Below are 41,851 nucleotides of genomic sequence, written 5' to 3'. Positions count from 1 at the left end.
GGTTGGGGGCGGGGGTCTCATCCCCGGTGCGGGCTGGTCCGGCGGCCCCGGACCGGGGGCAGCAGGACGCAAGCATGGTCATCCGGCGTCGAGTTCGCCGGCGCGGAGGGCGGTGATGAAGGCTTGCCAGGCGTGGGAGGGGAAGTGGAGGGTCGGGCCGTCGGGGTCTTTGGAGTCGCGGACGGGGACGATGCCGGTGAGGCCGTCGGCGACCTCCACGCACTCGCCACCCTGTCCGCTGTGGGTGCTCTTGCGCCAGGTGATGGGGGAGTTGCTGGTCATGCGCGGATTCCCTCCTGATCGAGCGGTGGAGTGGGAAGTCGGCGGGGCCGACTCCCCGTGCAGGGTGCTCGGGGATGCTGCGCGGAGGTCCCTCACGGGCACGAGCGCGAGAGGCCGAGGGCCGGAAACGCCCCGCTGCGCCGGGGCGGGGCAGCGGGGCGGGGCGCAGGCGGTTTCAGCGGGCGTCGAGTTCGCCGGCGCGGAGGGCGGTGATGAAGGCTTGCCAGGCGGGGGAGGGGAAGTGGAGGGTCGGGCCGTCGGGGTCTTTGGAGTCGCGGACCGGGACGATGCCGGTGAGGCCGTCGGCGACCTCGACGCACTGGCCGCCGCCGCCGCTGTAGGTGCTCTTGCGCCAAGCGGTGATGGGGGTCAGGTCCATGGCGGTTCCCTCCTGGTCGGGCTGTGCGAACGGAGTGGGAAGTCGATGGTGACGACTTCCCACTCCGGTGCGAAGTAGGCCTGTCAGACGTCGAATTCGCCCGTGTTGACAGCGGTGATGAAGGACTGCCAGGCGTAGGAGGGGAAGACGAGTGCCGGGCCGCTCGGGTCCTTGGAGTCGCGGACCGGGACGATACCGGTGAACCCGTCTGCCACCTCGACGCACTCGCCGCCGCCGCCGCTGTAGGTGCTCTTGTGCCAGCGAGCGCCGGATAGGTCAAGATGCACGTTCAAATTCCTTCCGTACTGCGCGGATCAGCTCAAGCGACGCGGCCAGTGGCAGCGCCTCAACCTGCAGCCGATCGTACTCCCTGGCCCAGCCCGCAAGCGTTTCCGCGTCGCGCTCCAGAAAGCCGCGCTGGTGGGTCTCCGAATAGCCGAGAAGCGAACGATTCGGCAGGGTCAGGATCGTCACCGGGTGGGCGAACGGCCGGTTCTCCCCAAGACCGATCGGAGTCACCTGGATGGTCATGTTCGGTCGTGCAGCCAGCTCTTCCAGCCGTGCCAACTGGCCGAGCATGACGGCCGGTCCACCGATGGGGCGCCGCAGGCACCACTCGTCGAGAACGGCGTGGACGTGGGGTGGCGACGGCCGGTTGACCTTCTCCTGGCGGGCGATGAGGAAGCGGAGGCGCTCGTCGGCTTGCTGCTGGGTGACCGTGCCACGTCGAACGAATGCCTGCTCGTATGCGGTGGCGTAGTCGACAGTCTGCAGAAGTCCTGAGACGACCCCGATCTGGAACAGCCGCAGTGCTGTTGCTTCGGCCTCCCGTTCGGCGTACTCGGGGAATCCCTCTATCAGGATGCTGTGTTCGAGCTGGTCGAGCATCAGAGCGAGGGTGCCGCCGGTGGCGAGCGCCTTGTCGGCGATCTCCACGAAGCGGCGGCTCGGCCGCCGGACTCCGCGTTCGACGCTGGAGATGTAGGAGCCGGAGTAGGAGATGACCTCCCCGAACTCGTCCTGGGTCATCCCGGTCGCGTCGCGGAAGCGGCGGAGCTGCATCCCGAGGGGGGCGTAGGGCGATGACGTGGGATCAAGATCCTTGCGGTTCATGATGCTTCCCAACTGAACCGTGCTGAACTGGCGATTTCAGATGCTTCCCTACGGGGGGATCTCTCCGCAACCCTTTCCCTACAGAAGGTGAGTGCTCGACTGCAGAAGGTCAAATCCGATGGATAATCACAAAATCCCCCGCTCGCACGGGTACGGGGTGCGCCTCGACCCGGAGTCGCGCCGCTACCGGGTCCGTAACGAGATCACGGGGGAGTGGCTGTGCGAGGCCTCCGGGGAGCCGGTCTCGTTCACCTTCTTCGAAGACGCCTACGACGCCTGGCGCGTGTTCGAGGTCCACAAGCGGCCGGGGGAGCGGTGATGGGATCGGTGCTCTCCCGGGTCACGGCCGAGCAGCGCCGGCGGGTGGCCTCCGTGGTGGAGGACCTGGTGTCGGTGCTCGCGCTCGGTGGGGTGAAGTTGCCGTCGGTGGCGGTGGATTGGGAGTACGGGAGCCGGACGGGCAACTATCTGGTCGACCTGGGCTCGGCCCGGCCGCTCGAACTGCTGCGCATCGTGGACCTGTTGCGCAAGGGGCTGCGGTACGAGCGTCTGACGTACGACGACTGAACTCCTGGCCCGTCTGCTGTGGTGGGCGGGCTTCTCCTCCGTGCTCATCGCCACCTTGAGAAAGTGAACTGCCCGATGCGCGACCCCCGCCTCCTCGCCAAGTCGCCGGTGTGCCGGCTGGGCTGTCTCGTCCTCGTGCGCAACCGGCGCGGGGACGTGCTGCTGGTCGACCCGGACTACATGGACGGCATGATCCTGCCCGGCGGCGCCGCGAAGCCGAACGAGCCGCCGCACCTGGCGGCCGCCCGGCACCTGCACGCCGAGACCGGCCTGCACCTGCGCCTGAGCGGCATCATCGCGGTCGACTTCACCCCCGCCGACCGCTACCTGGAACGCCTCAACCTGGTCTTCGACGGCGGCACCGTGCGCGACGACGCCCGCCTGAGCGTTCCGCCGCAGCACCGCAGCGGCCTGCTCGGCGCCCGCTTCGTCCCGGTGAACGACCTGCCGGGCTGCACGGCCCCCGCCCAGTTCGCCCGCATCACCGAGGCGTTGGCCGGCTGCGCCCTGCCCGTCCTCCTGCACGGTCAGCGCGCGGCCTGATCCGGGGTCCGTCGGGGGTCAGGCCGGTGTCGGCAACGAAGCCGTCGAGGGTGTCGGGCGGGTACGGCAGACGTTGAGCTGGTTGCGTACGAGGACCTTGAGTCGGTCGAGGGGGACTGCGGTGAGCTCGGCCGGACCGGGCTGCCACGCGCGCGTGGTGTCAGCGTCTCCGGCGGCGGCCACTGTCCAGGAGGCACAGATGAACGGTGCCCTGCGGATCGGCGGGGAACGAGTGGTCGAGCTTCCAGCCGTGTTCGGCGGCCACCCGCAGGACGGCTCCGGCGCCCGCGCCCCGGAAGTGCCAGGTCCTGACGCTGACCCGGCGCAGGACCCGGCCCGCCTCGTCGAACCGGTAGTTGTCCCTCCTGCGCTCGCGCGCCAGCTCGGCCCGGAATCGTGTCTCCAGGTGCTTGCGCAGGTGGCGCACATACGCGTTCGGGCTGCGGCGGAGCTCCAGGAGGCGCACCCGCGGCACGAGGGCGAGGGTGAGCAGTGGAACGACCGCTCGGCAGCGCATCGGACCCCACGGCGTGCGGGGCGCGGGCGGCGGCCCGTACGGATCGGGTACACCGATCTGCTTCGGGGGCGGGATGAGGCGGAAAAGGTGCAGCTGTCCCTGCACCGACCTGCACTTCGCCCAGTCCACCGACCAGCCGTGCCGCTTGGCCAACTGCTCGACCCGCGTCGGGGCCAGAGCACGGTAGTGGTGGCGCCCGAGGCCCGTGACGGCCTGGCGCACACCGCTGGGCGGCAGCTCGGGCGGGCGCCAGCCGCTGTTTTTCTCGGCTTTGGCGAACCGGTCCTTCAAAAGTCCTTCGGTGAATGGCTCCCACTCCTCGGGCTTGCCGTTCCACTCGATGCGCAGGCGACGCCAGGAGATCCCGGATCCGGACAACCCGACCAGGATCTCGGACAGATCGGCGGCATCAGAGCCACTGCCACCGCCGCCACCGAGGGAAGCCCCCCAGAACAGCACGACTACCCAGCCGATCACGAGCAGAAGTCCCAGCGGAATGTAGATGAACTGCAGGACGAACTGTGTCAGCAGACCGGCCCGTGGCCGTCGTGGAGCCGCAGTCTCAGCGGGAGTCGTCCGCGGTTGGACCGGAACGCGAGTTCGGGACCGGTCCGGTCTGTCCGAACCGTCCGATGGCGTGGCTGTAGGCATCAGATCCGTCCCCCTCGGTCGTGTGGTGCCCCGGAATCGGCTCTGCCCGCCCTGCGCGACGCCAACCGTCCCGGTCCGCAGTCGAGTTCAGGACTGGGAGTGCCGTCCGCCCATCCTCGGAGCCGGCCGACGCAACGGATCGGCCGCGAAGCAGCGGGCTCGGCCTCGGCGCCACCGCGACCGAGGAGTTGCACGCCTTCTGCAATGCCGGCCGGCGCGTGCACATCGAGCAGCGGCGGACTGGTCAGGTGGGACGACCATGCCGGCGCCCCACCTCGCACAGGTATCGACTTGGACGGCGGCACCGCGGTCGTTCAACGGCAGAGGTAGCCCGCGCCGCACCATGCGCGATTCCCTCACCGCGAGATCCACTTCTGAAACACAGGTTCCAGCGCACCGGGCCGGGTGGGCGGGGCGTCGTGCGGCTGCGGTAGGAACGTGCGGCGATGAGCAGGACGAAGCCCCAGAGCAGGAACTGCGGGATGCCGTAGACGACGATCCAGCGGCTGAAGATGCCCGGCTCGTTCCACTGTACGACGGTCAGTGCGGCGGCCCAGGCGGTGTACAGCAGCAGGAACGTCGCGACGGTGAACGCGGTGGCGGCCAGGGTCCGGTGCGGGACCCGGCGTCCGCCGGCGAGCGGCACCCAGCCCGGGAACACCACGCCCACGGCCGCACCAGGCTCAGTGTCAGGACGCCGGCGAGCGCGGCCATCGCGCCCAGGGTGAGCAGGCTTGGCCGCCGCCGGCGTACCAGTCGCGGAACTTGGCCTCGTCGGCCCACAGCGGGACGCCGAGTGCCCACACGGCGTGCAGCGGGATGAAGCCCACGGTCGCGGACAGCGCGGACGCGTGGGCGGCCCGGACGGCTCGGCGCGGCGGTGGCGGGACATCGGCTGCCGCGGGGGCTGGGGGACGGACGTCGACCTGGGGCATGAACGGACCTCTCGGAGCGGGGACGGCGGCCAAGTGCGCGCTCACGTCGCACTGTTCCAGGGGTGCCCCGGCCGCCACATCCGCGCCCGGGCCGATGGCCGCTCGCGCCTGAGGACGATTCCACCGCCGCTTCCTCCCCCGGGGAGGGGAGGCCAGGCCCCGGCCGACGGCCCGCCGTCCGGCTCCAACTCGGCTGCTCCGGGCGTGGTGTGGACATTTCGCGGCCGCAACCTTCGGGACCGGGTCTCGTTGCCCCGTGCGGGTCGACGGCCCAGCCGGCGGGCCTACCGTCGGCCCTGACGAAGGGGATGCCCGTCACCGACACCAAGGCCGACACCAAGGCCGGCACCGGGACCGGGGGCCCCGCGCCGGGGGCCCCCGGGTCGGTCAGGCCAGGGCGGCGGCGAGGCGTGCAGGCAGGGTGGCGTACGGGCGGCAGTCGACCACGGGCAGGGTGTGGGCGGCGGCCTGGGCGGCGAGCCAGGCGGAGTAGCGGGCGCTGACGGCGGCACGCTCGGGCTGCGGGCCGCCGTCGGGCTCGCGGTCGGCGTAGTTGGCGGCGATGCGGGCCGGGTCGCCCTCGTGGAGGAAGACCGCCCGCACCCGGTGTCCCTGGCCGGTGGCCTCGGCGGTGGCGCGGGCGGCGGCGGCCGGGGTGAGGTAGTCGCCTTCGACGATGGCGGGCACGTCGACGGTGAGGCGGTTGCGCACGACGCCGAGCAGGGCCTCGTCCAGGGCGTGGGCGGTGGCGATCTGCAGCTCCAGGACGCGGTCGGCGCTCCTGGGCCCTGTGCCGTCCGGGGCGGAGAAGTGGTGCAGGCCGGGGTGGGTGGCCGGGGTGGTGGCGGCCTGCAGGGCGGCGACGACGTCGTCGAACTCCACGGTGAACGCCCCGTGCCGGGCGGCGAGGTGGGCGGCGGCGCGGCTCTTGCCGATCCCGGAGGCGCCGCCGATCAGCAGGACGTCCCACGGGCTGTCGTCGGTGTGCATGCGGTCACGGTAGGCGGGCGGGGGTGCGGCCGGGTCCGGCGGGGTGGCCCGCGGGTGGTCCGGCCGGGGCGGCGGGCTGTCCGGGCGGCAGGGGCGGGCCCGCGCGGCGCGGCGGCCGGCCGGATCCTGTGTGCGAGCCTGCGGGCGGTCGTGGCACTCGTGGCAGGGTGCGCCATCGGCAGCCCAGGCGGCCCCGACGGCTCCGGCGACCCCGGTAGCTCCGGCGGCCCAGGCGGTGAGGGCCCGGACGGCCGGTTCGGCCGGTCGTTCGTCGGGGCCCGCCACCGGGCCGGGGTGCACCCGGTCCGAGCCGTCGGGGGCGATGAGGCCTGCGCCCGTGTGCCGGCCGGGCGGGCCCCGAACCCGGCCTGCGGGTCGCCGCCTCGGTGGACGCCTTCGCCTCCGCCCCCGGTGCGGGGCGCGAGGGGCACCGGGGGCGGTAAGCGGTTCGGGGGGCCGGTGGGCTCTGCAGGGTGGGGAGGCGGCGTGTGGGTGCGCCTTCCCGGCCCGGCCCCCGGCGTCGGCAGCCGGCCCAAGGCCCGGTCCGTGGTCCGCCGCCCGCGTTCCCCAGCGCGGGCGGCGGAAGCGGGCGGGCCGCTCCCGGACTGCGGGGCTGTGCGGCTGGGTGGCCGTGCGGGTGCGCGGGCGTCAGGCGTGGTCGTGGGTGGTGGCGCGGCGGACGGCCCAGGGCAGGACGAACCACAGAACGGCGAAGATCAGCGCGATGACGCAGGCGATCGGTACCGCCACCGCCGTGCCGAGGACGACGTCGAGGACCAGCAGGACGGCGCCGGTCAGCGCGGAGGCGAGCAGCAGCAGGCCGCCCTGGGCGATGCGGGCGGAGACGTCGACGATCCGGGCCTTGCCGGGGTGGCGGTACAGGCCGCGGTGCAGGGCGACGGGGGTGGCGAGGACGGCCGCGGCGACGACGGTCAGCAACAGGGTGGCGATGTAGATGTCCTGCTGGGGGTCGGTGAGTTCGGCGAAGCGCGGGGTGAAGGCGATGCCGAGGAGGAAGGCGAAGACGATCTGCACGCCGGTCTGCAGCACCCGCAGTTCCTGCAGCATCTCCACCAGGCGCCGGTCGGCCCGGACGGCGGGGTTCTCCCAGCCCGGCGGGGGAGGGGCGGAGGGCGACGGTGGGTCCGGAGGCGGCGGTGTGCTGGTCATGGGTCACATTGTCGCTGGCGTCGGCGCGGCGGACGGGCAGCGGCGGGCGGCAGGCGGCAGGTGACGGGAGGCGGCGCCGGACGGGCGTGCGGGCCCGGTGCGGTCACCGGCCGTCGCCCGGCTCCCCGGTGCCGTCCAGGCGGGTCTGCCAGGCGGTGAGCAGGGTCTGCAGGGCGGCGGCCTCCTTGGGGGCGAGGTGGGCGAGCAGGCGGTGTTCGTTGCGGATGTGGGTGGTGAACGCCTCGTCGATCAGGCGCAGGCCGGCGTCGGTGAGGGCGACGACGCGCCCGCGCCGGTCGTCCTCGGCGGTGCGGCGGGTGACCAGTCCGGCGCGTTCCAGGCGGTCGATCCGCTTGGTCATGGCGCCGGTGGTCACCATGGTGTGCGCGGCGAGCTCGCCGGGGGCCCGCTCGTACGGGGCGCCGGCGCGGCGCAGTGCGGCGAGTGCGTCGAACTCGCCCTCGCTGAGGCCGTAGCGCTGGTAGACGAGGGTGAGTTCGGCGGTCAGGCGGTCGGCGAGGCGGTGCAGGCGGCCGATGACGGCGAGCGGGGAGACGTCGAGGTCGGGGCGTTCGCGCCGCCACTGGGCCTGGATCCGGGCGACGTGGTCGCCGTGACCGGCGGCGGGCTGCTGCTCCGAGTGCTCCGAGTGCTCCATGTGGCCAGTGTAGCGCGAGTAGCTTCCAAGGAAGCTATATTGTCTTCCATGGAAGCCAATGCGCGCTGGGTACTGCCGACCGCCCTCGCCCCGCTCGCCTGGGGCGCCAACTACTACGTCACCCACACCTACCTGCCCGCCGACCGCCCCCTGTGGGGCGCCGTCCTGCGCGCCCTGCCCGCCGGACTGCTGCTGCTCGCCCTGGCCCGCCGCCGCCCCCGCGGCCCCTGGTGGTGGCGCAGCGCCCTGCTCGGCCTGCTCAACACCGCCGTCTTCTTCGTCCTGCTCTACCTCGCCTCCCAGCTGCTGCCCACCAGCGCCGCCGCCACCGTCATGGCCGCCTCCCCGCTCGCCATGCTGCTCACCGCCTGGGCCCTGGCCGGCCCGCGCCCGCACCGCGCCCACCTCGCGGGGGCGGTGGCGGGCCTGGCCGGCGTCGCGCTGACCCTGCTCGGCGGAGGCGGAGGCGGAGGCGGAGGCGGGAGCGGGGGTGCGGGCGGCGGGATCGGCTGGACCGGCCTGGCAGCCTCGGCCGGGGCGATGCTCGTCTCCTCCGTCGGCTACGTGCTGGCCGCCCGCTGGCGCGAGGGCGCCGACCCGCTCGCCGCCACCTCCTGGCAGCTCACCGCCGGCGGCCTGATGCTGCTGCCGCTCGCCGTCACCGCCGAGGGCGCGCCCCCGCCCCTGGACACCCCCACCCTGCTCGCCTTCGCCTACACCACCCTGATCGCCACCGCCCTCGCCTTCACCTGCTGGTTCGCCGGACTGCGCCACCTGCCGGCCGGGACGGTGGGCCTGCTCGGACTGCTCAACCCGCTGGCCGGGGTGCTGCTGGGCACCGCGCTGGACGGCGACCCGTTCGGGGTGCGGCAGGGGGTGGGGCTGGCGCTGGTGGCCGCCGGGATCCTCCTCGGACGCCCGCGCGCCCGGGCCGCCGCGCCCGCCGAAGCCGGGCCCGCGCCCGCCGAAGCCGGGCCCGCGCCTGCCGGAGCCGGGACCGCGCCCTCCGGAGCCGGGACCGCGCCCGCCGGGCCGCCGCGGGCGCGCTTGCCCGGCGATCGGGTCGCGTGATCTGCTGGCGCCAGCATCGCGTGCCGGTGACGGACCGCGTCAGGCATGGAGGTGCGGAACCGAAGGGACCGCCACCCGTGGCCTCCCCCGTCAACGGCCGTACGGCCGCCCTCAGCCTTCAACTCTCCCGCGCGCACCAGGACCTGCGCCGCCGCCTCGCCGACATCCGCGCCAACCTCGGCCGCCCCCGCCCCGACGGCGACACCCTGCTCACCCACTGCCTGGCCTTCTGCACCGCCCTGACCAACCACCACCAGGGCGAGGACGACGGCCTCTTCGCCCGACTCCTGCGCGAACGGCCCGATCTGGCGCCGACCGTCGCCAAACTCGTCGAGGACCACGGCTTCATCTCCGCCATCCTCACCCGGGTGCGCGAGCTCGCCGAACAGGCCGGCGCAACGGCCGGCCCGGCGCCCGGCGGAGCACCCGGCGCAACACCCGGCGCGGACCCGGCCGACCTGGAGGCCATCGGCCGCGAACTCGACGGACTGGCCGCCATCATGGACTCCCACTTCGGCTACGAGGAACGCGCCATCGGTGCTGCCCTCGACGCCGGAGTGCCCGACGACGGCTGGTCCGAACCCGTGCTGCGCTTCACTGCGCCGTAGCGCACGCCGACGCCGGGCCCGTTGCCCGCTGCGCGTTGCCCGTCGCCCGGCGCTCTGGGCCCGGCGCGGGAGAGCGCTTCGCCGGAAAGTGCGTCGCCGGAAAACCCGTCGCGCCCGGTGACCCGGCGTCCCTACACTCGCCACGCAGCCGCGCTCCGACGCGCGGCCCACCGTGCCGACGGACGAGACGAGAGAGGAGGCGAGCGGCCGTGCCGAAGCAGAGCGCCGCCGCCCCCTCTCCCGCCTCCCGGTACGAGGTGATCCTGGTGTCCCCGCCCTCCCGGTGCCCGCTGCGCGGCCGGCACCGGAGCCGTGCTGCCACCGTCTGAACCCTGAACCCGCACCGCCCCGCTGCTCCCGTACGGGCCCCGGCGGGAACGAACCTGACGATCCGTCATCACACGCCGGCGTCAGCACACGTTCAGCACACGTCAGCACCGGCCGAATCGCGCGCCCACCCGTAGGAAACCGCCTCGAAAGGCACCCGGGCCATGCGCACCGACACCACCACCACCGCCGTCACCACCGCCACCGACGTGGCCGCCATCGCCGCCGTCCGCAACCTCGGCATCCTCGCCCACGTCGACGCCGGCAAGACCACCGTCACCGAACGGATCCTCTACCTCACCGGCACCACCCACAAGCGCGGCGAGGTCCACGACGGCACCACCGTCACCGACTTCGACCCCCAGGAACGCGACCGCGGCATCACCATCTTCGCCGCCGCCGTCACCTGCGCCTGGGCCGGACACCGCATCAACCTCATCGACACCCCCGGCCACGTCGACTTCGCCGACGAGGTCGAACGCTCGCTGCGCGTCCTGGACGGCGCCGTGGCGGTGTTCGACGCGGTCGCCGGCGTCGAACCGCAGAGCGAGTCCGTCTGGCGCCAGGCCGAACGCCACGGCGTGCCCCGCATCGCCTTCGTCAACAAGCTCGACCGCGCCGGCGCCGACCTGGACACCGCCGTCGCCTCCATCCGCGAACGCCTGCACCCGCACCCGCTGGCCGTCCAACTCCCCATCGGCACCGAGGAGTCGTTCACCGGCGTCATCGACCTGCTGCACCTGCGCGCCCACACCTGGCACGACGACGGCACCCCCGCCGCCGAGGCCCCGGTGCCCGCGCACCTCGCCGACCTGGCCGCACAGCGCCGCCGCGCCCTCGAAGAGGCCGTCGCCGAACTGAACCCCCAAGCCCTGGAGGAGTTCTGCACCCACGGCACCGTCACCGCCGCCACCCTCGCCACCGCCCTGCGCGAACTCACCCGCACCGGCGAGGCCGTGGTCGTGCTGTGCGGCTCCGCCTACCGCAACCGCGGCATCGAACCCCTCCTGGACGCCGCCGTCGCCTACCTGCCCTCCCCGCTCGACGTCCCGCCCGTCCGCTCGGCCGACGGCGCGCAGCAGCGCACCGCCGACCCCGAACAGCCCCTGACCGCCCTGGCGTTCAAGGTCACCGCCGCCCCCACCGGGCGCCTCAGCTACCTGCGCCTGTACGCGGGCACCCTGCACAAGGGAGCGACCGTGCTCGACACCGCCACCGGCCGCCGCGAACGCGTCGCCCGCATCCTGCGCGTGACCGCCGACCGCCACACCGAGACCGACCACGCCCGCGCCGGCGACATCGTCGCCGTCATCGGCCCCAAGGCCGCCCGCGTCGGCGCCACCCTGTGCGACCCCGACCACCCCATCCTCCTGGAGGCCCCCGTGAGCGCCGACCCCGTCGTCACCGTCGCCGTCGAGGCCCGCCGCGCCACCGACACCGACAAGCTCGCCGCCGCCCTGGCCCGCCTGGCCGAGGAGGACCCCTCGCTGCGCCTGGCCACCGACCCCGAGACCGGGCAGCGCACCCTGTCGGGGCTGGGTGAACTGCACCTGGAGGTCGCGGTGGAGAAGGTGCGGCGCGACAGCGGCGTCGAGGCGGTCACCGGACGGCCGACGGTCGCGCTGCGCGAGGCCCTGGTCGAGGGCGTGGCCGGCTTCGTGTACCGGCACGCCAAACAGGACGGCGGCGCGGGCCAGTTCGCGCACCTCGTGCTGGACGTCCGGCCGCTGCCGGACGACAGCGGGGCGGACTTCGCGTTCGCCTCCGCCGTCACCGGCGGGCGGGTGCCGCGCGAGTACGTGCAGGCCGTCGAGGCGGGCTGCCGGGACGCCCTCGCCGAGGGTCCGCTCGGCGGCCACCCGGTCACCGGCGTCGCCGTCACCCTCACCGACGGGGCCACCCACCCCAAGGACTCCTCCGAGCTCGCCTTCCGCACCGCCGCCCGCCTCGGGCTGCGCGAGGCACTGCGGGCCTCGCGGATGCGGCTGCTGGAGCCGGTCGCGGAGGTGACGGTCACCGTGCCCGAGGACGCGCTCGGCACCGTCCTCGGCGACCTCGCCGCCCGGCGCGGCCACGTCCGGGCCACCACGGCCGCACCCGGCGCCACCGCGCAGGTGAGCGCACTGGTGCCGCTGGCCGAACTGTTCGGCTACGCGAGCCGCCTGCGCGGCCGCACCCAGGGCCGCGGCACCTTCACCACCCGCCCGGCCGGCTACGCGCCCGCACCCGTGAACGCGGGCTGAGCCCGCCGCCCGGCCCTCCCCGTCCCCGCACGGGGAGGGCCGGGCACCGGCCCGCCCGGGCCCGTCCGGTTCAGCCGCCGCCCGGGCCCGTCCGGGCGGGCGCCTGCGCCGTCACGGCGCGAAGGCGTACCAGTGGCCCCGGACGAAGCCGCAGTCGTCGATGCCCCACCTGCCCGCGCTGCGGCACCCGGGTCCTCGCACCGCTGAGGCGAGCCGAAGGGGCCGCCGCTGTGGTCGACCGATCGACAGGGGCCGGCACCGCGGTCGCGGCCGGCACGGCCAGGGACAGCGCCCCGCTCGCGGCGCGTGCGGCGAACACCTTCCTCGTGACGACCTCCCGGGCCCGTGCGTCCGTGCACCGGGAGGAACAGGGGATGACGGTGCGGGCCGGTCCGCCAGGTGCCAGGTGCCCGGTGCCCGGCCTCCGCCGTCCGCGCCGCAGCGGTGCCCCCGGTCCCGCGGCCAGGGATCATCCTCGCGGCCGGGCACACCGGCGGGCCACGACGTCGGCCCGACACCCACCCGACGGTTCCGCCGTGCCGTGCCCGCCGTCCCGCGCCCGCGGCGCCGTGCCGTGCCCGCCGTCCCGCGCCCGGCGCCGTGCCGTGCCGTGCCCGCCGTGCCGTGCCGTGCCCGCCGTGCCATGCCCCGTCTGCGTCCCGGCGCGCCCGCTACAGCGCCCCGGCTTCGGCCGCCGCCCAGGCCGAGGGGAACAGCGGGTGCCAGCCCAGGTCGCGGCGGGCGGCGGCAGTCGACACCTGGCCCTCCCACGGGTCGAACGCCGCCGCCTCGGGCGAACCCCCCGGATGCGTGCGCCCGTTGAGCGCGTGCAGGTCCCAGGCCGTCAGCGGGGCGTCGTCACCGACGTTGTACGCCCGCCCCTCGATGCCGGGCGTCGACACCGCCCGCCACAGTGCCCGTGCCACGTCCGCGTGGTGCACCACCGCCAGGCGCTGGTGCGCGGGCCAGCCGGCCGCCCACCGCAGCGACTGCGCCAGATGCGGATCGCCCTCCCCGTACACGAACGCCAACCGCGCCACCACCAGCGGGAGTTCGTCGCCCAGTGCGCGCAGCCCCTCCTCCGCCCGGGCCTTGGACGCCGCGTACGCCCCCCACGCCGGGTCCGGCGCCAGGCGGTCGTCCTCCACGGCGGGGCGGCCCAGTCCCCGCCCGTACACCAGGTTCGTACTGGTCTGGACGAACCGGGCCACCCCCGCCTTCGCCGCCTCCCGGCCCAGCGCCACCGCCGCGTCCCGGTTGACCTCCCACGCGGCCTCGTCCGACACCCCGCGCGGCGCCGCCGCCACGTTCAGCACCGCGTCGGCCCCCGTCAGCGCCCGCTCCCGGTCCGCCTCCTCGCGCAGGTCGCCGACCACCACCTGCGCGCCGAGCCCCGCCAGGGCCCGGGCCTTCGCCTCGTCGCGCACCAGCACCCGCACCGAGGAGCCCTGAGCCCCGGCCCACCGCAGCAGCCGCGGCACCAGCCGGCTGCCCACCGCACCGGTTGCGCCCGTCACCAGAATCGTCGCCATCGCCCGTCTCCTCCAGGAAAGTTTCCGTCCTCCGACACCCATCACCCTGCCCGGGCCCCGAGCGCCGCGGCAGAGACCTCCCGAACCAGGGACCGCCGGTCCCTGGCTGGGGGCCGGGCCGGCCGGACCGCCCCCGCGGAGCGGTCCTCACGCGGCGGGGTCGCTCCCGGAGCGTGCGGCATCCCCCTCCACCGGGTCCTTGACGGCCGGTCAGCCGGCCGCTGCCGCCTCCTCGACGATCCGCAGCGTCCCTGCGCCGCTCAGCTCGGCGCCGTCGGGACTCCGCCCGAAGGCGGCCGCCAGGACCGCGGGCACGTCCGCCCCGGCGACCGCGGCGCGCACCTGCGCGAGGACGGCGGGGAAGCCGCCGTCGTCGACGGCGCCCGCGTACTCCCGGCGCAGGCCGTGCACGACCTCCACCAGCCCGGGCCGCAGCCGCATCCAGGCGCGGCAGGTGCGGATCTCCTCCTCGACCAGCGCCACGAACCAGCGCATCACCTCGAACGGGACGTCCGGGCACGGCTCCTGGGCGTCCCAACGCACCACCGGCTCCCGGGCCGGGTCCTCGTCGGGGACCAGCGCCGTCGCGATCGTGCGCTGCTCGCGGACGAACTCCAGCTCCAGGTGCCAGGAGTCGTCGGCCACGGAGTACATCGCGGTGACCGCGTAGTCGCGGCCCGGGTGGGTGGCCACCGCCCTCAGCCCCTCCCACCGGCGCAAGGCACGCCGCCCGCCGCGGCGAGGTCCGGGCCCTCGGACAGGTGCGCCTCGACCGCGCCCAGGTGCCGGTCACGGGCGACGACCAGCTCGTCCACGAGGGCGAGCAGACGGACGCTCCCGCCGGGGAACCCGAGCGCCAGACCGGCCGGGAAGCCGACCCGGCCGTCGTCGTAGCCGATCTCCCGCACCGAGCGGACCACCTGCCCGACGAACCCCGTCACCGGGACGCCGGGCGGATCGTCGGCCACCCGGACACTGCCGTACGGCGCCATCGAGTACGGCGCGCACGGCTGCTCGGCCCGCAACGACAGGCCGGTCGACGGCGTGTGGAACAGCACCGGGCCCAAGCCCTCCAGGTGGAGCCACAGGTGCAGCAACGACGGCTCGTCGTCGCCGTCGTGGTGCCACGCCGCGGTCACCCCGACCAGCCGCCTGCCGACCAGGCCGGCGCCGGACAGCTCCTCGATGTCGATCACCCGCCGATGCTCGCACGGCCCTCACCGGCGGGGCACCCGAATTCCCGCCCGGCCCGGGTGCGCCCTTCCGGCCCGGGTGTGTCCTCCCGGCCCGCGCCGGGAGGACACAGCGGCGGGCGGTCGGCGGTCAGCGGGCGGACAGCTCCCGAGGGTCCGGGCGGGCGTCGCCGTAGGCGCCGGCCATGGGGGAGGCACCGGTGGTGAGGAAGTCGTGGATCGCGGCCAGGTACGCGGCGCGTCCCACGACGCCCTCGCCGTCGACGTCCAGGGCGTCGAACGCGGCGTCGGCCCCCTCGGCCGGGTTGCCGCTCGCCGTCCGCAGCCGGGTGAACTCCGGGCGGGTCAGGCGCCCGTCGCCGTCGGAGTCGGCGAGGTCGAACAGCGAACCGAGGGCGGGCCGGCAGGTCTGCTCGAAGGCCTCGTGGCCGGCCCAGTCGCGGTACTCCTCGAACGTGACGCCACCGTCACCGTCCCCGTCCATCTGCCCGAAGACCTCCCGGTGGGCCACGCGGGCCGCGACGACCAGCGGATCCTGCGGGCCGCGCCCGAAGGCCGACGCCGCCCGGTCGACCCGGGCGAGGTACTCGTCGTGGGAGATCACACCGTCGCCGTCGCTGTCCAGCATCGCGAAGATGCGCCGCTTCGCCTCGTTCGACATGTCGTCACCGATCTTTCCGCAACAGGAAGTTCTGCCGGTCACGACGCTAGCGGCGGGACGGGCGCGCCCGGCGCAGGCGCGGCGCCCGCGCAGCCGGGGACCGCCCGTCCCTGGCTGCGCCCACCCCCCGGGGGGCATGCTGGGGGCATGATCGACCGACCGGCACTGGCCGACTTCCTCACCCGGACCCGGGCCCGCCTCACCCCCGCCGACCTCGGCCTGCCGCCCGGGGTGCGCCGCCGCACCCCCGGACTGCGGCGCGAGGAGGTGGCGCACGTGGCGGGACTGTCGGTCGACTACTACGCCCGCCTCGAACAGCGGCGCGGGCCGCAGCCCTCACCGCAGCTGCTCGCCGCGCTGGCACGGGCCCTGCGGCTCAGCGAGGACGAACGCGACCACCTGTTCCGCCTCGCCGGGCACGAACCGCCGCGCCGCCACGGCCCGCTCGGGCACGTCCGGCCCGGACTGCTGCTCATCCTGGACCGGCTGCACGACACACCCGCCCAGGTGGTCACCGACGTCGGCGACGTCCTCGCGCAGAACCCGATGGCCGCCGCCGTCTTCGGGGACACCGCCGCCCTGCCGCCCGAGCGCCGCAACCTGCTGCTGCGCTGGTTCACCGAACCCGGCGCCCGCGCGCTCTTCCCGCCCGAGGACCACGACGACCTCGCCCGCGCCCACGTCGCCGCCCTGCGCGCCGCCCGCACCGCCCGCCCCGGGGACCGGCGCGCCACCGAACTGCTGGAACAACTCCTCGCCACCGGAGCGGAGTTCACCTCCCACTGGGAGCGCCACGAGGTCGCCCGGCGGCGCAGCGGCCACAAGCGCGTGCTGCACCCGACGGTCGGGCCGCTGGAGCTGGAGTGCGAGGTGCTGGCCGCCGGCGGCGAGGACCAGCTGCTGCTCGTGCACACCGCCGCGCCCGGCAGCGACTCCGCCTCCCGCCTGGACCTGCTGCGCGTCGTCGGCGCCCCGGCCCCCGCCTGAGGCCCCGGCCCCCGCGTGAGGCTCCGGCCCCCGCCTGAGGCCCCGGCCCCCGCGTGAGGCTCCGGCCCCCGCCTGAGGCTCCGGCCCCCGTCTGGGGCCCCGGCCCCACTGCTCCGTGCCGGGAGCCGCTGCCCGTAGGCTGGGGCCGGCCGTCGGCGGTACAGACCGTCACCAGCAGGGCGGAACACGACACAGGCGGGCAGGCAGGGCAATGCAGTTCGACGACCAGGGCGACCTCGACACCTCGCAGGTGGACGACCGGCGCGGCATCCCCGGCGGGAAGGTCGCCATCGGCGGCGGGGCCGTGGGCCTGATCGCGGTCCTGTTCGCGATCGTCCTCGGCGTCGACCCCAAGATGCTGGGCCTGTCCTCCGGCAGCGGCTCCACCTCCTCCAACGGCGTGCGCACCGCCGGCGAGGCACAGCAGGCCTGCAAGACCGGCGCCGACGCCAACAAGCGCCAGGACTGCCGGATCGTGGCCGTCACCAACAGCCTCCAGGACTTCTGGCGCACCGAACTGCCGCGCCGCACCAACATCCCGTACAAGAGCGCCGAGACGGTGCTGTTCACCAACCAGGTCTCCACCGCCTGCGGGTCGGCGACCTCGGCGGTCGGCCCGTTCTACTGCCCCGGCGACAAGAAGGCCTACGTCGACCTCGGCTTCTTCAACGAACTCTCCAGCCGCTTCGGCGCCAAGGGCGGCCCGTTCGCCGAGTCCTACGTCGTCGCCCACGAGTACGGCCACCACATCCAGACCCTCACCGGCACCATGCAGAAGGTCGGCAACGACCGCTCGGGCGCCAACAGCGCCTCGGTGCGCCTGGAACTGCAGGCCGACTGCTACGCCGGGGTGTGGGCGCACCACGCCACCACGACCCCGCAGCCCTCCACCGGGCGGCCCCTGATCGCCTCCCTCACCGACCAGGACATCGCCCAGGGCCTGGACGCGGCCGCGGCCGTCGGCGACGACCGCATCCAGCAGCAGGCCACCGGGCGGATCAACCCGGAAGCCTGGACGCACGGCTCCTCCGAGCAGCGCAAGGCCTGGTTCACCACCGGCTACCGCAGCGGCGACCTCGCCCAGTGCGACACCTTCTCGGCCGCGAAACTCTAGGACCCTTCGTCAGGGGCGGCCGCGGGCACGGGCGGGGGCCGGCTCCACGCTCAGGCCCTTGCGGGTGCGCTGGAGCAGCTGGACCAGCAGCCCCTCCGCCGGGCGCCGTTCGGCCAGCAGCCGGTTGCAGTGCAGGTGGACGTAGCTGCCGAGCAGCCGCTCGCGGTCGGTGGACAGGTCCCCGGCGGCCTCCAGCGCGGACAGCCGCTCGACGGCCCCGGCCAGCGCGTCGCGCCGCTGCGCCAGGATCTCCTGCACCGCGCCGCCCAGCAGGTCCGGCCCCTGCGGGCTGCCGAGCAGGGCGCGCAGGCGCCGCTGGCGCACCCGGTAGTCCTCGCCGGCCTGGCGGCGGGCGGAGCCGTAGAACTGCCGGGCCTGGTCGGTGTACCAGTGCAGGCGCTCCCCGGCGTCGAGGCCGAGCCCGGCGAGCAGGTCGTCGGTGCTCACGGCGGCCAGCTCGGTCAGGTCGCCGTCGACGGGGGAGGCGGGCGAGGCGGGGGAGGCGGGGGAGTCCGCTCCGGTCTCGGCGAGCAGCCGCATCACCGCCCGGCTGTCGGCACAGAAGACCTCCTCGCTGACGTCGGTCCCCTGCGAGCCGCCGTAGCGTTCGAGTTCGCGCTCGTAGGTGTCGATGACCAGCCGGGAGAGCAGGCCCTGGTCGGTGAGTTCGGCGGCGAGGCGGGCGACCTCCGGGAGCAGGTGCCGGGTCAGGGCCTCCTGCTCGCCCTTGAAGCGCAGGCGCAGGTGCGGGTCGGGGTCCGTGTACCGGATGAAGAACCACTGGTGCGCGAGCCCGGAGACCTCGGCCATCTCGCACAGCCGCCGCAGGGGCCCGGCCAGCAGGGCGTTCTCCTGGTCGCGGTCGCCGTAGAACTTGGCGAACAGCCAGTCGCTGCCCGGCAGGCGCACCCGGTCCCGGACGGGTACGGGCGCGGCGGGCTCCGCCCGCGCCACCGCGGGCTCCGGCTGCGGTACGGCCTGCGCGGCCGGCTGCGGGCGCAGGACGAGCGGGGCGACGAGCTCGCTCATGAACACGCCGTCCGTGCCGGGCACCCACGCGTCGGCGGTGTCGGGCAGCGCCTCCTGGAGCAGCAGCCCGGCGCGGCTGCTGCGGGCCTCGGCACGCAGCTGCTCGACCTGGCCGGGGTCGTCGAGGTCGAGCAGCAGCCGGTTGTCGGCCATGGTCAGGTACAGACGCGCCGGGACGGACCACTCGGTGCGCCAGGCGGCCACGTGGGCGGCGAAGGACCCGGCGTCGCCCGCCCGCCCCCCGCCGTCGGCGTCGACGCCCTCGGCGGCGGGGCGCAGCAGCCACCGGGCGGGGGCGAGCACGATCCGGCCGCACTGCACCCTGGGCAGGAACGGGAAGCCGGCCGCCGGACCCCAGTCGAAGGGCGCGAACTCGGGCGAGCCGTCACGGGCCACCTCGTCCAGGAACCGGCAGACCGCGGGCGCCTGGTGGGTGTTGAGCATGTGCCGCGCGGTCGGGCGCAGCTCGGCGTCCAAGCGCCGCGACCGCAGCCGGTAGCGGTCGCGGCGGATGCCGACCACGATGTCGTCCAGCGGCACGACCCGCTCGGCGGGCACCCCCGCGGGCACGTCGAGGACGATCTCGTACCCGGCCACGGCGGGGCGCACGACGACGTTCGCCATCCGGTGGTTCGCGGGCAGGTAGACGACCTCGGCGGGCAGCGCGCCGCCGGGGCGGGCCCGGTCCTCGGCCTCGCCCAGGGCGCGCAGCGCCGCCGGGCCCTGCGGCGCGAGGAGGTCGGCGAACCGCCCCAGCGAGCGACCGGCGCTGCTGGCGCCCAGGTTGGGGCCGACGACCAGCAGGAAGTCCCCGTGGTCCACGGCCTGGCGGGAGGCGGCGGCGACGAAGGCGGACAGCTCCAGCGACAGCGGCGCGGCTACGGGGGCGGCCGCGGGATCGAGGGTCTGGAGGTCGGCGAGCAGGGAGTCGGTCAGCTCGACCACGCGCCGCTCGTCCCGCAGGGCCCCCAGGGCCAGGTCGGTGAGCGCGTTCGCACGCCGGGCGGCCACGTCGGGCGCCAGCGCGGAACGGGCGCCGTGCGCGTGCGAGAGCGGGCCGATCCCGGTGTGCTCGTCCAGCAGCTCCAGCAGCGGCACCTCCCGGTCGTAGCCGTAGTGCTGGGCGAACGCGACGCGGTGGGCCGCCAGTTCGACACTGCCCAGCGGCTGCGGCGACAGGCGCAGGAGCAGCTCGGCCGCCCGGGCGCAGTCCTCGCCGACGCGGGCGGCGAGCCGGTCACCGCCCAACGGCCGCGCCATGTCGGTCTGGAACGCCGACCCGCCCGCCGGGTGCACGGACTCGGCACGCCTGGCGATGGCACGGGCCCGCTTCGGCGCCTCCTCCGCCGCAGCGCCGTCGAGGTCGGCCATCTCGGCGAGCAGGCCGCCGAGCAGAGCGGCGGTGGCGGCGCAGGCGGGGCGCTCGGCGAGACGGCCCCGCAGCTCCTCGGCCGGGTCGGCGGTGGTGAGTGCGGCCCGCAGGTCGGTGACCAGCAGACGCTGGCGCCACAGCTCGGCGAGCAGCCGCTCCACCTGCTCGGCGCTGCCGCCCGTGCGCTCCAGCAGGCGCCGGCGCAGCACCCCGTACGGCAGGGGTGGGCGGGCGGCGCGCAGCGCCTCGCGGACGGCGCCGGTCAGGCGCACCGAGCCGCCGCTCCCGGCACCCGTGCCGTCGGCCGGGGCGATCCGTCCGTGGCGCTCCACGGCGAGGGCGCCGGCCGTCCAGCGGCTGTCGGCGCGGGCGGCGGGGTCCTGCTCCAGGGCGAGGCACAGCTCGGTCAGCCAGCCCATGTCGGGACGGGTGCGGATGCGGTCGGCGTCGTTGCGCACGGACAGCGTGGTGCGCTCGCCCCAGCCCGCGAGGGACACGGCGGCGAACGCCCCGTACGGGGTGGGCCGGGTGCTCATCCGGATCAGGTAGCGGGCCAGTTTCAGCTCGGCCCGCGCGGCGTCGCGCGCGCTCGCCCCGGGGCGCTGCAGGGCGTCGAGCAGGTCGGGGCTGGCGACGGCCAGGGCCCGGAGCACACGCGGGTCGGCGAGGGCGGCGCGCGGGTCGCCCGGGGCGGCGGCGCCCGGCCCGCGGGCCGGCAGCACGGGGGTGCGGACGATCAGCCACGGCGCCGGTTCGTAGAGCGGACCGCGGCCGCGGCGCCGCGGCGCGGCCGTGTTGCCGGCGGGGTCCGGGGCGGGCGTCATGACAGCGCCACCGCGCGGTCCCACACCGGCTCCCGGTCCGTCGCCGCCGCCAGCAGGACGAGGGCGACCCCGGCCGCCCCGTCGAGGAACCCGGGCTGGTCGACACGGTTGCCCGCAGGCTCCAGCGTCGCGATCCCCATCGGCCGCGCCGGGTCGACGTGCGCCAGGATCTGCTCCGTGAGACCGGCGGCGGCCTCCGTGAACACGGGCAACCCGGTGTCGTCGGCGAAGCGCAGCGTCACCTGGAGGAGACCTGCCACGCCGTGGCAGAACGTCGGGGAGTCGATGTGGCGCTCGGACACGGGCCGGCGGTAGACCGCCTCCATCGCCCGCACCGCCGCGCCGCACAGCCCGTCGTCGCCGAGCGCGCTGCCCGCCAGCCACAGCGCCCTGGCGATCCCCGGACTGCCGTAGCACCACGCACTGCGGGTGGCGAAGCCCGCCCGGCCCTCACGCAGCCCCGGGCCGCCGTCGACCAGCGGGACGACGGCCGGCCAGTTCGGCCCGGCCGCATCGTCCGCCCGGTGCGCCAGCAGCCACCCGGCCAGCCCGCGCACGGCCGCCTCCAGACCCTCGACCTCGACGCCGCTGCGCGCGGCCAGCGCCAGCAGCGCCAGCGGGCCCGGGATGCCGTGCGCCAGACCGCAGTTGAGGTTGCCGAGCGGATAGGCGCGGGCCTGCTCCTCGTCGTGCAGCAGCGCCGCCGGGGTGTACCAGGCGGGCGGGCTCCCGTCGGGGCGGGCCAGGCCGACCAAGGCACGCAGCACCTGCGCCAGCGCCGGGTGCGCCGGGCGGTCCGGCCCGGCGGGCAGCAGGTGGGTGGCGATGCCGCTCAGGCCCGAGATGAGGTCGAACGTCGACACCGGCACGCCGCTGCGCCCGCGCAGTTCCGCCGCCCCGGACAGGCTCGCCGCCGCGATCGGGGCGTCGAGCACCTGGCGCAGGCGCCGGTAGCCGCGGCCCTCACCCAGCACCGCCGCGCAGAACGCCAGGCCGCTCAGCCCGCCGAACAGGCTCGGCCCGGCGCCGCCGCGCCGCTCCAGCGCGGTCACCGCGCTCGCGAGGTGCGCGTGCCCGGCGCGGTCCCAGCCCTCGGCGGGGAAGCAGCGGTGCAGCTGGGCGCAGAGGAGCGCCTGGCCGGTGTCCCCCTGCGCCAGCGACACCGGGTCCCAGTGCACCGAGCCGGGGAACGAGGTCTGCCGGGCGGCGAGTTCGATCGCGGCCCGTACCCGTGGCGGGCTGGTGGCCCGGTCGGCGATCAGCCGGGCGGCTTCGAGCGCGCGCTCCCCCGCCGCCGGCCCCAGCCGCGGCGCCCAGCCGCCGTTTCCTGTTGCTGCCGTCGCCGTTGCTGCCGGCGTCGTGCGGGGTGTCGTCATCGGTTGCATACGCCGGTCCTGCACACGCTGTGTCCACACACGCTGTGTCCACGGTGGGTGAAGCGGTCGTCGTCGAGCAGGCCGCTGAGCGTCGGCGTCCCGGGCGACCGTCCGGACGGGTCGGACGGGTTCCTCGCCACGACGTCGTCCTGTGGGCGGTCGCCGGTACCGCGGGGCCCACCGGATCCGGAGTTCCTGTCCGCCATGTCAACCTCCGGGGTGCTGCTGGAGCGGTTCCTGCTCCGTCTCCACGGTGCGCCGGATTCTCAGGCTGTGCATTGCGGGTTCGGTCCGCAGGTGAGCACGTCCGGGTTGCAGGTGGAGCGGGTCTGGCACACGGCGCAGGTGGCGCAGGTGGCACAGGTGTGGCAGGTGACGCAGGTGTGGCAGGTGGCGCCCTGGCAGGTGGCGTCGTGGCAGGTGGCGCCTTGGCAGGTGGCGCCGTGGCAGGTGGCGTCGTGGCAGGTGGCGCCGTGGCAGGTGTTGCAGGTGGAGTCGTCACAGGTGCTGCAGGTGTCACCGGGGCAGGTCTGGCACGTGTGGGCGAACTCGGTGAGGCAGGGAGCGCCCGTTTGGATCCGGGGCGCTTCGCCGGGGACCTCGGTGAGCGTGGGGAAGGTGCCGCACGCCGGGCCGGTGCAGCGCAGGGTGTCGACGGTGCCGCACGCCGGGCCCGCGGTGCAACGGAAGGTGTCGACGTTGCCGCACTCCACGCCGACGGTGCAGCGGAAGGTGGCGACGGTGCCGCACACCGGGCCCGCGGTGCAGCGGCACGTGGCGTCGAAGGTCACGCACGCCGGGTTCGCGGTGCAGCGGCACGTGGCGTCGAAGGTCACGCACCCCGCGTCCGTGCACTGGCAGGTGTGCGGCCTGCAGCCGGTGTTGAATTCCGTCGGACAGCCGAATTCGGTGCGACAGCCGTCGAAGGTCGGCCCCGGCAGGGTGGCCGGTCCCTGGGGCGCACCCGGTCGGCGCGGCCCCAGTCGCAGGTCGAGGTCGAACTCGTCGACGGGGGTGGCCTGGGCGACCTGGGTGAAGTGGACGGTGGCGTCGCGACGCAGGGTGACTTTCGTCGCGTCGAGTCCGACGAAGGGCGGCCGGTCGCTGTCGACGGTTTCCGCCGACAGGACGTCGGCGGAGGCGAACTCGGCGTAGTAGTCGAGCTGCTTGTTGAAGTACAGGCGTCGGAACCCGGTGCGGTCGCTGTCGCCGAGCAGGCCGCTGAGCGTGAGCGTCCTGGGCGGTCGTTCGGACGGGTCGGACAGGTTCCTCGCCACGAAGTCGTCCTGTGGGCGGTCGCCGATACCGCTGGGCCCACCGGATCCGGATTTCTTGTCGGCCATGTCAACCTCGGGTGCTACTGGAGCGGTTCCTGCTCCGTCTCCACGCTGTCAGACCCTGCACTGCGGGTTCGGCCCGCAGGTGAACACGTGCGGGTTGCAGGTGTCGCAGGTACGGCAGGTGGTGCCGTGGCAGGTGTCGCAGGTGGCCCGGTCGCAGGTGACGCAGGTCTGCCCGCGGCAGGTGACGCACGTGGCCTCGCGGCAGGTGGCGCAGGTGATGCAGGTGACGCACGTGGCGGCCCGGTCGCAGGTACGGCAGGTGGCCCCGCCGCACGTGACGCAGGTGTTCTCGCCGCAGGTGGCGCAGGTCTGCTGGAAGCAGGTGTTCTCGCAGGTGGCGCCGACACAGGTCTCGCACGTGCCGTTCTCGGTGACGTGGCACGTGCGAGGCTTGCAGACGGTGATCGCCGTCGGACAGTCGACGTCGGTGGCGCAGGCGAATTCGGTGACACAGTCGCCGAACGTCGGCCCGGGGCACTCGGCCTCCCAGGTCTGCGGCTCGGCGGGCTGCTTCGTGGGCACCGTCCCGGCCCGGCGCGGCCCGAGTCGCAGGTCGAGGTCGAACTCGTCGACGGGGGTGGCCTGGGCGACCCGGGTGAAGTGGACGGTGGCGTCGCGACGCAGGGTGACTTTCGTCGCGTCGAGTCCGACGAAGGGCGGCCGGTCGCTGTCGACGGTTTCCGCCGACAGGACGTCGGCGGAGGCGAACTCGGCGTAGTAGTCGAGCTGCTTGTTGAAGTACAGGCGTCGGAACCCGGTGCGGTCGCTGTCGCCGAGCAGGCCGCTGAGCGTGAGCGTCCTGGGCGGTCGTTCGGACGGGTCGGACAGGTTCCTCGCCACGAAGTCGTCCTGTGGGCGGTCGCCGATACCGCCGGTCCCACCGGATCCGGATTTCTTGTCGGCCATGTCAACCTCGGGTGCTACTGGAGCGGTTCCTGCTCTGTCTCCACGCTGTCAGACCCTGCACTGCGGGTTCGGCCCGCAGGTGAACACGTGCGGGTTGCAGGTGTCGCAGGTACGGCAGGTGGTGCCGTGGCAGGTGTCGCAGGTGGCCTGGTCGCAGGTGCGGCAGGTGGCGCCCGCGCAGGTGGCGCAGGTGGCTCCGTCGCAGGTGCGGCAGGTGGCGCCCGCGCAGGTGGCGCAGGTGGCCTCGCCGCAGGTGAGGCAGGTGGTCTGGGTAGCGCACTCCGCGTTCGCGGTGAACTGACGCGTCTCGGGGCCGACGGTGGCGCACGCCGCGGTGGCGCACGCCGCGTCCGCGGTGCACCGGCAGGTGCTGTCGAAGGTGACGCACGCCGTGTCCGCGGTGCACTGGCAGGTGTGCGGCCTGCAGCCGGTGTTGAACTCCGTCGGACAGCCGAAGTCGGTGGCGCAGACGAATTCGGTGCGACAGCCGCGCAACGTCGGCCCCGGGAAGGTCTCCGGTCCGCGGGGAACCATCCCCGTCGGTCGCGGCTGCCCCAGCCGGAGGTCGAGGTCGAACTCGTCGACGGGGGTGGCCTGGGCGACCTGGGTGAAGTGGACGGTGGCGTCGCGACGCAGGGTCACCTTGGTGGCGTCGAGTCCGACGAAGGGCGGCTGGTCGCTGCCGACGTCCTCCGCCGACAGGACGTCGGCGGAGGCGAACTCGGCGTAGTAGTCGAGCTGCTTGTTGAAGTACAGGCGTCGGAATCCGGTGCGGTCGCTGTCGCCGAGCAGGCCACTGAGTGTGAGCGTTCTGGGCGGGCGGTCGGAGGGGTCGGACAGGTTCCTCGTCACGAAGTCGTCCTGTGGGCGGTCGCCGATGCCGCTGGTCCCACCGGGTTCGGAGTTCTTGCCGGTCATTTCGGCCTCGGGTGCTACTGGTGAGGTTCCTGCTCCGCTTCCACAGCGTGCCGGATGTCGTCAGACCCTGCACTGCGGGTTCGGCCCGCAGGTGAAGACGTTCGGGTCGCAGGTGTCGAAGCAGGTGTGGCTGGTGACGACCGCGCAGATGGCGCAGGTGGCCCGGTCGCAGGTGTGGCATGTGGCGCCCGCGCAGGTGGCGCAGGTGGCCCCGGCACGGGTGACGCACGCGTCCGCGGTGCACCCGCACGTGTCGAAGATGGTGGCGCACGCCGCGTTCGCGGTGCACCGGCCCGTGACGCCGATACGGGCGCACGCCGCGTCCGCGGTGCACTGGCAGGTGACCTCGATGGTGGGGCACGCTGCGGTGGCGCACCTCGCGTCCGCGGTGCACCGGCACGTGCTGTCGAAGGTGACGCACGCCGTGTCCGCGGTGCACTGGCATGTGTGCCTGCAGCCGGTGTTGAACTCCGTCGGACAGTCGAAGTCGGTGATGCAGCCGAGGTCGGTGCGGCAGCCGTCCAAGGTCGGTCCCGGCAAGGTCTCCGGCCCGGGCAGGGTCGTCGGTACCGTCCCCGTGCGGCGCGGTTGCCCGAGTCGCAGGTCGAGGTCGAACTCGTCGACGGGGGTGGCGGATGCCACCTGGGTGAAGTGGACGGTGGCGTCGCGACGCAGGGTCACCTTGGTGGCGTCGAGGCCGACGAAGGGTGGCTGGTCGCTGCCGACGTCCTCCGCCGACAGGACGTCGGCGGAGGCGAACTCGGCGTAGTAGTCGAGCTGTTTGTTGAAGTACAGGCGCCGGAAGCCGGTGCGGTCGCTGTCGCCGAGCAGGCCACTGAGCGTGAGCGTCCTGGGGGGCCGTTCGGTCGGGTCGGACAGGTTCCTCGCCACGAAGTCGTCCTGTGGGCGGTCGCCGATACCGCTGGGCCCACCGGGTTCGGAGTTCTTGCCGGCCATGTCAACCTCGGGTGCTCCTGGAGCGGTTCCTGTCCGCTTTCGCGTCGGCGACGGTTGCGCAGGGTACGCGTTCCCCGGGGTGTGCCGTCCCCGGCCCGCCGGAGGGCGTGCCGGACGGCGGCGTCACCGGCCGGAGGCCGCGACCGCGCCGCACCGTCGACCTGTCAGTGCTCCTGCGGCATGCCGGAACTCACGAGGACACAGGCCACGGGACGGGGAACCGCGTGCCGGTTGCGTTAACTCTGCGTCACTCTCTGTCCTGTTTCTCCTCCCATTGTGGGCCAAACCGCTCGTACCCGCACGGTCCGAGGCGGGGGCCGCCGGCCGCCCCCGCCCGCTGCCCGCCGTCAGGCCCGGCCGCCGCCGTCGTCGTCAGGCCGGTCCGCCGCCCGTCCAGTCCCAGGCGGCGACGGCGTCGCGCAGCAGGCGGGCGGCGGTGGGCAGGCGCCCGCCCGCGCCCCAGGAGAGGGTGAGGGCGCGCCGGCAGTCGGGGCTGTCGACGGCGACCCAGGTCAGCGGCAGGCGGGTGGCGGTGCGCCGGGCGATGGCGGGCACCAGGCCGATGCCCAGGCCCGCGCTGATGAGCTCGGCGATGGTGCCCGCCTCGTCGCCCTCGCAGACGATCCGCGGCACCAGGCCGCGCCCGGCGAACAGCCGCTCCAGCAGCCGCCGTTGCCAGTGCCCGGGCCGGGCGGCGATGAACGGCTGGTCGGCGAGGTCGTCGATGCCGACCGCGGCGCGGGTGGCCAGCGGGTGCCCGAGGGCGACGGCCAGTCCGACCTCCTCGTCCAGCAGCAGGACGGATTCCAGGCCCTCGGCGGCGATCGGCTGGGAGGCCACGGCGAGGTCGATCTCCCGGGCCCGCAGCCGGCGGCCCATCTCCTCGGCGGACAGCTGGTGCAGCTCGATCTCCACCTCGGGGTGGGCCCGCTTGAACGCGGCCAGCGGCCCGCTGAAGGCCAGGAAGGTCTCCGACGCCAGCCGCACCGTGCCCAGGCCCCGCCCCGCGGCCTCGGCCACCGCCCGCCGTCCGGCCGCCAGTTCGCCGAGCGAGCGCTCGACGTGGCCGCGGAACACCCGCCCGGCCTCGTTGAGGCGCAGCCGCCCGCCCCGGTCGAACAGTGGCGCGCCGAGCTCCGCCTCCAGCCGGGCGATGCTGCGGCTCAACGACGGCTGGGCGACGCGCAGTTCCTCGGCGGCGCGGCTCAGGTGCTCCAGCCGCGCCACCGCCAGGAACTGGGTGAGCGTGTTCAGGTCCACCGGTCGCCCCCAGCTGCCATGTCCTCTGCGGCATAACGCCATAGCACTATTGATCTTAGACACGATAACCGGCGGGTCATAGCGTCATGGGCAGGCCGCGCACCGGGAACAGCGCGGCCCGAGCAGAGCGAGGAAGGACGCGCGCCATGGCCATCGCAGCCGACAGGTCCCGTCCGGGCACACCGGCCCGGTCCGCCACGGGGGAGCGGACCGGGCCCGCCGGCTGGACACTGCGGGCCCTGGTCACCGCCCACACCGTCGCCGTCTCCGGCCAGCCCGTGTTCGCCGGGGTCTACCTCAGCGGCGACTTCGACGGCCTGGGCTGGCACGCCGCCGGCGCCGACGCCGTCACCTCGCTCGGCTACCTCCAGCTGATCGCGGCCGTCGTGGTCCGGGTACGGCTGCGCCGCTCCTGGCCGCTGCTCGCCACGCTGGCCGTGGTCGCGGCCGAGACCGTGCAGTACGTCGCCGGGCTGCGCGGCGCGCTGTGGCTGCACCTGCCGCTGGGGGTGGCCACCGTCACCGGGATCGTCGTCCTCGCCGTCGCCCTCTGGCGCACCCCACTGCCGCCGCGCACCCCGAAACGCCGGACCGGACCGGAGCAGGCGCAGCAGACCGGGCCGACACAGCAGACCGGACCGGAGCCGGAGGCCGACCATGCCTGAGGACTTCGAGACCCGCACCGCCGCCCCCGGCCCCTCCGACCCTCGCCCGCTCGGCCTGACCCGACGTCAGATCCTCGGCATCGGAGGCGCCTTCGGCCTGCTCACCACCGCCGGACTGGCCTCCGCCGCCGCCCTCGCCCGCCGTCCCGCCGCCACCGGCGCCGAACTGCGCAGCACCGCCGCGCTGCCGCCCCCGTTCCGGACCCCGCTGCCCCTGCCCGCCGTGCTCAGGCCCGTCGCCACCGACGGCGCCGCCGACCGCTACGAGATCACCCAGCGCGAGGTGAGCGCCGAGATCCTGCCCGGCCTGCGCACCCGCCTGTGGACGTACGGCGGCACCTTCCCCGGCCCCACGATCGAGTCCCGCCGCGGCCGCCCCGTCACCGTGACGCACCGCAACGAGCTGCCGGTGCCCACCGTCGTCCACCTGCACGGCGGACGCACCCCGGCCGCCTCCGACGGCTACCCCACCGACCTCGTGCTGCCCGCCGCCTGGCCCGACCCCGCCGCCGGACCGGATGCGCACGCCATGGCGGGCATGCCCGGCATGGCCCGGGACGCCCAGGGCATGGCCGACCCGCGCGCCGTCACCAGCCGCCTCACCCGCGACTACACCTTCCCCAACGACCAGCGCCCCGCCCTGCTCTGGTACCACGACCACCGCATGGACTTCACCGCCCCCGCGATCTGGCGCGGCCTCGCCGGCCTGCACATCGTGCGCGACGACACCGAGGACTCCCTCGGCCTGCCCGCCGGCCCCCGCGAACTGCCCCTGATGATCACCGACCGCGCCTTCACCGCCGACGGCAGCCTCCACTACCCGTCCCTCGACCCCACCCTGCGCGAACGCCCCGGCGTGCGCGAGCCCTACCTCGCCGGCGTCCTCGGCGACGTCATCCTCGTCAACGGCGCCCCCTGGCCCGTCCACGAGACCGACGCCGCCCGCCACCGGCTGCGCCTGCTCAACGCCTCCAACGCCCGCCACTACGCACTGGAGGCGGTCACCGACGACGGACGCCGCCTCGACCTCGTCCAGATCGGCTCCGACCAGGGCCTGCTCGCCGCCCCCGTCACCCACCGCACCCTGCCGATGGCCCCCGCCGAACGCCACGACGTCGTCATCGACTTCGCCCCCGTCCCGACCGGCGGCCTGGTCCGCATCGTCAACCGCCTCGGCACCGGGCGCACCCGCGACGTGATGGCCTTCCGTGTCGCCCGCCCCGCCGCCGACGACAGCCGGATCCCGCCCGTTCTCGCCACCGACCTTCCCGACTGGCGCCGCCAGGACGCCGTCCGCGTCCGCGACTTCTCCTTCCGCGCCGGACGCATGAACGGCGGCCACGGCTGGCTCATCGGCGGCAAGCCCTTCGACCCCGCCCGCACCGACGTCACCGTCGGCCTCGGCGACACCGAGGTCTGGCGCCTGGTCGCAGACGTCCACCACCCCGTCCACCTGCACCTGACCGGCTTCCGCGTCCTCACCCGCGGCGGCCGCCCCCCGCTGCCCCACGACGCCGGCCTCAAGGACACCGTCTCGCTGCGCCCCGGGGAGTCCGCGGAGATCATCACCCGCTTCGACGGCTACCGCGGCCGCTACCTCTTCCACTGCCACAACGCCGAGCACGAGGACATGGGGATGATGGCCAACCTCGAAGTCGTCTGAAAACCCGAGGATCCGACGCTCGGTCAGGCACGGGGGTCGCGGGTCAGACGGATCCCCAGACGGCGCGCACCCGGTCGGCCGCTTCGCCGCCCTGGCGCACGCCCTCCCGGTACGCGCCGACCCAGGTGTCCCAGTCCGCCCGCTCGGAGTCCAGCACCGCCCGCGCCCCGGCGTCGGGCGCGAGCGCCACGGCCGACGGCCAGGGCGTGAGATCGGTGGGCGGGTGGCGGTGCGCCAGCGGCTCGACCACGACCAGCGCGCGGGCCCCGGCGGCCAGGTCGGCGTTGGCGCCCGCGCGCAGCGCGCCGTCCATGCCGCGGCGGCCCCCGGGCAGCGTGACGGGCACCTCCGTCCCCGGGAAGGCGCTGGAGGCGGCCACCGCCCGCAGCAGCGGCACACCGTCGCCGGCGCCGAGCACCAGGGGCTCGCCGTCCACCGCGTCGACGGCGGTCACCAGCAGGCGCCGCTCCGGCCAGGCGGGCGTGCCGATCAGGGCCTCGCGGCGGCCCAGCAGGTCGCGTTCGGCCCCGGCGTCGGCGCTCGCCAGCGCGATGGCCCCGACCCGGCGGCGCGCCTCGGCCGGGTCCAGGCCCTGGCCGAGCACGGCGAACACCTCGCCCGTGACGGCCGGACCGGGCCGGCGGGCGGGAGCCGCAGCGGCCGCGGAGGCCGGGGGAACCGCAGGGGCCGGGGCGGCTGCGGGGGCCGGGGGAGTGGCGGGGGCCGGGGCGGCTGCGGGGCGCCGGGCCGGGTCCACCAGGCGCTCCAGGTCCTGCCCTCCGGCCAGCAGCGCGGCCACGATCGCCCCGGCCGAGGTGCCGACCGTCAGGTCCGCCGCGCCCAGGTCCACCCCGGCTCCGCGCAGCCCGGCCGCCAGCCCGGCCGTCCACGCGGCGCCCGGCCGGCCCCCCGGTCCGAGCACCAGAGCCCGCCCGATGCCGTGCCCGTCTCCGTTCCCGTCTCCGTGACTGTCCGTCACAACGCTCTCGTTCCGCATGGCTTCCCCCTTCGTCACGGCGGCCCCGCCGTTTTCGACCATTCTTGAAACAGTCGTACCATAAACCCGTCCGGCAGTCCCGCCCGAAACCGACCAGGCATCATCGGGCCCCCGCAGAAAGGACCGGCCACCGTGGCACGACCCGCCGACCCCGCCCGCCGCGAACGCACCCTGGCCCGGGCGACCGACCACGTCCTCGCCCACGGCCTGGCCGGACTCAGCCTGCGCCCCCTGGCCGCCGCCCTCGACACCAGCCCGCGCATGCTGCTCTACGACTTCGGCAGCAAGCAGGAACTGGTCGCCGCCGTCCTCGCCGAGGCCCGCCGCCGCGGCGCGGCCCGCCTGACCGGCTGCCCGCCACCGGGAACGGGCACGCCCGCGCAACGGCTGCGCGGCATCTGGACCTGGCTGAGCGCGCCCGAACGCGCCCCGTTCGTCCGGCTGTTCTTCGAGGTCCACGCCGACGGGCTCGCCCACCCCGAGCACTACCCGGACCGCGCCCGCGCGATCACCGACTGGTTCGACACCCTCAGCGCCGCCTTCCGCGACGTCGCCGACGGCGAGGACGACACCGCCACCCCCACCCTGGTCATGGCCGTCCTGCGCGGCCTGCTCTTCGACCTCACCACCACCGGCGACCGCGACCGCGCCGACCGGGCCCTGGAACGCTTCGCCCGCCTGCTGGGGACGTGACCCACCCATGGCACGGATGCCACACCGCCGCCACCACGGGCGGAGCAGAACGGTTCCGGCGCCGGCTCCGGCGTCCGCACAGCACCGACACGACGCCGTTCCGCACCCGAAGACCCCGGTTCCTCATGGTTCGTGACGATACGTCGGACCTTCACGGGCCTCCCACCCGATGATCACCCCGCTGCCGGAATCCCGACCCCCGCAGGACCGGGCGGTCCACTCCAATTCCCTTCGCACACCCCCGGAGCACCGAGCACCGAGCACCGAGCAGCGAAAGGCCACCCCCATGACCCGCCCCGCCGACCGCCCCACCCCCGACCGGCTGCTGCGCGAAGCCGCCGCCCGCCTCGACCGCCGCCGCTTCCTGACCGTCACCTCCGCCGCCGCAGCCCTCGCCTTCGGCGTCAACCTCCCCTCCGCGCACGCCGCCGACGCCGAACTCACCCCCCGCGCCATCGGCGACGACCCCTTCACCCTCGGCGTGGCCTCCGGCGACCCGACCCCCGAATCCGTCGTCCTGTGGACCCGCCTGGCCCCGCGCCCGCTGGAACCCGGCGCCGGCCTGCCACCCGCCGGCTCGGTGCGCGTCGGCTGGGAGATCGCCCGCGACGAACGCTTCCGCCGCGTCGAACAGCGCGGCAGCGCCCGCGCCCACGCCGAGTTCAGCTACGCCGTGCACGTCGACGTCGACGGCCTCGACCCCGCCCGCACCTACTGGTACCGCTTCACCGTCGGCCCCTGGGCCAGCCCCACCGGCCGCACCCGCACCACCGCCCCCCGCGGCCACCGGCCCGACAGCGCCAGCCTCGCCCTCGTCTCCTGCCAGGCCTACGAGGACGGCTACTTCACCGCCTACCGCCACCTCGCGACCGAGGACGTCGACGCCGTCTTCCACGTCGGCGACTACATCTACGAATACGGCATCGACGCCGCCGGTGGCGACCGCCACTACACCGACCGCACCCTGCCGGCCCACCACAACCACGAGACCACCACCCTGGAGGACTACCGGCTGCGCTACTCCCTCTACAAGAACGACCCCGACCTGCAGGCCGCGCACGCCGCCCACCCCTGGTACGTCACCTGGGACGACCACGAGGTGGAGAACAACTACGCCGCCGGCATCCCCGAGAAGAACCAGGACCCGGCCCCCTTCGTCGCCCGCCGCGCCGCCGCCTACCGCGCCTACTGGGAGAACCAGCCGCTGCGCATGCCCCGGCCGCGCGGCACCGACCTGACCCTCTACCGGCGCGTCCACTTCGGACGACTCGCCCAGTTCGACATCCTCGACACCCGCCAGTACCGCGACGACCAGGCCAACGGCGACGGCTGGCAGTACCCCACCCCCGAATCCGACGCCCCCGCACGCACCCTGATGGGCGCCGCCCAGGAACGCTGGTTCGCCGAAGGCCTGCGCCGCTCCCGGGCCACCTGGAACGTGGTACCGCAGCAGGTCGTCTTCTCCCGCCGCAGGAACACCACCGCCGGGCCCTCCAAACTCTCCATGGACGCCTGGGACGGCTACCCGGCCGCCCGCGAACGCTTCCTCAAGGCCGTCGACCGGTCCGGCGTCAAGAACCTGGTGCTGCTCACCGGCGACGTCCACGTGGCCTACGCCCTGGACGTCAAGCGCGACTTCGACGACCCCGACTCCCGCACGGTGGGCGTGGAGTTCGTCGGCACCTCGATCAGCAGCGACGGCGACGGCGAGCAGAAGCCGTCCAACTGGACCACCCTCATGGCCGCCAACCCGCACATGAAGTTCTACGACGGCCGCCGCGGCTACACCGTCGTCACCCTGGACCGCCACCGGGCCCGCGCCGACCACCGCGTCGTCTCCCACATCACCCGCCCCGGCGGCACCCTGTCCACCGCCGCCTCCTTCACCACCGAAGCCGGCAACCCGGGCCTCCACCCGGCCTGACGCACCCGCACCCCGGCCCCCGCCACCCCGTGGGAGGCAGCGGGGCCGGGGAGCCGGGGGCTCAGCCGCCCCGGACGATCCGGCCGACGACAGCGGCCGCCTGCTCCGGGTGCCCCTCCAGCCAGGCATCCAGCTGCTCCCGGACGGCCTCGCCGACACAGGTGCGCACGGCGGCGTTGCCCAGCCAGTCGCGCCTGGAACCCTCGAACTCGGGCCGGTCCAGCTTCACCGACACGACCGCCGTCAGGCCCGCGCCGACCTGCTCGGGAGTGGGGCCAGGGTCCGCCGCGGTCAGCAGCAGTCGCTTCCTCGCGTAGGCGGTGACCGCGGCCACCACCCCGTCACGGAAGCCGACCACGTGCGAACCGCCCTCGATGGGACGGCTGTTGACGAAGCTCCGGATCCGCTCCGCACCGCAGCCGCGCCAGCGGAAGGCCAGCTCCACCGTCCCCGCCATCCGCGGGTCCTCGCCCTCGAAGGCGATGATGTCCGTGCCCGCGTCCGCGCCCGGGCCCGCGTCCGCGCCCGGGCCCGCGCCCGGGCCCGCGCCCGCCGCCTTTGCGGGGTCGGGTGCCGGCTCCTCGGCGTCGAGCAGGGCGACGAAGTCCCGCACCCCGCCGGGGAACCGGAAGCGAACCGACCGGCCCTCGCCCGACCGGTCCTCGCCCGGGCGGCGCTCGTCCGTCAGCGAGATGTCCACGCCGCGGTTCAGCAGCGCCAGTTCCCTGAACCGCTCCGCCAGCCCGTCGAACGAGTACTCGGCGGTCCCGAAGATGTCGGTGTCGCGCCAGAAGGTGAGGGTGGTGCCGCTTCCGGGGCTCCCGGCCGCCGGCCCCGCCTCGGTGAGCGGGGTGACCGCCACCCCGCGCGCGTACTCCCGCACCCAGCGGGTCCCCTCGCGCCGGACCTCGGCCGTCATCCGGCGCGACAGGGCGTTGATGACGGAGGGCCCGACACCGCCGAGCGCCACGTCGTGACGGCCGCCGGGCCCGGTCCTGGTCCCGATGCGGGTCAGAAGGGTTTCGAGGCCGGGATTGCCGGCGTCCCCGCTCTCGTGGACGGGAACGCCCGGGCCGTCGTCCTCGACGCGCACGCCGCCGTCGGACGTGAGCGTGACCTCGACGCGGCCCGCACACCCGGCCAGGATCTCGTTCACCGCCCGGTCGACGACCTCGAACACCATGTGCTGCAGGCCTCGTTCACCCGTCGAGCCGATGTACATCCCGGGCCGCTTGCGGACGGCTTCCCACCCCTCCAGCACCTCGATGTGGACGGCGTCGTACGTGTTGTTCCCCTGGCTCACAGTGTCCCCTCCGAAGGTGGCCGGCAGAACTCCACAGCCTAGGCGAGTTTCGGAATAATGCCAGGTCAGAGCCGGTTTGACGAAGGCGTGGACGGCCCTGTGAACCGCCCTCCCGAAGGCCCCCGCCCCGGCAGTCGCGAACCACCCCCGGGGCAGGGCCACGCCCCCGCCGAGGCCGCACAAGGGGCCGTTCCGGGCGCCCCCGAGGTCACCTCTTCCACCTTTTTCGCGCCGGGGCCGGGCGGTGCGGCGCGGCCAGGAGAAACCGACCACAGAAGCCCGGTCCATGCCCGAGCAGGCCCCGCGCCCGACAACGCCATCGAGCCGCACAGTGCCGACACGGACCTCCTGCGCCAAGCCCTCCCCGACGCCGGGGCCGCCACCTTCACCAGTGCGGACGCAGCCACGCTGCGCACCGTGATCGCCGAAGCGCGCCCGGTCCCGGACTGCAGCCGACCCGGTGCGCTGCCCGGATCTCCCCGCGAGCGCGGGGTCCCCACCCGCCGGATCCGGCAGGTCGGAGGACACAAGAGCGGGCGCGACCGGCACGCGCACCGGAAGCCGCGCTCCGACCCCGGGGAGGCCGACCGGCGGCTCATCGGGTACCGGAAGTCCCCGGGGACCGCCAGGAACCCCCGACGGGGACACCGGTAACGGTCCCGCCCGCACGAGACGCCCGGAGAGACTGTGAGCGCAGCGCCCCGGCACGGCCACCACGACGGCCACCAGCCCATCCCGCGTACCCAGGACGCCGTCGCCGCCGCTCTGCCCCCGGCCCAGCGGACGGAGTTCTACCGGGAGATGGGGGAGGCCGACGTCGAAACGATCAGCGGTGCGCTGAAGCGGTGGTGGCTGCGTGCGGAGCTTGACCGCGACCCGGAAGGCGACCGGATCCACGCGGCCGTCCAAGCCGGCGCGGCCCCCGGCACCTCTGCCTCTGCGGTCCTGCGCCGCCTCGGGGCCCGGTGAGCGACCACGGCGACTTCCCGGACGACGAGCACGACCCACTCACCCTCTCCCCGCCGTCGAGGAGTTCCTCGACGACCCGGGCACGCCGGCCGACGTGCCTCCGCAGTGGTGGCGTTCCTCGTCGACCTGCGCAAGAACCCCTTTCCACACCTGAGCATGCCGGTGCCGGACCGCCTGATGAGACTCCCTGGATTTCCCCACCACAGGCTCGGGTGTTCCTCGGACCTGCTCACGCGATTCCCCACCCTGTGGCGCGCTGACCTGCAGACGGATGCCATTCGGGAGAGGCCGCCGTATTCGCTGAAGTCACCGACACCGTCATGCGGAAGGCGCTGGGGCTTGCGAGGCGAGCAGGGCTCGCAGGGGTACGGTGTCGGGCGCGTCGGCGGTGGCAGCGTCGAGGGCGTCGTCCATACCCTCCTCCCACGCCCCGGGCAGCGCCAGCCCGGGCCGTCCTGCCCACGCGATGTCCGCCGTGGCCTGCCCGACGGCGACCAGGCGGAGGTGGACCAGGCCCGCGAGCGCGTCAAAGACCCTGGGCCGGACGAAGTTGCGGGCCGACTGCCCGGTCAGCCGCGCCGCCTGGGGCGGCTTCGGCATCCGGTCGGCCACCTCCGGCCACAGCAGACCACGGTCGAAGGCGTCGAGTACCTCCTCCAGCCCGGGCAGTTCTCCGTCCGGCTCCGAGGAGCGCAGCGTCCTGGCCACCGCGAGGCGCAGGGGGCGGGACCAGCCCTCGGCATCGGCGACCGCTCGGGCCATGACGAGCCCGTCCCAGCTGATTCGCCGCATCGCCGAAGCCTCCGGTGGCAGCGTGCGCGCCTCTAGCACCGCGAACAGCTGGTCCGGCTCGCGCAGCAAGCTCAGCGCGTCCGGGCCGTCCGGCCGGTCGACGCCGCCAGGTGGCAGCGCCTCGATCAAGGCGATTCGCTCCGCGGTCGGCGGGTGGGAGTCGTACGGGTGCGGGCGCGCCGGGCGGCTCCCGGTGGCGAGCCCAGCGAGTTGCTCCGCAGTCCGGGCGGCGAGCAGTCGACGGAAGCCGCCGCTTACCTCGCCCACCGGCGGCAGCGCCCCCAGCGGCGCACCCAGGGCGGCGTACGTCGCCAGGTAGTGGCGGTGCGCGGCTTCGAGCACCCAGGTGACGCGCAGCGCGGCGGCCACCGCCTCGCGGCCGGCGTGCCGGGCGGCCACCTGGTCAGCCACGAGCTCCTGCTGACGGGCGACCGACTGCGAAGCCCGTAGGAACATCCGGGCGTACGCCGCGTAGAGGCGCCCTACCGGGTGGTGCAGCCAGGTGCCACCGGCTTCGAACGCCCGGACGGTGTGCACGACCGCCGCCCGGCCACGCATCGTGAGGCCGCCGAGCCGGGTGTCCCCGTGGCCGAAGTGTCCGAACTCGTGCGCGAGGACGGCACGCAGTTGCGGGACGCTCAGCCCGGCCAGCAGCGGCAGCCCCAGGGAAATCCGGCGCCGTCCGGGCAGCAGCCCCAGGAGACGGCTCTGCTCGGCGACGCTCGCGTTGACCTCTCCGACCAGGAACAGCTCCTCCGGCGCACGTTCCCCCGCTGCCCGGGCGGCGGCGCGGACCTCCTCCCACAGCTCCGGCTGCTCCTGCAGCGTGACCGCCACGGCCCCCGGCACCGGGCCGAGCCTTCCTGCGCGCAGCGAGGCGACCGTGCCCCGGATGATAGCCACCGCAAGGAACAGGGTGACGGCCAGCACGGTTCCCTCGAACCAGGCCGCCTGCTCGGTGAGCAGCCGCGTCACCAGCAGCCAGTCGAGTACGGCCATTGCCGCCAGCAGGCCCGCACCCATCAGGTGGAAGCCGCCCAGCAGCACCACCGCCCGCAGGGCACGCAGTCGGAACGTCATCGGAGAACCCCCGCACAGCTCGGCCGGCCCGCGCGGGCCGACGATGATCGCGCGGAGCCTACCGCCCAGCTCAGAGGCCCGCCCAGCAGCCCCTACCCCACTTCGCGGCAGGCCGCTGCGATCCGCGCGAGCTCCGGCCCTGGCGGGGCACGGCATCAAGAAGGAGCCAGGGGCCGGGACCTCGGCGCTCACCGAAACGCCCCACTCGGTTGAACACCGGAGCGAGCGGGGAAGCGTGAGTAGTCCTGGCCGTTCTCCGGGATCCTCATCAGCCCCCGGATGCACTCGGCGCCGCTGCGCCGGGATCCGGGGCTGGTGGAGTACGCGGTGAACGAGGACTCGGACCCGCCGCAGATCCACGTCTCGCGGATCCTCCTGCGGGCGGACTGAGCGGCAGGCCCCCCGAGGGGGCAGGCCTTTTCCTTGGCCTCCGTGGCGAGCCCCGGGGCCGGTCCACCCGCTCCCGGGGCGGCATCCGGCCGTCAGGCGGCGGCGAGGCCGTCCAGGGGCATGCCGGCCGTCGTCCCGGCCCGCAGGGCCGCCCGGGCCCGGGCGGCCCCGGAACGGGCAGCCGCCCCGCCCCCGCCGACTCCGACCGGGCGGGGTGGAAGGCCTGCGCAGGGGCGGCAGACACCGGGTTCGGGGACCGGGTCGTGGCAGCGGGCGCACTCGGTGTACCGGGCCGCAGGGGGCTGCCCGGCGGCCCGGACGGGCGGTGGCAGCTTGCGCTCCAGGCGGTGGCGGAGCACCGCGACCGCCGAGTGCATCGGAACGGGCAGGCCCGGCAGCAGGGCCCGGGCGAGGTCGGCGGCGCTGCTGCCGCGCTCCAGCCACTGCGCGACCAGGGGCGCGAGTTCCCGCGCCTCGGCCTCGCCCAGGCGCAGGCGCGGCTCGGGGCGGACCACCCGGAACAGCGTGGCCACCGCCTCGCACAGCTGCCCGTCGGTTTCCTCCCCGGGAGGTGCGGGCGGCGGTCGTTCGGCCTGCCGCGGGGGGAGGGAGGGTGGTTCTTTCCACCGGTTCTTTGAAAGGGCGTCAGCACCGCCGGTGGCCGCTCCACCGGGCACCGGACGGGTGGCACTCGGCGGCGCGAGCTGCGGGGTGTCGTACACGTGGGTCTCGGTGACGATCGTGCCGTCGGGCAGACGGACCTTCTCGACCCGGTAGAAACCGGCGGCGGTCAGCTCCTTGAGGGCCTTGCGGACCGCGCCGCGCCCCTGGGGGCTGGTGTCGGCCATCTGTCGGCCGTCCTCGCGCCGGCCGTCGGGGCGGGAGAGCAGGTCCGCGAGCAGGCCGCGCGCGGTGTAGGACAGCCGCCGGTCCTGCAGCATGCCGTTGGGCAACACGGTGAAGTCGCGCACGTGGGCGCTACGATGAACGCGCATGGGGAGTGTTGGCTCCTGGTGCCGGACCCCGGGGTGTTGGTAGCACCGCCGGGGTCGCCTGTTTTCAGTTTGCTCACGGAACGTACCACGGCGATCACGCGCACAACGGGCTTTCGCGACAACTGCCCTGACACCGTGACAGATTCGGTGCTGCCCCCGGCCCGCCGCGCACAGGAAGTCGGACCCGCCGACTTCCTGCGCAGCCTCCGTCCGGCGGCCTCCACGGGCGGTTTCGCCCGGTGGGTGGGGGAGTTCAGCGGGTCGGGCGGATCACGGCGGTCGGTCGGGGCGAGTGCGGTGAGGGCCGCCGGGTGGTGAACGCCCGGTAGCCCCAGGCCTCGTAGAGTCGCTGGACCTTCCCGTCCCGGGCGGTCCTCGGCGCGCCCGGCCGGCAGTGTGCGTCGTGGATGCCGCGGGCGGTGCCGGTGCCGCGCCAGGGGATGCGGCCGCCGATCACCTCGACGGCCAGGGCCGGTCAGCGGCTGTCGGCGACGACCTGCGCGATCCGGCACGACCCCACCACCGGGCGACCCGTCCCGTCACCCGCTCGCTGACCGCCCACGACCACTGACCGGCCTCGCAACCACCTTGGCCGGCGCATGTGTGGCGGGGATCCCCCCGGAGCGCCGGTCGGCCGGCCGCCTGCGGATGCTCACCGGCACCGGCACCGGCACCGGCACAGGCACAGGCACCGGCAGCCCGTCCGTCTCGGCCGGGATGAACCACGCCACCTCGTGGGACTCCTCGGACACCCGCAACTCCCCGCCGACCGGGCGCCCGAGGAAGCAGATCGAAAACCCCTGGCGGACCTCCCCGTCGTCGTGGGCGAACACCCGGCGGGGGTCGGTGCAGGTGCCGACGACCCCGGTGATCTCGACGCCGACGCCGGCCTCCTCGCGCGTCTCGCGGACACCGCATCCGGTGAGCGACCCGCCGATGTCCGTCCTGCTGCCGGGCAGCGGGAAGCTCCCGCGCCCGACGACCCCGGGCAGGACGGCCGCGAACCCGCCGGCGCCGGGCCTGCCCGTCCCGGGCTCCGGCTCGGTCGACGCCGTCCCCACGATCCTCGCCGAGGTCCGCGCCCTGGCGGCCGTCGAGACGGCGGTGAGCGCGGGCCCGTCCGGGGCGATCCGCACCCGCCTCGCCCGGGAGGCCGCACGCCCGGCGCGGCCGTCACCCGGGCGCCCGGCATTCGGTGTACGTCGTCGAGCGGGGTGCGGTGGTGCGTGCCTAGCGTGGCGTCCTGGGGGCGATCCGAGCACTTCCACGGGCCGGGACGATCCCGTCCGGGCCCGTCTCCAGGAGGCACTGCACATGAGACTTCGGGCATGTCCGAGCGCGCTGGCAGCCGTCGCGCTGACCGTCGGCCTGACCGCCGGCGCGACCCCGGCCGGAGCCGCGACCCCGGGCGCCGCGACCCCGGCCGGCGCCGCCGAGCCGCGGCCCTTCCTCGACCGGCTGAACACCGTGTCCCTCGTCGGGTCCACCGTCCCCGCCAACGGCGACGTGAACCCGTACGGCACGTTCACGATCCGCGAGAACGCCGGCCGCCTGCGCCGGGGCAACGTCCTGGTCAGCAACTTCAACGACTCGGCGAACCTCCAGGGCACCGGCACCACCCTGGTCCAGGTCGCCCCGGACGGCACCCTGAGCACCTTCGCCACGATCGACCCGGGCGCCCTGCCCGGCCCCTGCCCCGGCGGGGTCGGCCTCACCACGGCGCTGACCGTCCTGCCCGGCGGCTGGGTCGTGGTCGGCAGCCTCCCCACCTCGGACGGCACGTCCGCCACCGCCCAGGCAGGCTGCCTGCTCGTCCTCGACAAGCACGGGACGGTCCGCGAGACCATCGCGAACGACGCCATCAACGGGCCGTGGGACATGACCGCCGTCAGCTCCGACGGGCGCAGCGAGCTGTTCGTGACGAACGTGCTCAACGGGACGGTCGCCGGCGGCGGCGCGGAGGTCGACCAGGGCACCGTCCTGCGGATCAGCCTGTGCACCGAGGGCGACGAGCCGCCGGTCCCGATGGCCTTCACCGAGATCGGCTCCGGCTTCCCCGAGCGGACGGACCCGGCGGCCCTCGTCGTCGGCCCGACCGGGGTCGGCCTGCACGACGGCACGCTCTACGTCGCCGACACCGTACGGAGCCGGATCACCGCCATCCCGGACGCGATCACCCGCACGGACAGCGCCGGCACCGGACGGCTCGTCACCTCCGGCGGCAACCTCAACGCCCCGCTGGGCATGGCCATCACGCCCCGGGGCGACATCCTCACGGTCAACGGCGGGGACGGCAACATCGTCGAGACCACCAGGGCCGGACGTCAGGTGGCGACCAAGACGATCAACAGCGAAGGCACCCCGCCCGGCGCGGGCGCCCTCTTCGGCCTCGCACTGGACCTCGACCACGACGCGGTCTACTTCGTCAACGACGCCGACAACGTCCTCGACGTCCTGCACTAGGCACATCGGGCAACGTTCGCCCTGCTGTCGTGACGCGCCGTCCGAGCACCGCCTCGGTCGGCGCGTCACGCCGTGCTGCGCGCCCAGGGCAGCACGACCCGCCGCGGGGTCGTCCGGCGGAACAGGCGCACCGCCGGCCTCCGGCCTTGCCGGGCCGGACTGCCCGGGCACAGCCCGCCACGCTCACGCTCCAGCCGACGTGGCGTCCGACGAGAACACCACTCCGCGCCGGACACCACCTTCGGCAAGGCACCGGCAAGGAGCAGGCCGACCCCCACCCGCCGCCGGGGGGGGGGGGGGCGGCCGCGGGGGGCCCCCCCCCCCCGCGGCGGGGCGGGGGGGGGACGGGCGGGGGGGAGTCCGCGGTCGGGGGGGGGCGCGCGCGCGGGTC

Annotated in this window: 41 protein-coding genes; 15 read left to right on the top strand and 26 right to left on the bottom strand. The window is 74.9% G+C overall.

From position 1 onward, the window contains the following. Nucleotides 1-78 precede the first annotated feature (78 nt). The 4 genes from ACFV0O_RS08790 to ACFV0O_RS08775 all read right to left on the bottom strand — a co-directional run bounded on the left by ACFV0O_RS08790 (nucleotide 79) and on the right by ACFV0O_RS08775 (nucleotide 1,774). On the bottom strand, nucleotides 79-282 hold the full coding sequence (locus ACFV0O_RS08790) for a DUF397 domain-containing protein (protein WP_380338249.1): 204 nt from the start codon (nucleotides 280-282) through the stop codon (nucleotides 79-81). Between the two features lie 175 nt (nucleotides 283-457). Beyond that, the gene (locus ACFV0O_RS08785) at nucleotides 458-661 is read right to left on the bottom strand and encodes a DUF397 domain-containing protein (protein ID WP_380338246.1); all 204 of its coding nucleotides are present in this window, start codon (nucleotides 659-661) and stop codon (nucleotides 458-460) included. Nucleotides 662-744: 83 nt separating this feature from the next. Next, a complete protein-coding gene (locus tag ACFV0O_RS08780; RefSeq protein WP_380338244.1) occupies nucleotides 745-954 on the bottom strand; it encodes a DUF397 domain-containing protein in 210 nt (69 codons plus the stop codon). Continuing rightward, a complete protein-coding gene (locus ACFV0O_RS08775) occupies nucleotides 938-1,774 on the bottom strand; it encodes a helix-turn-helix domain-containing protein (protein ID WP_380338241.1) in 837 nt (278 codons plus the stop codon). Before ACFV0O_RS08775 ends, ACFV0O_RS08780 begins: the two co-directional genes overlap by 17 nt. Nucleotides 1,775-1,892: 118 nt before the next feature. Here ACFV0O_RS08775 and ACFV0O_RS08770 point away from each other — a divergent pair, with 118 nt between their 5' ends. The 3 genes from ACFV0O_RS08770 (at nucleotide 1,893) to ACFV0O_RS08760 (ending at nucleotide 2,884) form a co-directional block, all read left to right on the top strand. Further along, nucleotides 1,893-2,093 (top strand): hypothetical protein, encoded by a 201-nt coding sequence (locus ACFV0O_RS08770; RefSeq protein WP_380338238.1) that lies wholly within the window; start codon nucleotides 1,893-1,895, stop codon nucleotides 2,091-2,093. Then, nucleotides 2,093-2,341: a hypothetical protein gene (locus ACFV0O_RS08765; RefSeq protein ID WP_380338235.1), complete on the top strand. Its 249-nt coding sequence runs from the start codon at nucleotides 2,093-2,095 to the stop codon at nucleotides 2,339-2,341. The genes ACFV0O_RS08770 and ACFV0O_RS08765 overlap by 1 nt, the downstream gene beginning before the upstream one ends. 75 nt (nucleotides 2,342-2,416) lie before the next feature. Further along, nucleotides 2,417-2,884 carry an NUDIX domain-containing protein gene (locus ACFV0O_RS08760; RefSeq protein ID WP_380338232.1) on the top strand — a complete coding sequence of 156 codons (468 nt, stop codon included), beginning with the start codon at nucleotides 2,417-2,419 and terminating at the stop codon, nucleotides 2,882-2,884. A gap of 160 nt (nucleotides 2,885-3,044) precedes the next feature. On the opposite strand, the gene ACFV0O_RS08755 is transcribed toward ACFV0O_RS08760, so the two are convergent. Then, nucleotides 3,045-3,878 (bottom strand): hypothetical protein, encoded by an 834-nt coding sequence (locus tag ACFV0O_RS08755; RefSeq protein WP_380338230.1) that lies wholly within the window; start codon nucleotides 3,876-3,878, stop codon nucleotides 3,045-3,047. 273 nt (nucleotides 3,879-4,151) lie between these two features. Between ACFV0O_RS08755 and ACFV0O_RS08750 the strand changes: the two genes are divergently transcribed. Then, nucleotides 4,152-4,382 (top strand): DUF6191 domain-containing protein, encoded by a 231-nt coding sequence (locus ACFV0O_RS08750; protein ID WP_380338227.1) that lies wholly within the window; start codon nucleotides 4,152-4,154, stop codon nucleotides 4,380-4,382. On the opposite strand, the gene ACFV0O_RS08745 is transcribed toward ACFV0O_RS08750, so the two are convergent. From ACFV0O_RS08745 to ACFV0O_RS08725, 5 genes are all read right to left on the bottom strand, one after another. Then, nucleotides 4,297-4,722, bottom strand: a complete 426-nt coding sequence (locus ACFV0O_RS08745) for a hypothetical protein (protein ID WP_380338309.1) — start codon at nucleotides 4,720-4,722, stop codon at nucleotides 4,297-4,299. The two genes, ACFV0O_RS08750 and ACFV0O_RS08745, sit on opposite strands and share 86 nt — an antisense overlap. 19 nt (nucleotides 4,723-4,741) lie before the next feature. Continuing rightward, nucleotides 4,742-4,987: a hypothetical protein gene (locus ACFV0O_RS08740; protein ID WP_380338224.1), complete on the bottom strand. Its 246-nt coding sequence runs from the start codon at nucleotides 4,985-4,987 to the stop codon at nucleotides 4,742-4,744. Nucleotides 4,988-5,374: 387 nt separating this feature from the next. Continuing rightward, complete coding sequence (locus ACFV0O_RS08735; protein ID WP_380338221.1) at nucleotides 5,375-5,977, bottom strand: AAA family ATPase; 603 nt, start codon at nucleotides 5,975-5,977, stop codon at nucleotides 5,375-5,377. 648 nt (nucleotides 5,978-6,625) lie between these two features. Further along, the gene (locus tag ACFV0O_RS08730; protein WP_380338218.1) at nucleotides 6,626-7,147 is read right to left on the bottom strand and encodes a DUF6328 family protein; all 522 of its coding nucleotides are present in this window, start codon (nucleotides 7,145-7,147) and stop codon (nucleotides 6,626-6,628) included. 103 nt (nucleotides 7,148-7,250) lie between these two features. After that, nucleotides 7,251-7,805 carry a MarR family winged helix-turn-helix transcriptional regulator gene (locus ACFV0O_RS08725; protein ID WP_380338216.1) on the bottom strand — a complete coding sequence of 185 codons (555 nt, stop codon included), beginning with the start codon at nucleotides 7,803-7,805 and terminating at the stop codon, nucleotides 7,251-7,253. A gap of 48 nt (nucleotides 7,806-7,853) precedes the next feature. Between ACFV0O_RS08725 and ACFV0O_RS08720 the strand changes: the two genes are divergently transcribed. The 3 genes from ACFV0O_RS08720 (at nucleotide 7,854) to fusA (ending at nucleotide 12,054) form a co-directional block, all read left to right on the top strand. Next, nucleotides 7,854-8,876 (top strand): DMT family transporter, encoded by a 1,023-nt coding sequence (locus ACFV0O_RS08720; RefSeq protein ID WP_380338213.1) that lies wholly within the window; start codon nucleotides 7,854-7,856, stop codon nucleotides 8,874-8,876. A gap of 77 nt (nucleotides 8,877-8,953) precedes the next feature. Then, nucleotides 8,954-9,484: a hemerythrin domain-containing protein gene (locus ACFV0O_RS08715; RefSeq protein WP_380338210.1), complete on the top strand. Its 531-nt coding sequence runs from the start codon at nucleotides 8,954-8,956 to the stop codon at nucleotides 9,482-9,484. A 491-nt stretch (nucleotides 9,485-9,975) separates the two neighbouring features. Continuing rightward, entirely contained in the window at nucleotides 9,976-12,054 is a 2,079-nt protein-coding gene (fusA, locus tag ACFV0O_RS08710; RefSeq protein ID WP_380338207.1) for an elongation factor G, read from the top strand. 671 nt (nucleotides 12,055-12,725) lie between these two features. On the opposite strand, the gene ACFV0O_RS08705 is transcribed toward fusA, so the two are convergent. The 4 genes from ACFV0O_RS08705 to ACFV0O_RS08690 form a co-directional block, all read right to left on the bottom strand. Then, a complete protein-coding gene (locus tag ACFV0O_RS08705; protein WP_380338204.1) occupies nucleotides 12,726-13,586 on the bottom strand; it encodes an NAD-dependent epimerase/dehydratase family protein in 861 nt (286 codons plus the stop codon). Nucleotides 13,587-13,796: 210 nt separating this feature from the next. Beyond that, entirely contained in the window at nucleotides 13,797-14,279 is a 483-nt protein-coding gene (locus ACFV0O_RS08700) for a hypothetical protein (protein ID WP_380338202.1), read from the bottom strand. A gap of 5 nt (nucleotides 14,280-14,284) precedes the next feature. After that, a complete protein-coding gene (locus ACFV0O_RS08695) occupies nucleotides 14,285-14,782 on the bottom strand; it encodes a hypothetical protein (protein WP_380338200.1) in 498 nt (165 codons plus the stop codon). 127 nt (nucleotides 14,783-14,909) lie between these two features. After that, entirely contained in the window at nucleotides 14,910-15,440 is a 531-nt protein-coding gene (locus ACFV0O_RS08690) for an EF-hand domain-containing protein (RefSeq protein WP_380338198.1), read from the bottom strand. A 150-nt stretch (nucleotides 15,441-15,590) separates the two neighbouring features. Between ACFV0O_RS08690 and ACFV0O_RS08685 the strand changes: the two genes are divergently transcribed. Together ACFV0O_RS08685 and ACFV0O_RS08680 are read left to right on the top strand one after the other, a co-directional pair. Then, nucleotides 15,591-16,427: a helix-turn-helix transcriptional regulator gene (locus ACFV0O_RS08685; protein WP_380338306.1), complete on the top strand. Its 837-nt coding sequence runs from the start codon at nucleotides 15,591-15,593 to the stop codon at nucleotides 16,425-16,427. A gap of 211 nt (nucleotides 16,428-16,638) precedes the next feature. Further along, nucleotides 16,639-17,541: a neutral zinc metallopeptidase gene (locus tag ACFV0O_RS08680; RefSeq protein WP_380338196.1), complete on the top strand. Its 903-nt coding sequence runs from the start codon at nucleotides 16,639-16,641 to the stop codon at nucleotides 17,539-17,541. A gap of 9 nt (nucleotides 17,542-17,550) precedes the next feature. On the opposite strand, the gene ACFV0O_RS08675 is transcribed toward ACFV0O_RS08680, so the two are convergent. The 7 genes from ACFV0O_RS08675 to ACFV0O_RS08645 all read right to left on the bottom strand — a co-directional run bounded on the left by ACFV0O_RS08675 (nucleotide 17,551) and on the right by ACFV0O_RS08645 (nucleotide 27,526). Next, nucleotides 17,551-20,766 (bottom strand): lantibiotic dehydratase, encoded by a 3,216-nt coding sequence (locus ACFV0O_RS08675; RefSeq protein WP_380338193.1) that lies wholly within the window; start codon nucleotides 20,764-20,766, stop codon nucleotides 17,551-17,553. Next, nucleotides 20,763-22,142, bottom strand: coding sequence for a lanthionine synthetase C family protein (locus ACFV0O_RS08670; RefSeq protein WP_380338190.1), 1,380 nt, complete (start codon nucleotides 22,140-22,142; stop codon nucleotides 20,763-20,765). The genes ACFV0O_RS08675 and ACFV0O_RS08670 overlap by 4 nt, the downstream gene beginning before the upstream one ends. Nucleotides 22,143-22,408: 266 nt before the next feature. Beyond that, on the bottom strand, nucleotides 22,409-23,485 hold the full coding sequence (locus ACFV0O_RS08665) for a hypothetical protein (RefSeq protein ID WP_380338187.1): 1,077 nt from the start codon (nucleotides 23,483-23,485) through the stop codon (nucleotides 22,409-22,411). 48 nt (nucleotides 23,486-23,533) lie between these two features. Next, a complete protein-coding gene (locus tag ACFV0O_RS08660) occupies nucleotides 23,534-24,391 on the bottom strand; it encodes a hypothetical protein (protein ID WP_380338185.1) in 858 nt (285 codons plus the stop codon). A gap of 48 nt (nucleotides 24,392-24,439) precedes the next feature. Beyond that, entirely contained in the window at nucleotides 24,440-25,309 is an 870-nt protein-coding gene (locus ACFV0O_RS08655) for a hypothetical protein (RefSeq protein ID WP_380338182.1), read from the bottom strand. A gap of 60 nt (nucleotides 25,310-25,369) precedes the next feature. Next, complete coding sequence (locus ACFV0O_RS08650; RefSeq protein WP_380338180.1) at nucleotides 25,370-26,266, bottom strand: hypothetical protein; 897 nt, start codon at nucleotides 26,264-26,266, stop codon at nucleotides 25,370-25,372. A 372-nt stretch (nucleotides 26,267-26,638) separates the two neighbouring features. Continuing rightward, nucleotides 26,639-27,526, bottom strand: coding sequence for a LysR family transcriptional regulator (locus ACFV0O_RS08645; protein WP_380338177.1), 888 nt, complete (start codon nucleotides 27,524-27,526; stop codon nucleotides 26,639-26,641). A gap of 146 nt (nucleotides 27,527-27,672) precedes the next feature. Here ACFV0O_RS08645 and ACFV0O_RS08640 point away from each other — a divergent pair, with 146 nt between their 5' ends. Both ACFV0O_RS08640 and ACFV0O_RS08635 read left to right on the top strand, forming a co-directional pair. Beyond that, nucleotides 27,673-28,191 (top strand): hypothetical protein, encoded by a 519-nt coding sequence (locus ACFV0O_RS08640; RefSeq protein ID WP_380338175.1) that lies wholly within the window; start codon nucleotides 27,673-27,675, stop codon nucleotides 28,189-28,191. Then, nucleotides 28,184-29,854, top strand: coding sequence for a multicopper oxidase family protein (locus tag ACFV0O_RS08635; protein WP_380338173.1), 1,671 nt, complete (start codon nucleotides 28,184-28,186; stop codon nucleotides 29,852-29,854). Before ACFV0O_RS08640 ends, ACFV0O_RS08635 begins: the two co-directional genes overlap by 8 nt. 43 nt (nucleotides 29,855-29,897) lie before the next feature. Here the strand turns inward: ACFV0O_RS08635 and ACFV0O_RS08630 are convergent, their stop codons facing one another. Next, nucleotides 29,898-30,833, bottom strand: a complete 936-nt coding sequence (locus tag ACFV0O_RS08630; protein ID WP_380338171.1) for a patatin-like phospholipase family protein — start codon at nucleotides 30,831-30,833, stop codon at nucleotides 29,898-29,900. Between the two features lie 150 nt (nucleotides 30,834-30,983). Here ACFV0O_RS08630 and ACFV0O_RS08625 point away from each other — a divergent pair, with 150 nt between their 5' ends. Further along, on the top strand, nucleotides 30,984-31,544 hold the full coding sequence (locus tag ACFV0O_RS08625; RefSeq protein ID WP_380338168.1) for a TetR family transcriptional regulator: 561 nt from the start codon (nucleotides 30,984-30,986) through the stop codon (nucleotides 31,542-31,544). 286 nt (nucleotides 31,545-31,830) lie between these two features. Further along, entirely contained in the window at nucleotides 31,831-33,468 is a 1,638-nt protein-coding gene (locus tag ACFV0O_RS08620) for an alkaline phosphatase D family protein (RefSeq protein ID WP_380338166.1), read from the top strand. A gap of 61 nt (nucleotides 33,469-33,529) precedes the next feature. Here the strand turns inward: ACFV0O_RS08620 and ACFV0O_RS08615 are convergent, their stop codons facing one another. Further along, entirely contained in the window at nucleotides 33,530-34,771 is a 1,242-nt protein-coding gene (locus ACFV0O_RS08615; RefSeq protein ID WP_380338163.1) for an ATP-binding protein, read from the bottom strand. Nucleotides 34,772-35,458: 687 nt separating this feature from the next. Here ACFV0O_RS08615 and ACFV0O_RS08610 point away from each other — a divergent pair. Further along, on the top strand, nucleotides 35,459-35,740 hold the full coding sequence (locus ACFV0O_RS08610) for a hypothetical protein (protein WP_380338160.1): 282 nt from the start codon (nucleotides 35,459-35,461) through the stop codon (nucleotides 35,738-35,740). A gap of 318 nt (nucleotides 35,741-36,058) precedes the next feature. On the opposite strand, the gene ACFV0O_RS08605 is transcribed toward ACFV0O_RS08610, so the two are convergent. The 3 genes from ACFV0O_RS08605 to ACFV0O_RS08595 form a co-directional block, all read right to left on the bottom strand. After that, nucleotides 36,059-37,612 carry a M48 family metalloprotease gene (locus ACFV0O_RS08605; protein WP_380338158.1) on the bottom strand — a complete coding sequence of 518 codons (1,554 nt, stop codon included), beginning with the start codon at nucleotides 37,610-37,612 and terminating at the stop codon, nucleotides 36,059-36,061. Nucleotides 37,613-38,094: 482 nt separating this feature from the next. Further along, nucleotides 38,095-38,997 carry a hypothetical protein gene (locus tag ACFV0O_RS08600; RefSeq protein ID WP_380338156.1) on the bottom strand — a complete coding sequence of 301 codons (903 nt, stop codon included), beginning with the start codon at nucleotides 38,995-38,997 and terminating at the stop codon, nucleotides 38,095-38,097. A 539-nt stretch (nucleotides 38,998-39,536) separates the two neighbouring features. Beyond that, complete coding sequence (locus ACFV0O_RS08595; RefSeq protein WP_380338153.1) at nucleotides 39,537-40,133, bottom strand: NUDIX domain-containing protein; 597 nt, start codon at nucleotides 40,131-40,133, stop codon at nucleotides 39,537-39,539. A gap of 178 nt (nucleotides 40,134-40,311) precedes the next feature. Here ACFV0O_RS08595 and ACFV0O_RS08590 point away from each other — a divergent pair, with 178 nt between their 5' ends. Next, entirely contained in the window at nucleotides 40,312-41,460 is a 1,149-nt protein-coding gene (locus ACFV0O_RS08590) for a hypothetical protein (RefSeq protein WP_380338150.1), read from the top strand. Nucleotides 41,461-41,851 lie beyond the last annotated feature (391 nt).

The organism is Kitasatospora sp. NPDC059577 (genome assembly GCF_042735475.1).
Classification (GTDB): Bacteria; Actinomycetota; Actinomycetes; order Streptomycetales; family Streptomycetaceae; genus Kitasatospora.
This window is presented reverse-complemented; position numbering and strand designations above follow the sequence as displayed.

Excerpts from the sequence above, each read along its gene's own strand:
- ACFV0O_RS08790 (WP_380338249.1), bottom strand. The coding sequence starts at position 282 with ATGACCAGCAACTCCCCCATCACCTGGCGCAAGAGCACCCACAGCGGA.
- ACFV0O_RS08785 (WP_380338246.1), bottom strand. The coding sequence starts at position 661 with ATGGACCTGACCCCCATCACCGCTTGGCGCAAGAGCACCTACAGCGGC.
- ACFV0O_RS08775 (WP_380338241.1), bottom strand. The coding sequence starts at position 1,774 with ATGAACCGCAAGGATCTTGATCCCACGTCATCGCCCTACGCCCCCCTC.
- ACFV0O_RS08770 (WP_380338238.1), top strand. The coding sequence starts at position 1,893 with ATGGATAATCACAAAATCCCCCGCTCGCACGGGTACGGGGTGCGCCTC.
- ACFV0O_RS08765 (WP_380338235.1), top strand. The coding sequence starts at position 2,093 with ATGGGATCGGTGCTCTCCCGGGTCACGGCCGAGCAGCGCCGGCGGGTG.
- ACFV0O_RS08760 (WP_380338232.1), top strand. The coding sequence starts at position 2,417 with ATGCGCGACCCCCGCCTCCTCGCCAAGTCGCCGGTGTGCCGGCTGGGC.
- ACFV0O_RS08740 (WP_380338224.1), bottom strand. The coding sequence starts at position 4,987 with ATGCCCCAGGTCGACGTCCGTCCCCCAGCCCCCGCGGCAGCCGATGTC.
- ACFV0O_RS08735 (WP_380338221.1), bottom strand. The coding sequence starts at position 5,977 with ATGCACACCGACGACAGCCCGTGGGACGTCCTGCTGATCGGCGGCGCC.
- ACFV0O_RS08730 (WP_380338218.1), bottom strand. The coding sequence starts at position 7,147 with ATGACCAGCACACCGCCGCCTCCGGACCCACCGTCGCCCTCCGCCCCT.
- ACFV0O_RS08725 (WP_380338216.1), bottom strand. The coding sequence starts at position 7,805 with ATGGAGCACTCGGAGCACTCGGAGCAGCAGCCCGCCGCCGGTCACGGC.
- ACFV0O_RS08720 (WP_380338213.1), top strand. The coding sequence starts at position 7,854 with ATGGAAGCCAATGCGCGCTGGGTACTGCCGACCGCCCTCGCCCCGCTC.
- fusA (WP_380338207.1), top strand. The coding sequence starts at position 9,976 with ATGCGCACCGACACCACCACCACCGCCGTCACCACCGCCACCGACGTG.
- ACFV0O_RS08705 (WP_380338204.1), bottom strand. The coding sequence starts at position 13,586 with ATGGCGACGATTCTGGTGACGGGCGCAACCGGTGCGGTGGGCAGCCGG.
- ACFV0O_RS08690 (WP_380338198.1), bottom strand. The coding sequence starts at position 15,440 with ATGTCGAACGAGGCGAAGCGGCGCATCTTCGCGATGCTGGACAGCGAC.
- ACFV0O_RS08680 (WP_380338196.1), top strand. The coding sequence starts at position 16,639 with ATGCAGTTCGACGACCAGGGCGACCTCGACACCTCGCAGGTGGACGAC.
- ACFV0O_RS08675 (WP_380338193.1), bottom strand. The coding sequence starts at position 20,766 with ATGACGCCCGCCCCGGACCCCGCCGGCAACACGGCCGCGCCGCGGCGC.
- ACFV0O_RS08670 (WP_380338190.1), bottom strand. The coding sequence starts at position 22,142 with ATGACGACACCCCGCACGACGCCGGCAGCAACGGCGACGGCAGCAACA.
- ACFV0O_RS08665 (WP_380338187.1), bottom strand. The coding sequence starts at position 23,485 with ATGGCCGACAAGAAATCCGGATCCGGTGGGCCCAGCGGTATCGGCGAC.
- ACFV0O_RS08660 (WP_380338185.1), bottom strand. The coding sequence starts at position 24,391 with ATGGCCGACAAGAAATCCGGATCCGGTGGGACCGGCGGTATCGGCGAC.
- ACFV0O_RS08655 (WP_380338182.1), bottom strand. The coding sequence starts at position 25,309 with ATGACCGGCAAGAACTCCGAACCCGGTGGGACCAGCGGCATCGGCGAC.
- ACFV0O_RS08650 (WP_380338180.1), bottom strand. The coding sequence starts at position 26,266 with ATGGCCGGCAAGAACTCCGAACCCGGTGGGCCCAGCGGTATCGGCGAC.
- ACFV0O_RS08640 (WP_380338175.1), top strand. The coding sequence starts at position 27,673 with ATGGCCATCGCAGCCGACAGGTCCCGTCCGGGCACACCGGCCCGGTCC.
- ACFV0O_RS08635 (WP_380338173.1), top strand. The coding sequence starts at position 28,184 with ATGCCTGAGGACTTCGAGACCCGCACCGCCGCCCCCGGCCCCTCCGAC.
- ACFV0O_RS08620 (WP_380338166.1), top strand. The coding sequence starts at position 31,831 with ATGACCCGCCCCGCCGACCGCCCCACCCCCGACCGGCTGCTGCGCGAA.
- ACFV0O_RS08605 (WP_380338158.1), bottom strand. The coding sequence starts at position 37,612 with ATGACGTTCCGACTGCGTGCCCTGCGGGCGGTGGTGCTGCTGGGCGGC.
- ACFV0O_RS08600 (WP_380338156.1), bottom strand. The coding sequence starts at position 38,997 with ATGCGCGTTCATCGTAGCGCCCACGTGCGCGACTTCACCGTGTTGCCC.
- ACFV0O_RS08590 (WP_380338150.1), top strand. The coding sequence starts at position 40,312 with ATGAGACTTCGGGCATGTCCGAGCGCGCTGGCAGCCGTCGCGCTGACC.